Origin of the sequence: Tistrella sp. (genome assembly GCF_002684955.1) — a bacterium.
Classification (GTDB): Bacteria; Pseudomonadota; Alphaproteobacteria; order Tistrellales; family Tistrellaceae; genus Tistrella; species Tistrella mobilis.
Map to the genome: position 1 here is coordinate 1 of NZ_NYWI01000078.1, position 51,877 is coordinate 51,877.

The 51,877-nt window shown below is 69.2% G+C and carries 42 protein-coding genes, 1 pseudogene and 1 riboswitch; of the genes and pseudogenes, 21 read left to right on the top strand and 22 right to left on the bottom strand.

The annotated features are described in order from the left end of the window. Window positions 1–586: 586 nt before the first annotated feature. On the bottom strand, window positions 587–1,270 hold the full coding sequence (locus CMO28_RS26590; RefSeq protein WP_296719594.1) for a hypothetical protein: 684 nt from the start codon (window positions 1,268–1,270) through the stop codon (window positions 587–589). A 159-nt stretch (window positions 1,271–1,429) separates the two neighbouring features. On the opposite strand from CMO28_RS26590, the gene CMO28_RS26595 reads away from it, so the two are divergent. Continuing rightward, window positions 1,430–2,068, top strand: a complete 639-nt coding sequence (locus tag CMO28_RS26595; RefSeq protein WP_296719596.1) for a LysE family translocator — start codon at window positions 1,430–1,432, stop codon at window positions 2,066–2,068. A 43-nt stretch (window positions 2,069–2,111) separates the two neighbouring features. Next, a complete protein-coding gene (locus CMO28_RS26600; protein ID WP_296719599.1) occupies window positions 2,112–2,987 on the top strand; it encodes a hypothetical protein in 876 nt (291 codons plus the stop codon). Between the two features lie 23 nt (window positions 2,988–3,010). On the opposite strand, the gene CMO28_RS26605 is transcribed toward CMO28_RS26600, so the two are convergent. The 3 genes from CMO28_RS26605 to CMO28_RS26615 all read right to left on the bottom strand — a co-directional run bounded on the left by CMO28_RS26605 (window position 3,011) and on the right by CMO28_RS26615 (window position 7,443). After that, window positions 3,011–5,272: a methyl-accepting chemotaxis protein gene (locus tag CMO28_RS26605; RefSeq protein WP_296719601.1), complete on the bottom strand. Its 2,262-nt coding sequence runs from the start codon at window positions 5,270–5,272 to the stop codon at window positions 3,011–3,013. Window positions 5,273–5,407: 135 nt separating this feature from the next. Then, entirely contained in the window at window positions 5,408–6,757 is a 1,350-nt protein-coding gene (locus CMO28_RS26610) for an ATP-binding protein (protein ID WP_296719604.1), read from the bottom strand. Then, entirely contained in the window at window positions 6,754–7,443 is a 690-nt protein-coding gene (locus tag CMO28_RS26615) for a response regulator transcription factor (protein WP_062763368.1), read from the bottom strand. Before CMO28_RS26615 ends, CMO28_RS26610 begins: the two co-directional genes overlap by 4 nt. 255 nt (window positions 7,444–7,698) lie before the next feature. Between CMO28_RS26615 and CMO28_RS26620 the strand changes: the two genes are divergently transcribed. The 5 genes from CMO28_RS26620 (at window position 7,699) to CMO28_RS26640 (ending at window position 15,756) form a co-directional block, all read left to right on the top strand. Continuing rightward, window positions 7,699–8,883 carry an efflux RND transporter periplasmic adaptor subunit gene (locus CMO28_RS26620; RefSeq protein ID WP_296719608.1) on the top strand — a complete coding sequence of 395 codons (1,185 nt, stop codon included), beginning with the start codon at window positions 7,699–7,701 and terminating at the stop codon, window positions 8,881–8,883. A gap of 82 nt (window positions 8,884–8,965) precedes the next feature. After that, window positions 8,966–10,843, top strand: coding sequence for a MacB family efflux pump subunit (locus CMO28_RS26625; protein ID WP_322111418.1), 1,878 nt, complete (start codon window positions 8,966–8,968; stop codon window positions 10,841–10,843). Between the two features lie 5 nt (window positions 10,844–10,848). Continuing rightward, window positions 10,849–12,255, top strand: coding sequence for an efflux transporter outer membrane subunit (locus CMO28_RS26630; RefSeq protein ID WP_296719613.1), 1,407 nt, complete (start codon window positions 10,849–10,851; stop codon window positions 12,253–12,255). Window positions 12,256–12,433: 178 nt separating this feature from the next. Further along, window positions 12,434–13,726, top strand: coding sequence for a calcium-binding protein (locus tag CMO28_RS26635; RefSeq protein WP_296719616.1), 1,293 nt, complete (start codon window positions 12,434–12,436; stop codon window positions 13,724–13,726). Between the two features lie 89 nt (window positions 13,727–13,815). Next, on the top strand, window positions 13,816–15,756 hold the full coding sequence (locus CMO28_RS26640) for a calcium-binding protein (RefSeq protein WP_296719618.1): 1,941 nt from the start codon (window positions 13,816–13,818) through the stop codon (window positions 15,754–15,756). Between the two features lie 12 nt (window positions 15,757–15,768). Here CMO28_RS26640 and CMO28_RS26645 read toward each other — a convergent pair whose 3' ends face one another. Continuing rightward, entirely contained in the window at window positions 15,769–16,185 is a 417-nt protein-coding gene (locus CMO28_RS26645) for a VOC family protein (protein WP_322111419.1), read from the bottom strand. A gap of 161 nt (window positions 16,186–16,346) precedes the next feature. On the opposite strand from CMO28_RS26645, the gene CMO28_RS26650 reads away from it, so the two are divergent. Next, the gene (locus CMO28_RS26650; RefSeq protein ID WP_296719623.1) at window positions 16,347–16,949 is read left to right on the top strand and encodes a TetR/AcrR family transcriptional regulator; all 603 of its coding nucleotides are present in this window, start codon (window positions 16,347–16,349) and stop codon (window positions 16,947–16,949) included. Here CMO28_RS26650 and CMO28_RS26655 read toward each other — a convergent pair. After that, window positions 16,933–17,739 carry an alpha/beta fold hydrolase gene (locus tag CMO28_RS26655; RefSeq protein ID WP_296719626.1) on the bottom strand — a complete coding sequence of 269 codons (807 nt, stop codon included), beginning with the start codon at window positions 17,737–17,739 and terminating at the stop codon, window positions 16,933–16,935. The genes CMO28_RS26650 and CMO28_RS26655 overlap by 17 nt on opposite strands. Before the next feature lie 109 nt (window positions 17,740–17,848). Here CMO28_RS26655 and CMO28_RS26660 point away from each other — a divergent pair, with 109 nt between their 5' ends. Then, window positions 17,849–19,006: a thiolase family protein gene (locus tag CMO28_RS26660; RefSeq protein WP_296719629.1), complete on the top strand. Its 1,158-nt coding sequence runs from the start codon at window positions 17,849–17,851 to the stop codon at window positions 19,004–19,006. Here CMO28_RS26660 and CMO28_RS26665 read toward each other — a convergent pair. The 3 genes from CMO28_RS26665 to CMO28_RS26675 all read right to left on the bottom strand — a co-directional run bounded on the left by CMO28_RS26665 (window position 18,973) and on the right by CMO28_RS26675 (window position 23,794). After that, on the bottom strand, window positions 18,973–20,091 hold the full coding sequence (locus CMO28_RS26665; RefSeq protein WP_062766823.1) for a ribonucleotide-diphosphate reductase subunit beta: 1,119 nt from the start codon (window positions 20,089–20,091) through the stop codon (window positions 18,973–18,975). The genes CMO28_RS26660 and CMO28_RS26665 overlap by 34 nt on opposite strands. Further along, the gene (locus tag CMO28_RS26670; RefSeq protein ID WP_296719634.1) at window positions 20,082–21,986 is read right to left on the bottom strand and encodes a ribonucleoside-diphosphate reductase subunit alpha; all 1,905 of its coding nucleotides are present in this window, start codon (window positions 21,984–21,986) and stop codon (window positions 20,082–20,084) included. Before CMO28_RS26670 ends, CMO28_RS26665 begins: the two co-directional genes overlap by 10 nt. 134 nt (window positions 21,987–22,120) lie before the next feature. Continuing rightward, window positions 22,121–22,341: riboswitch (cobalamin riboswitch) on the bottom strand. A gap of 19 nt (window positions 22,342–22,360) precedes the next feature. Next, a complete protein-coding gene (locus CMO28_RS26675; protein WP_296719637.1) occupies window positions 22,361–23,794 on the bottom strand; it encodes a short-chain fatty acyl-CoA regulator family protein in 1,434 nt (477 codons plus the stop codon). Between the two features lie 141 nt (window positions 23,795–23,935). On the opposite strand from CMO28_RS26675, the gene CMO28_RS26680 reads away from it, so the two are divergent. Genes CMO28_RS26680 through metE form a run of 4 tightly spaced genes read left to right on the top strand, consistent with a single transcriptional unit; the run spans window position 23,936 to window position 29,912 of the window. Then, window positions 23,936–25,462: an MmgE/PrpD family protein gene (locus CMO28_RS26680; protein ID WP_323755128.1), complete on the top strand. Its 1,527-nt coding sequence runs from the start codon at window positions 23,936–23,938 to the stop codon at window positions 25,460–25,462. 22 nt (window positions 25,463–25,484) lie between these two features. Further along, a complete protein-coding gene (gene prpC / locus CMO28_RS26685; RefSeq protein WP_296719641.1) occupies window positions 25,485–26,666 on the top strand; it encodes a 2-methylcitrate synthase in 1,182 nt (393 codons plus the stop codon). A gap of 17 nt (window positions 26,667–26,683) precedes the next feature. Beyond that, complete coding sequence (prpB, locus tag CMO28_RS26690) at window positions 26,684–27,601, top strand: methylisocitrate lyase (RefSeq protein WP_296719644.1); 918 nt, start codon at window positions 26,684–26,686, stop codon at window positions 27,599–27,601. Between the two features lies 1 nt (window position 27,602). Further along, window positions 27,603–29,912: a 5-methyltetrahydropteroyltriglutamate--homocysteine S-methyltransferase gene (gene metE, locus CMO28_RS26695; protein WP_296719647.1), complete on the top strand. Its 2,310-nt coding sequence runs from the start codon at window positions 27,603–27,605 to the stop codon at window positions 29,910–29,912. Window positions 29,913–29,931: 19 nt separating this feature from the next. On the opposite strand, the gene CMO28_RS26700 is transcribed toward metE, so the two are convergent. Next, on the bottom strand, window positions 29,932–31,692 hold the full coding sequence (locus CMO28_RS26700) for an AMP-binding protein (protein ID WP_296719651.1): 1,761 nt from the start codon (window positions 31,690–31,692) through the stop codon (window positions 29,932–29,934). Window positions 31,693–31,759: 67 nt separating this feature from the next. Further along, the gene (locus tag CMO28_RS26705; RefSeq protein WP_296719655.1) at window positions 31,760–32,662 is read right to left on the bottom strand and encodes a crotonase/enoyl-CoA hydratase family protein; all 903 of its coding nucleotides are present in this window, start codon (window positions 32,660–32,662) and stop codon (window positions 31,760–31,762) included. A 177-nt stretch (window positions 32,663–32,839) separates the two neighbouring features. Between CMO28_RS26705 and CMO28_RS26710 the strand changes: the two genes are divergently transcribed. Beyond that, window positions 32,840–33,466: a TetR/AcrR family transcriptional regulator gene (locus tag CMO28_RS26710; protein ID WP_296719657.1), complete on the top strand. Its 627-nt coding sequence runs from the start codon at window positions 32,840–32,842 to the stop codon at window positions 33,464–33,466. A 27-nt stretch (window positions 33,467–33,493) separates the two neighbouring features. On the opposite strand, the gene CMO28_RS26715 is transcribed toward CMO28_RS26710, so the two are convergent. Further along, a complete protein-coding gene (locus tag CMO28_RS26715; RefSeq protein ID WP_062766808.1) occupies window positions 33,494–33,925 on the bottom strand; it encodes an OsmC family protein in 432 nt (143 codons plus the stop codon). A 169-nt stretch (window positions 33,926–34,094) separates the two neighbouring features. Here CMO28_RS26715 and CMO28_RS26720 point away from each other — a divergent pair, with 169 nt between their 5' ends. The 5 genes and pseudogenes from CMO28_RS26720 (at window position 34,095) to CMO28_RS26740 (ending at window position 39,073) form a co-directional block, all read left to right on the top strand. Next, entirely contained in the window at window positions 34,095–34,427 is a 333-nt protein-coding gene (locus CMO28_RS26720; RefSeq protein ID WP_296719663.1) for an antibiotic biosynthesis monooxygenase family protein, read from the top strand. Continuing rightward, window positions 34,417–35,166 (top strand): sulfite exporter TauE/SafE family protein, encoded by a 750-nt coding sequence (locus CMO28_RS26725; protein WP_296719666.1) that lies wholly within the window; start codon window positions 34,417–34,419, stop codon window positions 35,164–35,166. The genes CMO28_RS26720 and CMO28_RS26725 overlap by 11 nt, the downstream gene beginning before the upstream one ends. A 79-nt stretch (window positions 35,167–35,245) precedes the next feature. Further along, entirely contained in the window at window positions 35,246–35,956 is a 711-nt protein-coding gene (locus tag CMO28_RS26730) for an ArsR/SmtB family transcription factor (protein ID WP_296719671.1), read from the top strand. A 97-nt stretch (window positions 35,957–36,053) separates the two neighbouring features. Then, window positions 36,054–38,686: pseudogene (locus tag CMO28_RS26735) on the top strand (DUF4135 domain-containing protein). Window positions 38,687–38,791: 105 nt separating this feature from the next. Next, complete coding sequence (locus CMO28_RS26740) at window positions 38,792–39,073, top strand: Nif11-like leader peptide family natural product precursor (RefSeq protein ID WP_296719674.1); 282 nt, start codon at window positions 38,792–38,794, stop codon at window positions 39,071–39,073. A 49-nt stretch (window positions 39,074–39,122) separates the two neighbouring features. Here CMO28_RS26740 and CMO28_RS26745 read toward each other — a convergent pair whose 3' ends face one another. The 6 genes from CMO28_RS26745 to pcaC form a co-directional block, all read right to left on the bottom strand. Next, on the bottom strand, window positions 39,123–40,760 hold the full coding sequence (locus CMO28_RS26745) for a Na+/H+ antiporter (RefSeq protein ID WP_296719676.1): 1,638 nt from the start codon (window positions 40,758–40,760) through the stop codon (window positions 39,123–39,125). A gap of 140 nt (window positions 40,761–40,900) precedes the next feature. After that, on the bottom strand, window positions 40,901–42,085 hold the full coding sequence (gene pobA, locus CMO28_RS26750; protein ID WP_296719679.1) for a 4-hydroxybenzoate 3-monooxygenase: 1,185 nt from the start codon (window positions 42,083–42,085) through the stop codon (window positions 40,901–40,903). Next, complete coding sequence (locus CMO28_RS26755) at window positions 42,078–43,307, bottom strand: lyase family protein (RefSeq protein WP_296719682.1); 1,230 nt, start codon at window positions 43,305–43,307, stop codon at window positions 42,078–42,080. Before CMO28_RS26755 ends, pobA begins: the two co-directional genes overlap by 8 nt. Continuing rightward, entirely contained in the window at window positions 43,300–43,884 is a 585-nt protein-coding gene (pcaG, locus tag CMO28_RS26760) for a protocatechuate 3,4-dioxygenase subunit alpha (RefSeq protein ID WP_062766782.1), read from the bottom strand. The genes CMO28_RS26755 and pcaG overlap by 8 nt, the downstream gene beginning before the upstream one ends. Window positions 43,885–43,888: 4 nt before the next feature. Beyond that, window positions 43,889–44,593, bottom strand: a complete 705-nt coding sequence (gene pcaH, locus CMO28_RS26765) for a protocatechuate 3,4-dioxygenase subunit beta (protein ID WP_296719686.1) — start codon at window positions 44,591–44,593, stop codon at window positions 43,889–43,891. Further along, window positions 44,590–45,003: a 4-carboxymuconolactone decarboxylase gene (gene pcaC, locus CMO28_RS26770; RefSeq protein ID WP_296719689.1), complete on the bottom strand. Its 414-nt coding sequence runs from the start codon at window positions 45,001–45,003 to the stop codon at window positions 44,590–44,592. Before pcaC ends, pcaH begins: the two co-directional genes overlap by 4 nt. Before the next feature lie 82 nt (window positions 45,004–45,085). Here pcaC and pcaQ point away from each other — a divergent pair, with 82 nt between their 5' ends. Further along, complete coding sequence (gene pcaQ / locus CMO28_RS26775; RefSeq protein WP_296719692.1) at window positions 45,086–46,072, top strand: pca operon transcription factor PcaQ; 987 nt, start codon at window positions 45,086–45,088, stop codon at window positions 46,070–46,072. Here pcaQ and CMO28_RS26780 read toward each other — a convergent pair. The 3 genes from CMO28_RS26780 to CMO28_RS26790 are packed head-to-tail and all read right to left on the bottom strand — an operon-like array spanning window position 46,038 to window position 48,934. Then, on the bottom strand, window positions 46,038–47,375 hold the full coding sequence (locus CMO28_RS26780; protein WP_296719695.1) for a TRAP transporter large permease: 1,338 nt from the start codon (window positions 47,373–47,375) through the stop codon (window positions 46,038–46,040). The genes pcaQ and CMO28_RS26780 overlap by 35 nt on opposite strands. Window positions 47,376–47,379: 4 nt before the next feature. Further along, a complete protein-coding gene (locus CMO28_RS26785) occupies window positions 47,380–47,913 on the bottom strand; it encodes a TRAP transporter small permease (protein WP_296719699.1) in 534 nt (177 codons plus the stop codon). Beyond that, window positions 47,903–48,934 (bottom strand): TRAP transporter substrate-binding protein, encoded by a 1,032-nt coding sequence (locus CMO28_RS26790; protein WP_296719704.1) that lies wholly within the window; start codon window positions 48,932–48,934, stop codon window positions 47,903–47,905. Before CMO28_RS26790 ends, CMO28_RS26785 begins: the two co-directional genes overlap by 11 nt. A gap of 275 nt (window positions 48,935–49,209) precedes the next feature. On the opposite strand from CMO28_RS26790, the gene CMO28_RS26795 reads away from it, so the two are divergent. Then, window positions 49,210–50,376 (top strand): hypothetical protein, encoded by a 1,167-nt coding sequence (locus tag CMO28_RS26795; RefSeq protein ID WP_296719707.1) that lies wholly within the window; start codon window positions 49,210–49,212, stop codon window positions 50,374–50,376. 115 nt (window positions 50,377–50,491) lie between these two features. Here the strand turns inward: CMO28_RS26795 and CMO28_RS26800 are convergent, their stop codons facing one another. Continuing rightward, window positions 50,492–51,574 (bottom strand): glycosyltransferase, encoded by a 1,083-nt coding sequence (locus CMO28_RS26800; RefSeq protein WP_296719709.1) that lies wholly within the window; start codon window positions 51,572–51,574, stop codon window positions 50,492–50,494. Window positions 51,575–51,877 lie beyond the last annotated feature (303 nt).

The following is a 51,877-nucleotide window of genomic DNA, read 5'->3' on the forward strand; positions in this document are numbered from 1 at the left end:
CTGGACGGTCGTGGCCGACGCCACCGATGTGAGGCTGATCCAGAGCAGCGACGGCGATATCGTCCGTATCGTCGCGGCTGACGCGTCGCGTCAGTCGATAGTCAAGAGCAGCTGGCGGTTCGTGCTGCGGGCGTGGGCGTAGCTGTCGCCGGTCAATCGCGGTACGGTAGATCACCACTCACGCACCCGAGAGGCTTCCATGACCCGCCAAATCCTTGCCGCGCTCACCGCCCTGACCCTCGTCGCCTGCGCCCAGCAGCCTACCTATTCGCCGCCGCCGGTGGATCCGGTGCAGTCCATGCGCAACTACCACAAAGGCGTTGAGCGGCGGGCGATCGCGTCGATGCGCGACCTCGCCACAGCCGGCGCGGCCTTTCCCGAGGATACGTTCGAGGCAGAGACCATCGCCAAGGTCCGGCACGGCATGAAAGACCCGGCGGCCGCCTCGCGTGTGGCGAGATCAATGCCAAGAATTCATATGGCGCCTACACCGGGTTCACACGCTTTGCGGGCACACCGGCCGAGGTGCAGTTCGAAGCGACGGGCGGCACCAATAACTGGATCAACCAGTCTCTGTCGGCGGGGATCACCGACGCCTGCGGCCCAGCGGAGTAATTTTTTCGTCTAAAAGGTGGCACGCGGATGTCCAAAAGCTGGCGCCGCGCAACACGATCCGGCCACGCAGCCGGAAGGGCGTGGCCCAGGGCCGCGCCACGGTCAGGGTCATCACCGTTCCGGGCACCAGCAGGGCGGCGGGGCCGGTCACCTCCGCCACCGCCTCGTAAGGGCCGATGGCCGTCACGCAGGCCGGCAGCCGCCGCCGGTTCAGGCTGCGTCCGTCCAGCATGGCCGGCAATGATTCTTCCGGGCGCGGCAGCCGCTCGACCACCGGGCCGCAGAGCGCAGCGGTCAGCCGCACCACGCCCCGCCCGGCATCGACAGAGGCGACCCCCATCCTGAGCGGCCCCAGCCGCAGCCGGCGCAGCACCCGCCGGTCGACCATCGGCACCATCGCCACCGCCGTCGCCGGATCGGCCAGCCGCCCGGCCACCGCTTCAGGCAGGTGGTCGCCATCGGCGGTGAAGCACCAGCTGCCGGTCGCATCACGTGCCAGCCGCCCGTTCAACCGCGCCGCGCCGACATGAAGACGGCCCGCCACGGCATGGGGCGGCGGCAGCCCCGGCGTCGCTTCCAAGTCCCGGACCGGCGGACTCGCCATCCTCGCGGCTTCCGGCGCCCGCCCGGTGACGGGCAGATCGATCAGGGTCATGGCACGCCTCCCCGGTGTTGGTCGCGTTCCTTGCAAAACGTGCCGGAGATTGTAGGGCATATCTACTTTCAGTTGATCAACAAAACGACGTGCTGTCGTCAGAGGTCGCGGCTATCATCGATCGGTCCCCTCGCGCTTTCCGCCCGGAGCCCCATCCGCATGACGCCGATCGATGCCACCCTGGCCTTCACCCTGGCCGCCCTGTTGATGACCCTGACCCCCGGCCTCGACACGGCGCTGGTGCTGCGCACGGCTGCGGTCGAAGGGCCGAAGCGCGGCATGCAGGCAGGCGCCGGCATCTGCATGGGCGTGCTCGCCTGGGGTGCCATCGCCGCGGTCGGGCTGGGTGCCGTGCTGGCGGTGTCCAGGCTCGCCTACGACGCGCTCAGGATCGTGGGGGCCGCCTATCTGATCTGGATGGGCATCTCGATGATTCGCGGCGCCCGCACCGGTGGGGCGGCACTCGACGCCGCGGCCGCTGCAGCGGCGCCCCGCGCCCGTGGCCAGGGCTGGTTCATGCGCGGCCTGCTCACCAACCTGCTCAACCCCAAGGTCGGCGTGTTCTACGTCACCTTCCTGCCGCAATTCATCCCGGCCGGCGGTGACGTGCTGACCTGGAGCCTCGCTTTCGCCGGCATCCATGCCGTCGAAGGCCTGCTCTGGTTCCTGGCCCTCACCCTCGCCACGCGCAGCCTCGCCTCGGTTCTGAGGCGCGGGGCCGTGGTCGCCTGGCTCGACCGGGTGACCGGCGGGGTGCTGGTGCTGTTCGGTCTCAAGCTCGCCGTCGACGTCCGCTGAGCCGCGGCCGGCGCCGGCATTCGCCCAAGGGAGGTCCAAGCGCATGGCGGTCCGGATCCGGCGCGCGGTCGAAAGCGACATGTTTGCGGTCTACAAACTGCTGCGGTCGTCGACCCTGAATGCCCGCAACCTGCCGCTCGATGCCCGGCGGCGCATGTTCCGCCCGGTCTGGGGCGGCAACGAGGGCTATTACGGCTTCCTGATGGAAGACGAGAAAGAGGTGACCGGCTTCCTCGGCACCCTGTTCACCACCCGCGAGATCGACGGCAAGCCCCAGGATTTCTGCGAAATCCACAGCTGGTATGTCCGCGACAGCCATCGCGATGAAAGCCTGAACCTGCTGCTGCCGGTGATCGGCATGCGCAAGCGTACCATCGTCAACCACACGCCGACCCAGACGGTCTACGACATCGGTGCGCGGTTCGGCTTCAAGGATCTGGAAACCGGCGTCGTCGCCTTCTACCCGCTGCCCACCAGCCTGGGCCGGCCCGAGTATCGGGTCGGCAACCGGCTGGTGCCGGACCGGATCGACCCGGCCTCGCTCCGCATCCTGTCGGACCATCGCGACCTGCGCGACTGCCACCACGTCGCGATCGAAGATCCCGACGGCCCGCCGGTCTATGCCATGTTCAAGACCGTGCGCCGGCGCTGGTTCGAACCCTTCGGCCGGCTGATCCATACCAGCGATCCGGCCGCCTTCGGCCGGCTGGCGGGGCGGATCGCCTGGCGGCTGTGCCTGCGCAACCGCTGGCAGGCGATCATCGCCAACCAGACGATCTTCGATGGCGTTCCCCTCACCGGCGTCACCCGGCGGGTCGGCCGGGACGTGCCGTCACAGTTCCGCTCAAAGACGCTGGAGGCGCACCAGATCGACCAGCTCTGCTCGCAGCCCCTGCTTCAGGGCTACCGGCTGCACTGAAGCCTGGGCGCGCCGCCCCGGGATCAATCCCGATCGGCCATCGCCGCCGCCTTGAGCGGGATCGGCCGGCCGCTGCTGCGCCGGGGGCGCTGGGCTGCGGTCACCACCGGGCGCCCGGCGGGGATCTGCGCGGCCGGGGCCGCGGATGCCTCGTCCTGCACCTCCACCACCTCCTGCACCGCAGCGGCGGTCTCGACGACCGCGGTCCCGGTTTGGGCAGCCACAGGCGCGGCGGACAGGTCGCGATCGTCGATCCGGAAGCCGGCCACCATCTCGGCCAGCTGGTCGGCATCGCCGATCAGTTCGGCCGCAGCCACGGCACTGGTGCGGGCGGCCATGCGGTTCTCGGCCGAGGCAGCGCCCAGCGCCTCCAGCTCGCGCAGCACCGCATCGCCGGCATCGCGGGCCTGGGCGGATGCCTCGGCCACCTCGCCTGCCGCCCGGGCCACCTCGGCGCTGCTGCCGGCAATCTCGTCGGCGGCACCCGCCTGTTCCGCCACCGCCTGGGCAATCGCGACCGCGGCTCCGTCGGCCCGACCGACGGCCTCGGCGATCCGGGCCATGCCAGCCTCGATCCGTCCGATACGCGTCTCCAGATCGGCCATGGCGGTCACCACCTCGGCCACCACCGCCTGGCTGGCGACGATCTTGGCCCCGATTTCTTCCGCCGCATCGGCCGACTGGGCGGCAAGGCGCTTCACCTCGCCCGCCACCACCGCAAAGCCCCGCCCGGCCTCGCCGGCGCGTGCCGCCTCGATCTGGGCGTTGAGCGCCAGCATGTGGGTCTGCTGAGCAATGTCCAGGATCACCTGGTTGACCGAACCGATGCCGCGGCTCGATTCGTCCAGCCGGGTGACCGATCGGGTCGCGGCCAGGGCGGCCTCGGCGCCGTCGGCGACGATCCGGCCGACCTCGCGGCCCTCATCGACGGCGGCGCGCATCGCCTCGGTCACCGAGCGGGCATGGCCGTCCAGATTGCGGTTGGCCATCACGATCCGCTGCACCGCATCCGATGCCGCAGCGGCACTCGCCGACAGTTCTTCCGCGATCGAGCCCAACCCCGACAGCACGTTCATGGTCTGACCGGCCGAGTCGCGGGCCGCGGCCGCACGCCCCTCGGTCTGGTCGGCGGCCTGGCCCAGCCGGCCACCCATCCGATCCAGATCGCGCGACCGCACCGCCAGCGACGCGCCGACATCGCGCACCCGGCCCAGATCACCGCGCAGCCGGGCAAGCATATGGTCAAGGTCACGGGCCATGGCGCCGACCTCGTCATTGCGCCGGCCACCGCTATGGTCAGCGGTCAGGTCGCCTTCGGCCGCGCGGGCCAGCACCTTGCGCATGCCGCCGATCGGCCGGGTGACCGCCCGGCCGATGATCAGCCCGGCAAGCAGGGCCGCAACCGCCGCCACCACGGCCAGCCCGATCATCGCAAAGCGGGTGTCGGCGGTCGCCGCCGCCTCGGCGGCACCACGGGCATCGGCGGTCTGGGTCAGGCTGCGCCGGGTGTCGGCCAGAAGCTGCGCGGCACTGGGCCCCAGCACCTCCACCGCCTCGGTCCGGCGTTCGGCGACCTGGCCCACCAGCTCGCGCAGGGTCTTCGCCCCCTTGGCAAGGTCGTTGCGCAGATTGGAAATCTTCGACAGCGTCTCCAGCCGGCCCGGATGCATCATCTTCAGCTCCAGCGACAGCACCGCCCGCCTGGTCTCGGCCAGGGCCGCATCCATCGCATCGGCATGGGCCATGTCGCCCGAGGCCATGAACAGGCCCGCTTCCTCGCGCGCCGTCAGCAGGAAGCGCTGGATCACCGCCGCCTGATAGGCCGACTGGATGTCCTGATCGATATAGCTTTCGCGGATGATGTCGGTCAGCCCGCCTTCCGATGTCCTGAAGGCCGGCTCCATCTGCTCCCGCCAGAGCGCGCCGCGGGCGATTTCGACCTCGGCCAGTTCCTCGACCGCCCGGGCGAAGGCCCGGGTTGCGGCCGCGACCTGCTCCGCCGCCGGTCCCAGAGCGTCGATCCGCTCTTCGGCCGAGCGGACATGGCTGCGGAACGCCTCCAGCCGTGCCGGATCGCCCGTCGCCACCAGCAGATCGGCAGCGGCACCGGCAGCGGCCAGGTCACCCTCGGCCGCGGCCATGGCGCGGGCGGCGCCGACATCGTCCTTATAGGCGGCAAGCCCGGTTCCAGCCCGGTCCAGTGCCACCACCGCCGCGCCAAAGCCGGCCACGGCCAGAACCAGCAGAACGGCGAAGCCGATCGTCAGCTTGCGACGGATGGTCATGGAACGCGCGCTCCCGAACCGATTGACGACGGGCCCCCCGGAACCGGGGCGACCAATTCGCCAAGAGGTATAGGGTGGCGATGACATGCGCATGACGGTGCAATGACATTTAACGAACGGGTCACGCACCCGGGGTCAGGCGGTCATCGTCCAGGGCAGCGTCACCGTCATCTCCAGCCCGCCGGTCGTCCGGTTGGCGGCGGCGATCCGCCCGCCATGGGCCTCCACCGTGCGCCGGGCGATGGCGAGACCCAGGCCGTAGCCCTGGCTGCGGCTGCCGTCGGGGCCGCGCACGAAGGGCTCGAAGATCGTGGCCAGCATCTCCGACGGCACCCCCGGCCCCCGGTCGCGGACCCTGAGCACGTGGCGATGTGCCCGCGCGTCGATATCCACCGACACACTCACCACCCCGCCTGCGGGCGAGAACTTCAGCGCATTGCGGATGATGTTCTCCACCGCGCGGCGCATCAGCTCGGCGCTGCCCTTGATCAGCATCGCGCCGGCCGCAAGGCTTGCCGCCGGCGTCACATGGCTCTCCACCGTCACCCCGGCGGGCCCGGCCTCAAACCGCGCATCGGCCACCACCGAGGCCACCAGCCCGTGCAGATCGAAATAATCCTCGCGGCGGGGGGCGTCGTTTTCCACCCGCGACAGGGTCAGCAACTCGCCCACCAGCGTGTCGAGCCGCGCCGTTTCAAGCTCCAGCCGGTCCAGCGTCACCGCCACCCGATCGGGCGACTGGCGCACCAGCCCCACCGCCATATGCAGCCGGGCAAGTGGCGAGCGCAGCTCGTGAGAGACGTCGTGCAGCAGCCGGTCGCGCGCCGCCACCGTCTGTTCCAGCCGCGCCGCCATGACGTCGAAATCACGGGCGAGATCGGCCAGCTCGTCACGCCGCCGCCCCATCGCCGGGCCCAGTCGCACCCCGAGATCCCCGCCGGCCAGGTCGTCGAAGCCCCGGCGCAGCCGCAGGATCGGCCGGATCAGATAGCGCGCGAGGGCGGCGCTGAACACCAGACCGCCGGCGACCCCCAGCAGGATGATCTCGGGCGGCATCTTGAACGGGCCGCCCGGGCGCGGGGGTACCCGCAGGTCCGCCAGGTCGCGCGACAGCTGCCAAACCGTACCGTCGGGCGCCAGGGCATGGCGGATCAGCACGTCGTCCCGGCGGATCACCGCCGTGTCCGGCAGGGTGCCGGCATCGGCCGGCCGCACCATCAGCCCCGCCCGCTCATCCGCGGGCCAGGCGGCGATCATGCGTTGCAGGGCCGGCAGGCCGCCGGTTTCCAGCGCGGCCGCCGCCGAGGCCACCTCGACGGGGGCCAGCCGGTCCTCGAACAGGCGCATGATCGGCCGGGGCGGATCGTCGAACAACTGGATCGCGACCCACAGCGTCTGGACCATCAGGAAGAAGGTCACGCCGAAGCCGAACAGGATCTTCCAGAACAGCCGGCCCCTCACGGCCGCCAGGATGGGCATGCTCATGCACGGTTCACCCGATAGCCCACCCCGCGCACGGTTTCCAGCACGGTCTCGTCGACCCCGCGCTCGACCAGCTTGCGGCGCAGATGGCTCATATGGACATCGATGCTGCGGTCATAGGTCTCGTGCGGCCGGCCCAGCACCTCGCGCGACAGCTCGTCCTTGGCCACCACCCGGTTGCCGGCGCGGATCAGCCGTTCCAGCAGATTGAATTCGGTGGCGGTCAGGTCCACGATCTCGCCGGCCACGATCACCCGCCGGGCCTCGGTCTCAAGCCGGATCGGCCCCGCCTCGATCGAGGCGGGCGCCACCAGCGCCGCCGCCTCGCTGCGCCGGAGCACCGCGCGCAGCCGTGCGACCAGCTCGCGCGGATAGCAGGGCTTGGGCACGTAATCGTCGGCGCCCAGTTCCAGCCCGACCACCCGGTCGACATCGTCGCCGCGGGCGGTGAGCATGATCACCGGCACCCGGCTGGCGGCGCGCAGCCGGCGCAGCACGTCCAGCCCGCCGATCCGCGGCAGCATGATGTCGAGCAGCACGGCGGCATAACCGCCGCCGAGTGCCGCCTCCAACCCGGCATCGCCGGTGGTGACGAGGGTGGTGTCGAACCCTTCGCCGGCCAGATACTCGGTCAGCATGGCACCGAGTTCGGCATCGTCGTCGATCATCAGGATGCGCGGGCCGGACATGGATCCCTCTGTGCCGTCATGACGTTGCGCCGAACATATACCGGTCCGCGACCGGGCGTGAGGGGGCTCGCGTCGGTTTTACCGGGGTTTTACGTATCATCCACACAGGCCTTACCGACGGCGGCCTTCCGCTCGGTTATGCTCTAGCCCGACTTCTTCCGCGTCACCCAGGATCGAGCCGTTCATCCCGTGTCCTCCCCGTCCTCCGGTCCCGCCTCCGGCTTCGCCCGGCGCCTCCGCGCCCTGCGGCTGCCCGTGCTCCTCCTCGTCCTCGCCGCTGCCGGCTACGGCATCTGGCGCTACGCCTTCCCCGAGGCGCCGCCGGCGCCGCCGCCGACCGTTGCCGTCCACCGGGCGGATCTGGAAGACACCGTGCTCGCCAACGGCACGCTGGAAGCGATCAAGATGGTCAGCGTCGGCGCCCAGGTCTCGGGCCAGATCAAGACGCTCGCGGTCGATGTCGGCGACAAGGTCAAGGCCGGCGACCTGATCGCCGAGATCGATTCGCTCAACCAGCAGAACGATCTGCGCAATGCCGAAGCGGCCCTCGCCAATGTCCGTGCCCAGTATCGCGCCAAACAGGCCGCGCTGAAACAGGCGGAACTCGCCTTCAGGCGCGAACGCGAACTTCTGGCCGGCCGCGCCGGTGCCCGGGCCGATTACGAAAACGCCGAGGCGACGCTCGCCACCACAAAGGCCGAACTCGCCGCGCTGGAAGCCCAGATCGCGCAGGCCGAAATCACCGTCGACACGGCCAAGGTCGATCTGGGCTACACCCGGATCACGGCACCCATGGACGGCACGATCGTGGCCGTGGTCGCCAAGGAAGGCCAGACGGTGAACGCGGTGCAGAGCGCGCCGACCATCGTGATGCTGGCCCAGCTCGACACCATGACCGTCACCGCCGAGGTCTCGGAAGCCGACGTGACCCGGGTCGTGCCCGGCCAGGACGTCTATTTCACCATCCTGGGGGAGCCGGGCCGGCGCTATACCGGCAAGCTGCGGTCGGTCTATCCGGCGCCGGAATCGGTCGCCACCACCACCAGCTCCACCACCTCTTCATCGTCCTCCAGCAGTTCGTCGTCTTCGTCCAGCACGGCAATCTATTACGATGCGCTGTTCGACGTGCCCAATCCCGACGGTAAGCTCAGGATTTCGATGACAGCCCAGGTCTCGATCATCATCGACCGGGCCCCTGATGCCCTCACCATCCCGTCTTCCGCGCTCGGTACCCGTGCCGCCGACGGCAGCTATATGGTTCAGGTGCTGGGTGCCGACGGCACCATCACCCCCCGCAAGGTGACGGTCGGCATCGACAACAACGTTCAGGCCCAGATCCTGACCGGGCTTGAAGAGGGCGAGCGGGTGGTCGCCACCAACACCGCCACCGTCGGCACCAACATGCAGGCCCGCCGCCCCCGTGGCCCGATGGGGTTCTGAGCCCGTGACCGGAACCGATACCGCCAGGGAACCCCTGCTCCGGGTCCGCGGCCTGCGCCGCGAATTCCCGGCCGGCGACCGCATGGTCGCGGTGCTTCAGGACGTCGACCTCGACATCGAGGCGGGCGAGATGGTCGCCATCATCGGCGCCTCCGGCTCGGGCAAGTCGACGCTGATGAACATTCTGGGCTGCCTGGACCGGCCCAGCGCCGGCTCTTATCGCATCGCCGGCCGCGACACCCGCGAGCTGGAGCCCGACGAGCTGGCGGAACTTCGCCGCGAGCATTTCGGCTTCATCTTCCAGCGCTATCACCTGCTCTCGACGCTGACGGCGGTCGAGAATGTCGAGATTCCGGCGGTCTATGCCGGCGGCGACCGGCGCAGCCGGCGGGAGCGGGCGCTGGACCTGCTGGGTCGGCTGGGGCTCGGCGACCGCACCGGCCACCGGCCGAGCCAGCTGTCGGGCGGCCAGCAGCAGCGGGTCAGCGTCGCCCGCGCGCTGATGAACGGCGGCCGGGTGATCCTGGCCGACGAACCCACCGGCGCGCTCGACAGCCGCAGCGGCGAAGAGATGCTGAAGCTGCTGGGCGAACTGCATCAGCAGGGCCACACGATCATCATCGTGACCCACGATGCCAAGGTGGCGGCGATCGCCGACCGGATCATCGAGATCAGCGACGGCCGGATCATCGCCGACCGCCGCAAGGAAGATGCCGGTGCGCCCACCGGCGACCGCCTGGCACCGGCCGGGCGGCGCGGCGGTTTCGGCATCGCCCGTCATCTCGAAGCCTTCCGCATGGCCCTGCGGGCGATGGTGGCTCATCGCCTGCGCACCTTCCTCACCATGCTCGGCATCATCATCGGCATCGCCTCGGTGGTCTCGGTGGTGGCGCTCGGCGAAGGCTCGCAGCAGGAAATCCTGAAGAGCATCTCATCGATCGGCACCAACACCATCGATGTCATGCCGGGCGAAAGCTTCGGCGACATGCGCGCCGGCCGGGTACGCACCCTGCTGCCGTCGGATGCCGAGGCGCTGGCAAGCCAGCCCTATGTCGACAGCGTCACCCCCCAGGTCTCCAGTTCGGCGACGCTGCGCTACGGCAATGTCTCGCTCACTGCCTCGATCTCAGGCGTCGGGCCGCAATTCTTCCGGGTGCGCGGCTATACCATGGCCGACGGCCAGATCTTCAACGACACCAGTGTCGAACGCCGCGCCCAGGAAGCGGTGATCGACACCAAGACCCGCGACGAGGTGTTCAAGCATGGTGTCGACCCGATCGGCGAAGTCATCTTCCTCGGCACCGTGCCGGTGCGGGTGATCGGGGTCGCCAACACCCAGGACAGCGCCTTCGGCAGCTCGGATGCGCTCAATGTCTGGATCCCCTACACCACTGCGATGAACCGGGTGCTGGGCCAGAACTATCTGCAGCGGATCACCGTCCGCGTCTCCGACGAGGTGGCCAGCGACGTGGCCGAGCGCAACATCCAGGCGCTGCTGACCCGCCGCCACGGCGTGCGGGACTTCTTCATGATGAACACCGACACCATCCGCCAGACGATCGAGAGCACCACCCAGACCATGACCCTGCTGGTCTCGATGATCGCGCTCATCTCGCTGATCGTCGGCGGCATCGGCGTGATGAACATCATGCTGGTCTCGGTCACCGAGCGGACGCGCGAGATCGGCGTGCGCATGGCGGTGGGCGCGCGTCAGGGCGACATCCTGCGCCAGTTCCTGATCGAGGCGGTGCTGGTCTGCCTGCTGGGCGGTGCGCTGGGCGTCGGCCTCGCCTTCGGCATCGGCGCCCTGCTGGAACAGAACGGCGTGGCCATGATCTATTCCGGCACCTCGATCATCGCGGCTTTCGCCTGCTCCACCCTGATCGGCATCATCTTCGGTTTCCTGCCCGCCCGCTCCGCCGCACGGCTGGATCCGGTCGAGGCCCTGGCGCGGGAATGACGTCCATGTCCCCTCTCCGCATCTCCCTCGCCCTTATGGTCGCCACCGCCCTCTCGGGCTGCGGCAGTCTGATGGAAACGCCCTACGACCGGCCGGCCCTTCAGCTTCCGGCCGGCTGGCAACAGGGCAGTTCCGCCGACCGGGCCCTGCCCAGAACCCTCGATGCCGCATCGGTCAAGGCCGATGCCTGGTGGACGGTGTTCCAGGAACCCGAACTCGACCGGCTGATCGACCGGGCCTTCGCCCGCAACAACGGCCTTGCCGCCGCGGCGATCGCGGTACGCCGGGCCCAGCTTCAAGCGGGGCTGGCGGAAGACGACACCCTGCCCCGGCTCGGCTCGTCCACCCAGGTCTCGCGCGACCGGGAACTCGCCGACGACACCAGCGCCACCAGCTATTCCACCAACCTCACGGTCAGCTGGGAGCTGGACCTCTGGGGCCGGCTGGGGCGCACGCTCGACGCCGCCCGCTTCGAGGCCGCCGCCACCGAACAGGACCGGCAGGCGACCGCCCTCAGCCTGGCCGCCACCACGGCCGAGCTTTACTGGACCCATGTCTATCTCACCCAGCGCCTGGCTCTGGCCGATGCCAGTCTGGACTATGCGCGCCGGATCGCCGACATCGTCGACGTGCGCTGGCGGGCGGGTGCGGTCTCCGATCTCGACCGGCTCCAGGCCCGGCAGAATGTCGAATCGCAGGAAGCCGCGCGGCTGCTGATCCTGCAAAGCCAGGTGGAGAACGACAACGCGCTGTCGATCCTGTTCGATGCCCCGCCCCAGCCGGTGGATCTGGCCCGCGACCGCCTGCCGGACGGCATGCTGCCGGCGATCCCGGCCGGGCTGCCGGCGGGCGTGCTGGCCCGCCGGCCCGACATCCGGGCGGCGGAACTCAGGCTGCGTGCCAATCTCGCCGATATCGACGCCACCCGCGCCAGCTATCTGCCGACCTTCTCGCTGACCGGCAGCCTGGGCGGCAGCAGCGTCGCACTCCGCGACCTGCTCGCCAACCCGGTGGCGACGCTTGGCCTGGGCCTCACTCTGCCCTTCCTGAACTGGACCGAGCGCGACCTGACCATCCGCACATCCGAAGCCGATTACGAGGCCGCGGTGGTCAATTTCCGCCAGACCCTCTACCAGGCTTTCGCCGACACCGAAAACGCCCTGTCGGCGCGCCAGCGCCGCGCCGAACGCGACCTGCGCCTTCAGGCCGCGCTCGAGGCCGCCCGCGCGGCCGAGCAGATCTACGAAACCCGCTACCGGGCGGGGGCCGTCGACCTCCAGTCCTGGCTGGACTCCCAGGAAACCCGCCGCACGGCCGAACTCAACCTGCTTGAAAACCGGCTGGAAGAGATCCGGGCGATGATCACGCTTTACCAGGCCCTCGGCGGATCGGCCACGTCTGCCACCCCATAACCACAGATAGCATCTTTAAACAGAAACACACCAGAGTTACCATCCGCTCATCCGGCGCCGTCATCATGCCGGATGAGCGTCGGATCGCCCTCGGCCCGCAATTCTTCCGCACCCCGGCAGCCATGGCGCATACGCCTCGTGTCCTGATGACCGACATGATCTTTCGAGGCATTTCACCATGGCAAACCTCACCGGCGGGGTCGGCGCAGACCGCATCACCGGCACCACAGGCCACGACCTGATCCAGGGTCGGGCGGGCAACGACATTCTCGACGGCCGGAGCGGCGACGACGTGCTCTCCGGTGAGAGTGGCAACGACCAGCTGGTCGGCGGCAGCGGCAACGATAGGATGGATGGTGGCACGGGGGACGATGTCATGATCGTCTCAGGCAGCTTCGGTATCGACACCTATCTCGGCGGCGCCGGCACCGACACCATCCGGCTCACAGGCGATGCCTGGAGCACCCGCCTCACCGTCAAAACCGCCGGCAGCATCGAACGCCTCGACATCGGCGAGTATGACCTCTCCGGCACCGTCGGCGCCGACATCTTCGATCTCTCGGGTCTCGGCGGCTACACCAAGACCACCGTCATCCGCCTCGGCGCCGGCAACGACCAGTTCACCGGCAGCGCCGTCACCGATCTCGTCGATGGCGGCGACGGAAACGACATCCTGAAGGGCGGGGCCGGCAACGATGTCCTCTATGGCGGCCTCGGCAACGATCAGCTCGATGGCGGCGCCGGTAATGACGTCTTCGAACTCGCCGGCCGCTTCGATGCCGACACCTATCTCGGCGGTGCCGGCACCGACACCATCCGGCTCACAAACGACGCCTGGAGCACCCGCTTCACCGTCAAGACCACCGGCAGCATCGAACGCCTCGACATCGGCGAGTATGACCTCTCCGGCACCGTCGGCGCCGACATCTTCGACCTCTCCGGTCTCGGCGGCTACACCAGGGCCACCGTCATCCGCCTCGGCGGCGGCAACGACCAGTTCACCGGCAGCGCCGTCACCGATCTCGTCGATGGCGGCGACGGTAACGACATCCTGAAGGGTGGGGTCGGCAAAGACCAGCTCTTCGGCAACAGCGGCAACGACACCATTTCAGGGGGCAATGAGGCCGACCTGCTCGAAGGGGGGATCGGCGCCGACAGGCTCAGCGGCGGCACCGGTGCTGATCGCTTCATCTATACGGGTACCGGCGACAGTACGACTGCGGCCTCGGGGCGTGACACCATCCTCGACTTCAGTCGGGCGGGTGGCGACAAGATCGACCTCTCTGCATTCGCCGGGACATTTCTGTTCATCGGCACGTCCGGCTTTACCGGCAAGGCCATGCAGCTTCATGCGGTGTCAGCCACATCCGGCCTGCTGATCGAGGGGGATATCAACGGCGATCGCTTTGCCGATTTCGCCATCCTGGTGGCCGGGGTCGGCAGCCTTGTCGCAAGCGACTTCATCCTCTGACTGCCTCTGCGTCCGCGATTTACTTTGCAGCCGGCCTGCCGCAGGATGGCGACCGACGTTCCCGTCGCCTCACATGAAGTGGCAGATCCATGGCAACCATCCGCGGCACCTCGGGCAATAACAGGCTCACCGGCACCGATGTCGCCGACACGCTCTACGGGCTCGACGGCAACGACATCCTCGATGGCGGCGAAGGCAATGATCTCTATGACGGCGGCAACGGCAACGACACCTTCCTGATCTGGGGCGCGACCGGCACCGACACCTTCCGGGGCGGTGCCGGTACCGACACGATCCGGCTGACCGACGGGGTCAGTACCGCCAGCTTCGTGCTCGGCACCAAGGCGTCGGTGGAGCGGATCGATTTTGCCGGTTTCGACCTCACCGGCACAGATGGCGACGACGTGTTCAACCTTGGGGGTGTGATCAGCCTGATCGGCCGGCGGACGATCTGGCTGAACGACGGCGATGACCGCTTCACCGGCTCGGCCGCCGGCGACAGCGTTCATGGCGGCACCGGCGACGATCGCCTGGATGGCGGGGCCGGTGACGACATCCTCGAAGGCGGTATCGGCAACGACACGCTGATCGGCAATGACGGCAATGACCGCATCGTGCTGCAGGGACGGACCGGCCAGGACAAGATCCTGGGCGGCGGCGGCACCGACCGTGTGGTGATCGCAGGCGGCACTCAGTTGAGCTATCTGTCGCTCAACGCATCGGCCTCGATCGAAATCCTGCGCTTCGAGACCGGTGCTGCGCTGGAAGGCACCAGCGGACGCGACACCATCGATCTCTCGGGCGTCACCGCTTATGAAAACCGTCAGACCATCCGTCTCGGATCGGGGGCCGACAGCTTCAACGGCTCAAAGGCCGGGGACATGGTCGACGGCGGCAACGGCAATGACCGGCTTCTGGGGGGCGACGGCAACGACATCCTGGAAGGCGGCGCCGGCAGCGATGTACTGAACGGCGGCAATGGCAACGACATCTTCCGCGTCCAGGGCGCCTTCGGGGTCGATTCCTATAGCGGTGGCACCGGCACCGACACGCTCGAGATCGTCGGCGGCGCCCAGACCAGCAGCCTGCGGCTGCCGGCCAGCGCGTCGGTCGAAGTCCTGAAGTTCAACGGCTTCGACCTGAGCGGCACGGATGACAACGATCATTTCGACTTCAGCGGCATCACCACGATCATCGGCCGGCGCACCATCTGGCTGAATGACGGCGATGACGTCTTCACCGGCTCCGGAACCGTCGACGACGTTCATGGCGGCGAGGGTGACGACCGCATCGAAGGCGGCGCCGGCAACGACATCATCGAAGGGGGCGGCGGCAGCGACACGCTGCTCGGCGACGGCGGCAACGACATCTTCCGGGTCCAGGGCGATTTCGGCGCCGATATCATCCGCGGCGGCACCGGCACGGATACCCTGCAGGTGGTTGCAGGCGCCGAGACCTCTGCGTTGACCCTGGACGCCGCCGCCTCGGTCGAAATCCTTGCCTTCACCAAGGCCGACCTCAACGGCACGGATGGCAATGACGACTTCAACCTCTCCGGCATCACAAAGATCACCAATGGCCGGACGATCTGGCTCAATGCCGGCAATGACGTCTTCATCGGGTCGCAAACCGTCGACCGTGTCCACGGTGGCGCCGGCAATGACCGTCTGCAGGGCGGCAAGGGCGCCGATATCCTGAGCGGCGGCACCGGGCGCGACAGCTTCGTCTACACCGCCGCCTCGGACAGCACCGTTGCCGCCACCGGCCGCGACCGGATCGAGGACTTCTCCCATGCCCAGGGGGATCGCATCGACCTCTCGGCCATTGATGCGGTCACCGGCACCAGCGGAAATCAGGCCTTCACCTATATCGGCAGCGCCGGCTATTCGGGTAAAGGGGGCGAAGTGCGGGTGGCCGTGGTGACCAGCGGCGTGCTGGTCTACGCCGACCTCGACGGCGACAGATCCTCGGATATGAGCATCCTGGTCACCGGCGTCACCAGCCTGACGGCCGCCGACTTCATTCTCTGACCAATGGCTTAGTTAGCCCTGGACCCAGGCATCGGCATAGGCGTCGGAGGCCGGGATCACCCGGATCAGATCGATCAATGTCCCCGCCGGGTCGCGGATGATGAAATGCCGCTGGCCGAAGGCCTCGTCACGCAGCGGCTGAATCACCTCGACCCCCTCGGCTGCCTGCAGCCTTGCCCATTCGGCATCAACGTCGTCGACCTCCAGGTTCAGCAGCACGCCACCGACCGGCCGGCGATATCCGGCCGGGACGGTCTCGTGGGCGTAGTCCAGCACCGCCAGGTTCACCTCGGGATGGGTGGCATGGCGCAGATGCACGTACCAGTCCGCGACGAAGACCGGCGCGAAGCCCAGATGCGTCTGCCAGAAGGCGGCCGTCTCGACCACGCGATCGGTCATGATCACCGGATACCAGCTGTCGATTCTCATCATCCATCCCTCCCCCGGGCCCAGGGCGCCATCGCGTCCGGCCGCTCGTGAACAACCACCACCATTAAACAAACAGGCAGACTGTTTGTAAATATCCCGATTGCGGGCGCCGCCCAGGGCGCGTAGCGTCAGCTCCGGACAGGCTGGGGGTTGGACGAATCATGACCGGAGGCACCGGACGACGGAGCAATCGCGAGCGCTCGGAAGACACCCGGCGCCGGCTGATCCAGGCTGCCCGCAAGGCCTTCGCCGACAAGGGCTATGCCGCGACCGGCACGCCGGAACTGGTCGCCGCCACCGGGCTCAGCCGCGGCGCGCTCTATCACCAGTTCCCCGACAAGGCGGCCCTGTTCCGGGCGGTTCTGGAAGATGCCCAGCAGGATGTGGTGGCCGCGATCGACGCGGCCGCCGCTGCGGCACCCGATGCCCTCGCCGCCCTGCGCCGGGGATCGCGCGCCTTCGTGGCCGCCTGCATGCGCCCCGGCATCCGCCGGATCGTGCTGATCGACGGCCCCGCCGTCCTCGGCTGGCAGGTCTGGCGCGAGGTGGATGCCGCCCATGCGCTGGGCACGCTGATCGCGGGCCTCGACGCCCTGGCCCAGGCTGGGCGGCTGCGTCCCGGCCTCACCGTTCAGGCCACGGCGCTGCTGCTTTCGGGCGCGCTCAACGAAGCGGCGCTGGCGGCGAGCGAAGGCCGGCTCGGCGATGCCGAGATCGCCACGGCGATCGATGCGCTGCTCGACGGGGTCAGCCGGCCGGCCTGACGAAATCCACCGCCCGGGCGATCACCCGGGCATCGGCCAGGATACGGGCATGGCCCAGCCCGTCCAGCTCCACCATGGCGGCATCCGGCCAGGCCCCGGCCGAGGCGCGCCCCGCCGCGATCGGCACCACCCGGTCATCGGCGGAATGGAAGAACAGGGCCGGCACCGTCGCCATCCGTGCCTGGCGCGGCAGGTTCATCTCGTGAAGACGGGCGCCCAGGCGGTCCAGCTCCGCCTCAAACGCCGTGCGCGCCGCCTCGTCATACCCCATCTGCGCCGCCAGCGCCCGGGCACCGTCCAGATAGCGCGCCGGTGCCGCCACAAAGGCCAGCCGCGCCACCCGGGCGCCCTCTTCCAGCACGGCGACGGCCGAAGCGGCACAGCCGATCGAATGGGCGATCAGCCCCGCCACCGGCCCCACCGCCGCAATCACCGCGGCCACCGCCCGCGCCAGCACCGGGATCGGCGCAACCTCGCCGCCGGAGCGGCCATGTCCCGGCAGATCGAAGGCCACCACCCGGCTTCCCGCCGCCAGCAGGGGCGCCACGAAGCCGGCCATGTCGGCATGGCTGCCGTCCCAGCCATGCACCAGCACCACCACGGGGCCCTCGGTGCCCCACTGATAAAGGGCAAGCGTCTCGCCGTCGAATGCCAGCTCACCCCGCTGGGCCGGCGGCAGCTCCACCCAGGCCGGCCGGGCGCGGCTGCGATCGGGGGTGACGAAGGCCCGGGCCAGCTCGGCCGGTGCAGGCACGGCACGCGGCGCCGTGGCGGTGGTGCTGCTCGACATGGGAACGACGGGCTCCGATACGGGTTGACTCAATCATGATGATCATCATCATTAACAGCATCGACCGCTCCCGTAAAGGGCCACCACCCCATCCGAAGGTGTCTCCCCCATGACCCGCACCGTCATCGCCGGCTATGTCCGGACCCCGTTCCACTTCGCCCGCAAGGGCGCGCTCGCCGGCATGCGCCCGGACGATCTGGCCGCGATCCCGCTGCGCGGCCTTCTCGACCGCAGCGGGCTCGATCCGCGGCTGATCGAGGACGTGATCATGGGCTGCGCCTATCCCGAAGGCGAACAGGGTGACAATGTCGCCCGCATCGCTTCCCTGCTCGCCGGCCTGCCGATCGAAACCGGCGGCATGACCGTCAACCGCTTCTGCGGCTCGTCGATGTCGGCCATCCATATCGCCCACGGCCAGATCGCGACCGGTGCGGGGGAGGCCTTCATCTGCGCCGGGGTCGAATCCATGAGCCGCGTGCCCCAGGGCGGGTTCAGCTTCTCGCCCAATCCGCGCTTCCGCAGCCCCGATCTGCCCGATGCCGAAATCATGACCGAGGCCCATATCACCATGGGTCGCACCGCCGAAAACGTGGCCGCGCGCTATGGTATCGACCGCGCGACGCAGGAAGGCTTCGCCCTCCGCTCCCAGCAGAAGGCACGCGACGCCCAGGCGGCCGGCCGGCTTGCCGACGAGATCGTGGCGGTGCACACGCCCGACGGCGTGGTTGATGCCGATGGCTGCCTGCGCCCCGGGACCACACTCGAAGGCCTGGCCGGGCTGAAGCCCGCCTTCGGTGCCGACGGCACGGTGACCGCGGGCACGGCCTCGCCGCTGACCGACGGCGCCGTGGCGGTTCTCGTCACCTCGGAAGACTTCGCCCGCGCCCAGGGCCTGCCGATCATGGCGGTGGTCCGCGCCACCGCGATTGCCGGCTGCCCGCCCGAGATCATGGGCATCGGCCCGGTGCCGGCCAGCCGCAAGGCGCTTGCCCGTGCCGGCATCGGGGTGGGTGATCTGAGCGTGGTCGAGATCAACGAGGCCTTCGCCAGCCAGGCGGTCGCCTGCCTGCGCGCGCTGGAGATCCCCGAGGACATCGTGAACCCGGATGGCGGCGCCATAGCACTCGGCCATCCGCTGGGGGCCTCCGGCGCGCGGATCACCGCCAAGGCGGCACAGCAGCTGATGCGGGGCGGCGGCCGCTTCGCGCTCGCCACCCAGTGCATCGGCGGCGGTCAGGGCATCGCCACGATCCTGGAAGCCGTCTGATCGGCAGATCTGCGGTCAAAGGCCGCCCAGACGCCATCCGGCCCGTCCCAGGCGCCGCGGGTGGCGCCCTTGGAATACTCGGTCGCGCGCTGCTCGAAGAAATTGGCGTGCTCGACCCCGTTCAGGATTTCCACCAGCCAGGGCAGCGGGTGCGGCACCAGCGCCCGCGCGCCCTGGTCGGGGTCCGAGAAACAGCCATGGACGGGGGTCAGGCCCAGCTGGGTCAGCCGCCAGTCGGCGATGTAGCGGACATAGGCCTTCACCTCGTCCGGCCGCAGCCCCTCGACCGGCCCCAGCTCGAAGGCGAGATCGATGAACCGGTCTTCCAGGCCGACCATGGTCTTCGCCACATCGGTGATGTCGTCGCGCACCGCCCGGGTGACCGCGCCGGTCTCGCGGTGCCATTCGTGGAACAGACGGATGATGCCTTCGCAATGCAGGCTTTCGTCCCGGACCGACCAGCTGACGATCTGGCCCATGCCGTTCATCTTGTTGTGGCGCGGGAAGTTGAGCAGCATTGCGAAGCTTGCGAACAGCGCCATGCCTTCGGTGAAAGCGCCGAACATGGCCAGCGTCCGCGCCACATCGGCCACCGTGCCGGTGCCGAAGCTGTGCATGTAATCGGCCTTGGCGCGCATGTCGGCATAGTCGCGGAAGGCTTCGAACTCGGCCTTGGGCATGCCCAGCGTCTTCAGCAGCAGCGCATAGGCATCGATATGCACCGTCTCCATGTTCGAGAAGGCGGCCATCATCATCTGGATTTCCAGCGGCTGGAACAGCGGCAGATAGCGCTTCAGATAATTGTCGCCGACCTCGATATCCGACTGGGTGAAGAAGCGGAAGATCTGGGTCAGCAGGCCGCGATCGGCATCGCTCAGCCGGTCCGAGGTCCAGTCCTTGACGTCGCCGCCCAGCGGCACCTCTTCACCCATCCAGTGGATCTGCTGCTGGCGCTTCCAGAAGGCATAGGCCCAGGGGTAGCGCTCCACGTCATAGGTGCCGGTGGCCGTCAGCAGCCCGACCCGGCCGGTGCCGACCAGGGTCATCGGATCGAGATCGCCGGCGATCACGCGCCTCACTGACATGCCAGGCACTCCTCGTAATCGGTGCGTGCGGTCGCGGCCAGGCTGGCCCCGGCACGGGTGCCGCCGGCAAAGCCCGCCCGCTGGATGGATTTGGAGCGGCAGTAATAAAGGCTCTTCACCCCCCGCTCCCAGGCGGTCCAGTGCAGCATGTGCAGATCCCATTTATCGATATCGGCCGGCAGATACAGGTTCAGCGACTGGCTCTGGCACAGGAAGGGTGCACGGTCGGCCGCCAGTTCCACGATCCAGCGCTGATCGATCTCGAAGGCGGTGCGGAACACCGCCTTCTCGTCGTCGGTCAACCCGTCCAGATGCTGCACCGATCCTTCGTGCTCGACGATCGATTGCCAGATCTCGGGCCGGTCGAGGCCGCGTTCGGTCAGCAGCCGGGCCAGATGCGGGTTGCGCACCGGAAAGGCGCCCGACAGCGTCTTGTGGGTGTAGATATTGGCCGGGACCGGCTCGATACAGGCGCTGGTGCCGCCGCAGATGATGCTGATCGACGCCGTCGGCGCGATGGCGAGCTTGTGGCTGAACCGCGCCTGCATGCCGGCCTCGGCCGCGTCCGGGCAGGGGCCGCGCTCCTCGGCCAGGAACACCGAGGCCCGGTCGGCCTCCTGGCGCAGCCTGCGGAAGATCGCAAGGTTCCAGGCCTTGGCCATCGCGCTTTCGAACGGGATGCCGCGCGCCTGCAGGAAGGCATGAAAGCCCATGACGCCCAGCCCGACCGAGCGTTCGCGCATCGCCGAATAGCGCGCCCGGGCCATCTCGTCGGGTGCCGTCTCGATGAAGCTGGTCAGCACGTTGTCGAGGAAGCGCAGCACGTCCTCGACGACCCCCGCCTCACCCTGCCACTGATCCCAGGTTTCGATGTTGAGCGAGGCAAGACAGCAGACCGCGGTGCGTTCCTCGTCCAGATGATCGGCGCCGGTCGCGAGCGTGATTTCGCTGCACAGGTTGGAAGTCGAGACCTTGAGCCCCAGCGCCCGCTGATGGCGCGGCAGCGCCCGGTTCACCGTGTCGATGAACAGAAGATAGGGCTCACCGGTCTGCAGCCGGGTCTCAAGGATCCGCTGCCACAGCCGCCTGGCGTCGATGCGGCGCATCACCGCGCCGGATTTGGGGCTGATCAGCGGAAAATCGGCGCCATCGCGCACGGCTTCCATGAAGGCATCGGTGATCGCGATGCCGTGATGCAGGTTCAGGCCCTTGCGGTTGAAATCGCCCGAGGCCTTGCGGATTTCAAGAAATTCCTCGATCTCCGGGTGATGCACGTCCAGATAGACCGCGGCCGATCCGCGACGCAGCGAGCCCTGCGAGATCGCCAGCGTCAGCCCGTCCATGACATGGATGAAGGGGATGATGCCGGATGTCTCGCCGCAGCCCTTCACCGGCTCGCCGATGGAACGGACCTCGCCCCAATAGGTGCCGATGCCGCCGCCATTGGAGGCGAGCGCCACATTCTCGTTCCAGGTCCGCACGATGCCGTCCAGGCTGTCGGGCACCGCGTTCAGGAAGCACGAGATCGGCAGGCCGCGGCTGGTGCCGCCATTGGACAGGATCGGCGTCGCCGGCATGAACCAGAGCCGCGAGATCGCATCATAGATCCGCTGGGCATGGGCCCGGTCGTCGGCATAGGCGCAGGCGACCCGGGCGAACAGATCCTGATAGCTCTCCCCCGGCATCAGATAGCGGTCACGCAGCGTCGCCTTGCCGAAATCGGTCAGCAGCGCATCACGGCCACGATCGAGCACCAGATCGGCCGGCACCGGCTTGGGGGCCAGCGGAAACGGGATCGGCGCCTGCGGCCGGCGCGGCACGGCTTCGGGCGGCAGCGAAGCCGTCACCGGAACCAGATGGCCGTGCCGGTCGAAGTCGAAGGCGAGAGAGGTCATGGCGTTCACCCATCGATCTGCGGACCGGGGCCGGATGAACGCAGGGCAGGCCGAACGCGCGGGCACGGGATCAGAACCCGCGGGTCGCCGGACGGAAACCGCCATGCGCCCGCCGGGACTCCCCGCCCAGGGACGTATCATTCCAAGGTTCCGGCAGGTCTCCTGGCTCGCGGGTCACCGCCGCCACGCCGGCCTTCCCGACGGTTGCCCGTCAGTGGCCCAGTCTTGCGTGGCCGCTCTCCGCCTACAGTTGCGGGGACAGCTCCGGCATTGACGGGGGTGTCCCCCGTCGCACCGGATTCCCTCTTAGCCCCAGATCTTGTGGACCTGGGGAACCGAGAACGCCGCATCTTGTGCAGATCGCCGTCCCGCCGTCAAGCCTCGGCCGCGGGATAGGGGGCGAAGCGGCGTTCCGCCTCGTCGACCGCCAGGCGCCGCCCCACCGGCGGAAAGGCGCGCTGCGGGCAGGCCGGGCGGTCGCAGACCTTGCAGCCGGCGCCGATCGGCGTCGCGGCCTCCGGATCGGACAGGTCCAGCCCCTTGGCATAGACCAGCCGGCCGGCATGGCGCAGGTCACAGCCAAGCCCGATGGCGAAGCTCTTGCCCGGTGCGCCCCAGCCGCCGCCCATGCGTCCCACGGTGCGGGCGATCCAGAGATAGGTCCGGCCATCGGGCATGCGGGCCAGCTGGGTCAGGATCCGGCCGGGGCTGGCGAAGGCCTCGTGCACGTTCCAGAGCGGGCAGCTGCCGCCGACCCGCGAGAAGTGGAAATCGGTCGCCGACTGACGTTTGGAGATATTGCCGGCCCGGTCGACCCGCACGAAGAAGAACGGCACGCCCCGCGCCTCGGGCCGCTGCAACGTGCTGAGGCGATGGCAGATGGTCTCGAACCCCACCCCGAACCGGCGGGACAGCCGCTCGATGTCATAGCCCAGTTCCTCCGCAGCCGCCAGGAAGGGGGCATAGGGCAGGATCAGCGCCCCGGCGAAATAGGCGGCCAGGCCGATCCGCGCCAGCACCCGCGCCTCTTCCCCGGAAAAGCCCGGATCGGCCGACAGCCGGTCCAGCACCGCCCCCTGTTCCAGAAAGGCGAGCCGGCTGGCGATCTGGAAGGCGGCCCGGCCCGGCGGCAGCCCGGCTGCCAGCCGCAGCACCCGGCGCTCGGGATCGAAGCGGCTGAGCACCCCGCCCCGGCTTTCCGCCTCGCCCGGCTCTTCGTCGTCGATCACCTCGACACCGTGCCGGCGGCGCAGATGGGCGATCAACCGCGGCAGAACCCGGCCGGGAACCAGGCCTGCCGCGGTGTTCAGCGCCTCGGCGGCATGGTCCAGCTCGGCCACATGGTTGTGGCGGGCATAGAAGAAATCCCGCACCTCCTCGTAAGGCATCGGCGTCAGGGTCTGGCCGGCGACGTCCTGCCCCAACCGGGCGGCAAGCGCATCGGCCCGCTCTTCCGCCGCCCGCCAGTTCCGGTGCAGCCCGACCAGCGCCCGGCCGATCTCGGGCATACCGGCGGCCAGTTCCCGGATCTCGGCCATCGACGCCCGCCCGCCGGCCCCCTCGCCGCTCAACACATCGCGCAGATCGGCGATCAGCCGCGCCTCCTCGTCTTCCGAGAACATCTGCACATCGACCCCGAAGACCGCATTGATCTTCAGCAGCACCGGCACGGTCAGGGGCCGTTGGTTGCGTTCCAGCTGGTTCAGGTAGCTGGGCGACACGTCCAGCGCGCGGGCCAGTGCCGCCTGGGTCAGGCCGCGTTCCTCGCGCAGCCGTTTCAGCCGCACACCCATGAATGCCTTGCTCATGCCCGGCTCATCCTTCGCTCCCCGAATCTTCGCAAACTTCGCAAACTTCCGGGCCACCCTTCGCAAACCCACGCATTTTCAGTCATTTGCGGGTTTTTCCGTCTGCGTATATTGCGAAGCATCCCATCCGATGCAAGAGCAATGAGGCCCCTGGTGATCCTGCACGAGGTTCGCGCCCACCGTTCCGCCGACCATCTGCCCCGCGAGGATCAGCTCGCCTGGAAGATCGCGGCCGTTGCCGCCGACCCGGTACCGGTCGGTGCCGAAGTGGCCGAGATGATCGGCAACCGCATCATCGACAATGCCGCGGTCGCCGCCGCCGCCCTCGCCCGCCGGCCGGTGGTGAGCGCCCGCACCCAGGCGGCCGCGCACCCCTTCACCCCCGGCGCCACGGTCTTCGGCCTGTCACCTCATCGTCGGGTTTCGCCCGAATGGGCGGCCTGGGCCAACGGGGTCGCGGTGCGTGAACTCGACTTCCACGACACATTCCTCGCCGCCGACTATTCCCATCCGGGCGACAACATCCCGCCGGTGCTGGCAGTCGCCCAGCATTGCGGGCTCAACGGCGACCGGCTGCTTCGCGGCCTTGCCGCCGCCTACGAGATCCAGGTCGATCTGGTGAAGGGCATCTGCCTGCACGAGCACCGCATCGACCACATCGCCCATCTGGGCCCCTCGGCCGCCGCCGGCATCGGCGCGGCGCTGGGCCTGCCGGCAGAGGTGATCCTCCAGGCGGTGCAGCAGGCGCTGCACGTCACCACCACCACCCGCCAGTCGCGCAAGGGCGAGATTTCCAGCTGGAAGGCCTATGCCCCGGCCTTCGCCGGCAAGATGGCGATCGAGGCGGTGGACCGCGCCATGCGCGGCGAGGGCGCGCCCGCGCCCGTCTACGAGGGCGAGGACGGGGTCATCGCCCGCATGCTCGGCGGCTTCGACGCGGTCTACCACGTGCCGCTCCCCGCACCCGGAGAACCGAAGCGCGCGATCCTTGAAACCTGGACCAAGGAATATTCGGCCGAATACCAGGCCCAGGCGCTGATCGATCTGGCCCGCCGCATGGCACCCGCGATCGGCAATCCCGCCCGGGTGAAGAGCATCGTCATCCACACCAGCCACCACACCCATAACGTGATCGGTACCGGCAGCGGCGACCCGCAGAAGTTCGACCCCAGGGCCAGCCGCGAGACGCTGGATCATTCGATCATGTACATCTTCGCGGTGGCGCTGGAAGACGGCGGCTGGCACCACCAGCGCTCCTATGCGCCCGACCGCGCCGCCCGCCCCTCGACCATCGCCCTCTGGCGCAAGATCTCGACGGTGGAGGATCCCGCCTGGACCCGGCGCTATCACGCCGCCGATCCGGCGGAGAAAGCTTTCGGCGGGCGGGTGGTCGTCACCCTCGACGACGGCCGCGAGATCACGGACGAGCTGGCGGTGGCCGATGCCCATCCGGCCGGCGCCCGCCCCTTCCGCCGCCCCGACTATGTCGCCAAGTTCCGCATCCTCGCCGAGGGCGTGATCGACCAGGTGGAGCAGGACCGCTTCCTCGCCACCGTCGAGCGCCTGCCGCATCTCTCCGCCGACGATCTTGCCGGGCTGAGCTTCAGCGTCTCGCCCGACCGGCTGGGCGCGCGCGCACTCCACGGCATTTTCGACCGGATCGGCTGACCTTCAGAAGGAGTTCAGGCAGATGACCACCACGATACCCTCCGAGACCCCCCGCCCGAAAAAATCGGTCGCCCTGTCGGGCGTGCCCGCCGGCAACACCGCGCTCTGCACCGTCGGCCGCAGCGGCAACGATCTGCATTATCGCGGCTACGACATCCTCGACATCGCCGACCGCTGCGATTTCGAAGAGATTGCCCATCTGCTGATCCACGGCAGCCTGCCGACCGAGGCGCAGCTGCGGCTCTATCGCGAGAAGCTGAAGCGGCTGCGCGGCCTGCCCCAGGCCGTGCGCCGGACACTGGAAGCCCTGCCCGCCGCCGCCCATCCCATGGACGTACTCCGCTCGGGCGTCTCGGCCCTGGGCTGCGCCCTGCCCGAGGCCGCCGACCACAACCCCGCCGGCGCCCGTGATCTCGCCGATCGGCTGCTCGCTTCGCTCGGCTCGATGCTGCTCTACTGGCGCCACTACGCCCATGCCGGCCGGCGGATCGAGGTCGAAACCGACGACGACAGCATCGGCGGCCATTTCCTGCACCTGCTGCACGGCCGGCCGGCCCCGTCCTCGCATGTCAGGGCGATGCACACCTCGCTCAATCTCTATGCCGAGCACGAATTCAACGCCTCGACCTTCGCGGCCCGCACCATTGCCGGCACCGGCGCCGATCTCTATTCGGCGATCACCGGCGGCATCGGCGCCCTGAGCGGGCCAAAGCATGGCGGTGCCAACGAGGTCGCCCTCGACATCCAGCTGCGCTATGCCACGCCCGACGAGGCCGAGGCCGATATCCGGCGGCGGGTGGCGGCGAAAGAGGTGATCATCGGCTTCGGCCATCCGGTCTACACCATCGCCGATCCGCGCAATGTGGTGGCGAAACAGGTCGCCCGCCGGCTGATGGAAGAGACCGGCGACATGCGGCTCTACCACATCGCCGAGCGGATCGAGGCGGTGATGGCCGATGCCCGCGCGATGTTCGCCAATCTCGACTGGTACACCGCCGTCGCCTACCACGTGACAGGCATCCCGACCCTGCTGTTCACGCCGCTTTTCGTGATCGCGCGAACGTCCGGCTGGTCGGCCCATGTGATCGAGCAGCGCCAGGACGGCAAGATCATCCGCCCCTCGGCCAATTATGTCGGCCCCGAGCCGCGCCCCTTCCTGCCGATCGGGCAGCGCGACCCGGCCGGCCGGGTGCGTGCGGCCTGACCCGAGGATCCCCTCCGATGCCCTATCTCATCGCCGACCACCTGCCCGCGGAACCCGCGGGCAGGCGCTTCCGGAACCTCCTGGCCCGGCCCGGCATCCTGCGCCTGCCGGGTGCCCATAACGGCCTTGCCGCCCTGCAGGCAAAGGCGGCGGGCTTCGATGCGCTCTATCTGTCGGGGGCGGCGATGACCGCCTCGATGGGCCTGCCCGATCTCGGCATCATCACCGTCGACGAGGTCGCCTTCTTCATCCGCCAGATCGCCCGCGCCGCGGGGCTGCCGCTGCTGGTCGACGGTGATACCGGTTATGGCGAGGCGCTGAACGTCATGCACATGGTGCGCAGCTTCGAAGAGGCCGGCGCCGGGGCGGTGCATATCGAAGACCAGCTGCTGCCCAAGAAATGCGGCCATCTGAACGACAAGAAGCTGGCCTCGCTGCCCGACATGGCCGCCAAGATCGCCGCCGCCGCCCGGGCCCGCCGCGACCTGGTGATCGTCGCCCGGACCGATGCCGCAGCATCCGAAGGTCTCGACGGTACGATCGAGCGCGCCCGCGCCTATGTCGAGGCCGGGGCCGACGCCATCTTCCCCGAGGCACTGACCTCGGAAGACATGTTCGCCGAAGTCGCCCGCCGCCTGCCGGGCGTGCCGCTTTTGGCCAACATGACCGAGTTCGGCCGCACGCCTGCGATCACCGGCGCCCGCTTCGAGGAGATGGGCTATCGCATGGTGATCTGGCCGGTCAGCTCGCTCCGCGTCGCCGCCCGCGCCCAGGAAGAACTCTATGCCGCCCTGGTCCGCGACGATGCGACCACGGCCATGCTGCCGCGCATGCAGACCCGCGCCCAGCTCTACAAGACCCTCGGCTATCACGATTACGAAGCGCTCGATCTGTCGATCGTGACCACCGTCATCCCCGTCCTCGGAGCCGCCTGACATGTCCGCCCCGCTGATCCGCACCGCCTCGCTCGGCTTTCCCCGTATCGGCCCGCGCCGCGAACTCAAGACGGCGCTGGAAGCCTGCTGGCGGGGAGAGAGCGCAACCGATGACCTGCTCGACACCGCCCGCAGCCTGCGGGCCGCCACCTGGGCACGCCAGCATGCCGCCGGCATCACCTGCCTGCCCTCGGGCGACTTCTCGCTCTACGATCATGTGCTCGACACCGCCGTCATGGTCGGCGCGGTGCCCCCGGTCTATGCCGGCCCGGGTAGAGACCATGCCGGCGGCCGGGTCGGTCTCGACACGTATTTCGCCATGGCGCGCGGCACGCCCGACGGGCTGCCGGCCATGGAGATGACCAAGTGGTTCGACACCAACTACCATTATCTCGTCCCCGAACTCCGGCCCGATCAGAGCTTCTTCCTGGGCGATACCCGCGTCGTCGACGCGTATATCGAGGCGCGCGGCCTGGGTTTCCGGACCCGGCCGGTGCTGCTCGGCCCGGTCAGCTTCCTGATGCTGGCCAAATGCGCGGGCGAGACCTTCGACCGGCTGCGCCTGCTGCCGGGCCTGCTGCCGGTCTACACCCATGTCCTGCGCCTGCTCGCGGCGGCGGGGGCGACGGAACTCCAGCTCGACGAACCGGTGCTGGTTCTGGACGAGAACCCGGCGGTCGCCGCGGCGGTCGCGACCGCCACCGAAGCCTTTGCAGCGGCGGCAACCGGGCTTGGGATCATGCTCACCACGTATCACGGTGGCGTCGACCATCTGGCCGACACGCTCTGCCGGCTGCCGGTCGACGGGCTGCATCTGGATCTGGTCCGCGCGCCCGATCAGCTGGGCCCGATCCTGCCGAAACTCACCCCCGAGACCCGGCTGTCGCTGGGGGTGATCGATGGTCGCAATGTCTGGCGGGCCGATCTTTCGCGGCTGCTGGACCGGCTGACCCCGATCGTCGATGCGCGGGGCCCCGAGGGCATCCAGCTTGCCCCGTCCTGCAGTCTGCTGCATGTGCCGATCGATCTCGACCGCGAGACCCGGCTCGATCCGGAGCTGCGGTCCTGGCTCGCCTTCGCCGTTCAGAAACTCGACGAACTCAGAATCCTGGCCCGCGCACTGAGTGACGGCCGGGACGCCGTCGCAGAAGATCTGGCCGAGGCCGAGGCCGCCATGGCGACCCGGCGCGCGTCAGCCCGCATTCACGACCCTGCGGTGGCGGCGCGTCTTGCGGCCGTCACCCCCGCCATGGCCCGGCGGCAGACCGCCTATCCGGTCCGCGCGCGGGCGCAGCACGACCGGCTGGGCCTGCCGGCCTTCCCGACCACCACCATCGGCTCCTTTCCGCAAACGCCGGAAATCCGCAAGGCCCGCGCCGACCATGCCGCCGGCCGGCTCGACGACGCTGATTACGACGCGCTGATCGCCGCCCGCACCACCGAAGCGATCCGCTGGCAGGAAGAAACCGGCCTCGACGTGCTGGTCCATGGCGAGTTCGAGCGCAACGACATGGTGCAGTATTTCGGCGAACAGCTCGCCGGCTTCGCCTTCACCGATCATGGCTGGGTACAGAGCTATGGCTCGCGCTATGTCCGCCCGCCGATCATCTGGGGTGACGTCTCGCGGCCGCAGCCGATGACGCTGCGCTGGTCGGCCTTCGCCCGCAGCCTGACCGACCGGCCGATGAAGGGCATGCTGACCGGGCCGGTGACCATGCTGCAATGGTCCTTCGTGCGCGACGACCTGCCGCGGATGGAGGTCTGCCGCCAGATCGCACTGGCGCTCCGCGACGAAGTCTCCGACCTTGAAGCCGCCGGCATCGAGGTGATCCAGATCGACGAGCCGGCCTTCCGTGAAGGACTGCCCCTGCGGGGGGCGGATCGCCCGGCCTGGCTCGATGCCGCCACCGAATGCTTCCGCCTTGCGGCTTCGGGTGTCGGCGATGCCACCCAGATCCACACCCATATGTGCTATTCCGAGTTCAACGACATCATCGACGCCATCGCGGCCCTGGATGCCGATGTCATCTCGATCGAGACCGCGCGCTCGAAAATGGAGCTGCTCGACGCTTTCACCACCTTCGCCTATCCCAACGAGATCGGCCCCGGCGTCTACGACATCCACAGCCCGCGCCTGCCGTCGGAAGAGGAAATGGTCGCCCTTCTGGAGCGGGCCTGTGCACGCCTGCCCGCCGACCGGATCTGGGTCAATCCGGATTGCGGCCTCAAGACCCGTCGCTGGGACGAGGTGAAGCCGGCCCTTCAGGCCCTGGTCCGGGCCGCGCGGGAAATGCGGCGGCGGGTGGCCTGAAGCATCCGCCGGGATGCCGTCACCCGTCCGCCAGGCCGAGGCCAAGGCGCGCAAGCACCCCGGACACGGCCGCACGACCCGTCTCGTCAAGGCCGCCCGGCACCTCCACCGCCACCTGCCGGGCAGCAGGATCGGTGCAGCGCAGCTCCGCCCCGAGGGCGATATCGGCGAGCGCCGCCCGCACCCGGTGCAGGGTCGCGTCCTGGCGCAGGCGGAAGCGGGCGATCTTGCCGAGCGGCGTCAACGGCAGATCCGGCACCACGAAGACATGGCGCGGCCGGGCCGGCGGTTCGGCGATCGCGGCGGCCACGAAGGCCGCGACATCTTCGGCCCGGCAATCCGCCCCCGCGCGGGGCATGACATAGAGCACCGGCAATTCGCCCGCATAATCATCGGGCATCGCCACCGCCGCCGCCTGGGCAACCGCCGGATGGCGATGGGCGACCTCTTCGATCAGAACCGGATCGATATTGTGGCCGCTGCGGATGATCACATCCTTGGCCCGGCCGGTGATCCGCAATTCGCCCGACGGCAGCAGCTCGCCCAGATCGCCCGAGGCGAACCAGCCGTCGGCCGGCACCCCCTCGATACCCGCCTCGGTCAGATAGCCCTGAAAGACATTGGGGCCGGCAACGCGGATCTCGCCGCCCTGGGCCACGGCCACCTGCATCAGCGGCACCGGCGGGCCGACGGCATGATCGTGAAAACGGCCATCCACCGGCTGCACCGCGACGATGCCGCCGGTTTCGGTCATGCCGTAGAGCTGCGAGACCGGCCGGCCGCTCACCGCCTCCACCCGCTTCGCCAGTTCCGGCGCCAGCGGCGAGCCGCCGGTCAGAAGGCCGCGAAGCGTGGCGAGGGTGGAGCTGCCGCGCGGCGCATCGACGATCGCCGCCAGAATGGTGGGGACACTGCCGATCAGGCTGGTGCGGGTCTCGTCGACGATCTCCCAGAACCGGCCGACCACGGCCGGGTTGCGCAGGGCGGTCGCGGTCGGGAAGATCACCGTCGCCCCTTCCGACAGCGCCGCCAGCAGCACATCGACCAGCCCGCCGACATGAAACAGCGGCAGCCCGGTCAGCACCCGGTCCGCGGGGCCCATGCCGTTGCCGGCGGCGACCATCAGGGTTGCCGCCACCAGATTGCGGGCAGACAACCGCGCCAGTTTCGGCGCGCCGGTGGTACCCCCGGTATGGATGAAAGCGGCGACCCGGTCGGCATCCCCCGGCGATACCGGCCCGGCGCCCTCGCCCAGCGCCAGGAAGGCGGTCCAGCCGAGCGCATCGGTCGTCTCGGGCCCCACCGGTACTTCCACGACCGTGGCGACACCAGGCGCGTCCGCCACGGCCGCCGCCACCCGCGCCCGCACATCCAGCGCCGGATGCGGCCCCATGGTCACCACCACCCGCACCCGGGCCAGCCGCAGCTGGGCAGCGATCGCCTCGGCCGAGAGCAGCAGGTTGACCGGAAAGGCGGTGCCCACGGTGGCGGCCGCCAGCACCGCCGTCACGGCCTGGGGCACGAAGGGCAGCAGGATCGCCACCCCGTCCTCCGGCCCGACCCCCAGCCGGCGCAGAGCGGCTGCCGCCCGGCGGACATCCGCCAGCAGCTTGTCATAGGACACCACCCCCGCCGGCGTGCCCGCGGCATCGGGCAGGTATTCCAGCGCCGGATGCGCCGGCCGGGCCGCCGCGACCCGGTCCAGCAGCGCCAGCGGCGTGGGTGTGGCGTCCAGGCGGGCCAGCAGCGCCGCCCCCCGCCGATCGGTCTCCGGCATCATGGCCGTTTCTCCCTGTCGTTCTGTTTTCTTGTCGTCTTGTTTTTGCGGGATCGATGCCCGAACGGGCTCAGCCCTTGGCCCGGTTGTCCATCTGGTGGATGGCTGCACGGGCTTCATCGCCCTCGGGGATCGGCCGGCCGCTGTCGCGCCACTGGACGGCCGCCTTGAAGCCCTCGGCCTGGGCATAACGGCGGAACCACAGCCCTTCCGGATTGTGGCGGGTGATGCCGTCGAACACGGTCGCCATCATCTGGCTCTGTTCCAGACCCATGGTCAGCATCACCTGATTGACCACCATCTTGTGCATGGCCAGATGGCCGCGCGGTACACCGGCAATCCGCTCCGCCAGCTTCCGGGTCGCCGCCTCCAGCTCCGCCGCCGGCACCACCTCGTTGGCCAGCCCCCAGGCGGCGGCGGTGCGACCGTCGATCACGTCGCCGGTGAACATCAGCTGCTTGGCGCGGGTCGGCCCCAGCCGGTAAGTCCACATCGCCGTGGTCGGGCAACCCCAGACACGGGTCGGCATGTAGCCGATGCGGGCATCCTCGGCCATCACCAGCAGGTCGCAGCAAAGCGCGATGTCGCTGCCGCCGGCCACCGCCGCGCCATGGACCTTGGCGATGGTCGGCTTGGAACAGCGCCAGAGGCTCATGAAATCCTCGGTGTTCCGCTTCATGTACGCGTAGTCGACCATCGGATCCCAGGGATAGCTTTCCTGCTGGCAGGGGTGCTCCACCACCTGTTCTGCCGTATCGGCCAGGTCATAGCCGCCGCAGAAGCCCTTCCCCGCGCCCTCGACCACGATCACATGGACCTGATCATTGGCCTCGGCCCAGGCGACCGCCTCGCGGATGTCGCGGGGGGTCTGGTCGGTGATGGCGTTCAGCCGTTCGGGACGGTTCAGCAGCAGCCGCGCAATGCGGGGCGATGCGGGATCCTGGTCGATCCGCAGGGTGGCGAAATCGGGCATCGGGGGCTCCGGTCGAGGGGGGTTCAGGCTTCACAGTCAATATTGACTGTATGACTCGACCCCACAGACAGTCAATCCTGACTGTCGAAGCGCCACCCATGGTCGCGGGTTGCAATCCGCCGCCGGGCGTGCTTGCAATCCCCCACCTCGCTCACACGCTGCCGGAGACGCCGCCAGATGACCGATGCTTCCGCTGCCCGGCCCTCGCTCCGCGACCAGCAGCGCGACCAGACCCGGCAGCGCCTGCTGGATGCGGCGGTCACCTCGCTGATCGAACGCGGCGTGGCGCGGACCACGACGCTGGAAGTCCAGCGCCGCGCCGGCGCCAGCCGCGGCGCGCTGCTGCATCATTTCCCAAGCCATGCCGCCCTGCTCTCGGCCACGATCGGCGAGCTGGTCCGGCGCAACGACGCCGCGGTTTCGCGCGCGCTGGAACATCACGAACCGGACACGAGCCCGGTCGCACGCGCGATCCGCAGCCTGGTGGAGATGAGCAGCCAGCCCGCCTTCATGGCCGAGCTGGAACTCTGGGCCGCCGCCCGCACCGATCCCGATCTTCAGGCCGCGATCCGCGCCGCCGAACGCGATGCCCGCAGCGATCGCGAACGGGTGGTCTCGGCCCTGTTCGCGCCGGTCGCCGACCGGCCGAATTATGCCGCGGTGGTGGAGATGACCATCCAGGTCCTGCGCGGCCTCGCGGTCTCGCGCCAGATCTCGCGACGGCCCGAGACCGAGCGCGAGCTGATCGACCGCTGGATCTGGGCGGCGGAGACGCTGCTCTCCGCCCCGCCGCCCGAAGGCTGAAACCTGAAGCCTGAAGACGATCGAGCCTCAGGCGGCGAGCGTCGCATCCAGCGTGATCTTGGCCTTCAGCACTTTCGAGACCGGGCAGCCGGCCTTGGCCTTGGCGGCCAGTTCCTCGAACTTCGCCTGATCGGCGCCCGGCACCTTGGCGGTGAGCGAGAGATGAACCGCGGTGATCTCGAAACCGTCGGCGACCTTTTCCAGGGTCACCTTCGCCTCGGTCTTCATCTCGTCGGCGGTCAGCCCCGCCTCGCCCAGGATCAGCGACAAGGCCATGGTGAAGCAGCCGGCATGGGTCGCCGCCAGCAATTCTTCCGGATTGGTTCCGGCCTGATCCTCGAACCGGGCCGCGAAGCCATAGGGATAGGCGTTGAGCGCCCCGCTTTCGGTGGAAACCGATCCCTTGCCGTCCTTGATGCCGCCCGACCAGGCGGCAGATCCACGTCGCACGATCTTCATCTCGATGACCTTCCGTCAGAGTCCGTTGAAACGATTGAACCGGCATGCCAGGCCCATGGTTCCATGCTCACCCTGGTTCCAGCCTCATTTCGGCCGGGGCCGAAACATCGGGGCATATCGACGGGCTAGGATCTGCGGGCTACATCCTCCTCAGGAGCCTGGTCATCCCATGATCCTCGTCGTCTTCGAAGCCGTTCCGACCGAGATCGGCCGCCAGACCTATCTCGAACATGCCACCATGCTCAGCCCGCGCCTCGGCGAGGTCGACGGCTTCGTGTCGGTCGAGCGCTTCGAGAACCTCGCCCGCCCCGGCCATCTGCTGTCGCTCTCCGCCTGGCGCGACATGGCCGCGGTCGATGCCTGGCGGCGCGACGGCGCCCATCGCATGGCCCAGGCGGTCGGCCGTTCCGGCGTCTTCGCCGATTATCGCCTGAGGGTCGCGACCACGCTGCGCGATTATGGTCTCACGCAGCGCGCGGAGGCCCCGGCCGATGCTCTCTGAAACCGATCCCGCCCTGATACTCGCCGTCGCCGGCGCCTTCCTGCTTGCCGGCACCGTCAAGGGCGTGGTCGGCTTCGGCATGCCCACCGTCTCGCTGGCGGTGCTGGCCGGGATCACCGGCCTGCCCGAGGCCATGGCCCTTCTGCTGGTGCCGTCTTTCGTGACCAATCTTCAGCAGGCGCTGACCGGCGGCCACCTGAAACCGCTGCTCCGCCGGCTCTGGTCGCTGCTGCTGGTCTCGATCCCCTGCATCTGGATGGGTGTGGCGATCCTGGCTGAAACCGATCCGGACCGGCTCGCCCGGCTGCTCGGGGCGGTGGTGATGATCTATGGCGCCGCCGGTCTCGCCGGCCTCTCTTTCCGCGCCCCGCCCCGGGCCGAACCCTGGATCTCACCCGTGATCGGTGCGGTGAACGGCCTGCTCACCGGGCTCACCGGATCCTTCGTGGTGCCGGGTGTCGCCTGGCTGCAGGCGCTGGGGCTGGATCGCAACGCCCTGGTCCAGGCCATGGGCCTGCTGTTCGCGGTGTCGACCGCGGCACTCGGCCTTGCCCTCGGCGGGCGGTCGCTGCTCACCCCCGAACTCGGTCTCGCCTCGGCCCTGGCGGTGATCCCGGCGGTGGCGGGCATGGCACTGGGCGCCCGGCTGCGCCGCCGCCTGCCCGAACGTCATTTCCGCCGGGTGTTTTTCGGTGCCCTGATCCTGCTGGGGCTGCGCCTGCTGGCGGGGGGCGGTTGAACGTCATGGGTCTTGGCATCCCGCCTGCGCCTGCGCATCATCACGCTCTATGACGGCGGACAGACAGGAGCCATCACCGATGACGCCGAACATCGCCTCCGGACAGCTGGTCGCCGAAATCGCCGCCGTCATCGGCGACGTCGCCCGCGCCAATATCCTGACCGCCCTGATGGACGGCCGGGCACTGACCGCGGGTGAGCTTGCCGCCCATGCCGGCGTCACCCCCCAGACCACCAGCGGCCATCTGGCGAAGCTGGCCGATGCCGGGCTGATCACCGGTGAACGCCAGGGCCGGCACCGCTATGTCCGCCTCGCTTCCCCCGCCGTCGCCGAGGTGATCGAGGCTCTGATGACCGTCGCCGCCACCGGCCCGGTGCGCCATCGGCCGGTCGGTCCGCGCGATCTGGCGCTGCGCGCCGCCCGCAGCTGCTATGACCACATGGCCGGCAGGCTGGGGGTCGGCCTGGCCGCGGCGCTGGAAGCCGGCGGGCTGGTTGCGGTCGCCGACGGATCGGGTGCCGTCACCGCCCGCGGCCGTGATTTCTTCCACGATCACGGCATCGCGATCGATGTCGGCCGGGGCAGCCGGCCGCTCTGCCGCACCTGCCTGGACTGGAGCGAGCGCCGCCACCATCTGGCCGGCCGGCTGGGGGCTGCCCTGTTCACCCATGCGCTGGACCAGGGCTGGGTGCGGCGGGCCGAAACCAGCCGGACCCTGATCGTCACCCCACCCGGACGGATCGCCTTCAATCGGGTGTTCGGGGTCGACGATGCCATGCTGGTGCCCTGAGGTGACGGCGCTCCCCTTCGACGGCCTGTTCCGCCCGCTCGGCCGGGCGGCGGCCATGGGCCTGGATGCCCTGCCCGGCGTGGCGGAGGGCTGGCGGATGGCCGCGATCCGCGGCCTCGCCGATCACCTGGCCGGACGTTTTGCCGCCATCGCGGCGCCGCTGGTCTTCCAGCTGTTCGAAACCCGCCGCCCGCCCCTGCCGGCCGCCGCGCTGCTGCTCGACCGGCCACCGGCCGGCACCTCTTCCGCCGCCCATGACGCCTTTATCGCCGGGCTGATCGCGGGTGGCTGGCAGGCTGTGTGCGCCCGACACCCGGTCCTGGCCTCGCGTCTGGACCGGGTCGCGGCCGATGGTCGGGCGGCGGCGGCCGATCTGCTTCGCGCCTTCGCCGCCGACCGCGACCGGCTGGCCCCGCTCACGGGTCCCGCTCCTGACATCACGAACATCACCTTCGGCCTGTCGGACCCCCATGGCCATGGCCGCGGCGTGGCGCGGGTCGATCTTGCCGACGGCCGGGCGCTCGCCTTCAAACCCCGCGGCCTTGCGCCCGAAGCCGGCTTCTTCGCCCTGCTCGGCTGGCTTGAAGAGCGGATGAGCGCCGGCCAGCGCCACCGCCTGCCGCCGCAGCATTGTCCGGCGGTCATTGATTGCGGCAGCCATGGCTGGATGGCCTGGGTGGAGCGGCCCCCTGTGCCGATACGGCGGAGGTGGAGGCCTTCCACCGCCGCCTGGGCGGGCTTGCAGCGGTGCTCGACCTGCTCGGCGCCAATGACGTGCATTCCGACAATCTGATCGCGGCCGGCGCCGCACCGGTGGTGGTCGATCTCGAATGCCTGTTCGGCCTGCCCGCGGCGTCGCCCGCCCTGGACCGGCTGGAGGCCACGCCCGCCCTGCTCACCACCGGGCTGCTGCCCTTCCTGGTGCCGCTGCCGGGCGGTATCTGGCGCAATATGGGCTGCCTCGGCCCGGTGCTGCCGGCAGCGACCGTGCCCGACAATGGCTGGTGCCATATCGGCACCGACTGGATCCGCCGCGCAACGGTGGCGGTGCCGGTAGAAGATCCCTGCCGCCCCGTGCTCGACGGGCAGGAGGTGGATGTCACCCCCTGGGTCCCGGCGCTGGTCGACGGCCATGACGCGGCGATGGAGGTGTTGATCGCCCATCGCGATGCGCTGACCGCCGAAGACGGCCCCCTCGCCTTCACCGGCGCGCTCTGCCGCCATGTCGCCCTGCCGACCGAAAGCTATCGCCGCCTGCTGGTGCGTCTGGCCGAGCCGGACCTGGCCGATGCCCCGGAGGCACCCGCCGCCCAGGCCGCCCGCATCGCCCACCGGCCGCCACAGCCGGGCATCGATGCCGGTCTCTGGCCGGGCCTGCTGGCGGCAGAGGCGCGCGCGCTCGCCCGTCTGGACGTGCCCGCTTTCCGCTTCGATCCGGCCGATGGCCGGCTCGGCGAAGCCGATGGCAGCCCGATCGGCCGGCTCGACCCACCCCCGCGGGCCCGCATCATCGCAAAGGCCCGCGCGCTGTCGGATGGCGACCGGCGGCGCGCAGGCGGCATGCTCGGCCAGGTGCTGGCGCCGGTCCGGCCGGCAGCCGCCGATTACCAGGGCCTGGCGGCGCATCTGGTCGCCACCGCCCTGCCCCGCCGCGATGGCGGCATCGACTGGATCCGCCCCCATGAACGCCCGCCAATCGCCTGGCGGCCGGCCGGCCACGGCCTCTATCACGGCAGCCCCGGCATCGCGCTGGCGCTGGCCCAGGCCGGCCGTCTGGCCGGGCGGCCCGACTGGCTGGACGCCGCACGGGCCGCCCTTCTGCCGCTCCGCCGCTTCATCGCAGATCCCGGGGCGGATAACGCGCTTACAGCCTTCGGCCCCGGCTATGCCGACGGGCTGGGCGGCATGATCGCAGGCCTGGTCTGGGCGGCAGAGCTGCTCGACGATCCGGCGCTCATCGACGATGCTTCCCGCCTCGCCCGCACCGCCGATCCCGACGACAGCACCGCATCCCTGCCGTTCGATCTGCATGACGGCCTGGCCGGGCTGGTGGTCGCCCTCGCCTTCCTGCACAGCCGCGCCCCCTCGGCCGCGCTGGCCCGACGGCTGCTGCGCCAGGCCGATCGCCTCACCGCCATGGCCACCACCGATGGCGATGCCCTGATCTGGCAGCCGGCCCGCGGCCCGGTGCTGGCGGGCCTTGCCCATGGCCAGTCGGGCATGGCGGTGGCGCTGGCCGCGGCCGGTGCCGTGACCGATACCCCGGCCCTCATCGATGCCGCCCGCCGGGCGCTGACGGCCGAAGATCGGCTGTTCGATCCGGCCCGCGCCAACTGGCCCTCCCCCGATCGCGGTCATCGCCCCGCCACCGCATGGTGCCATGGCGCGGCCGGCATTGCGCTCGCCCGGCTGGCCCTGCTCAACCTGGCGCCCGACATCTTCGCCGACCGGCGTGCGGAGCTGGACATGGCCCTCGCCACGACGGCAGGCGCCCCCTCATCGGGCGCCGGGGATCTCTGCTGCGGCGATGCCGGCCGCCGGATCATCCTCATCCGGGCCGGCCGAACGGTCCCCGAGCGTCTGTGCGGCCCGCCGGTGCTCTGGAGCGACGCCCCGCCGCTGGCCGCGCCGGATCCCTGCCTGTTCAAGGGCCTGGCCGGGCTCTGCCATGCGGACGCCCTCGCCCATGGCGGACCGCAGGCCTCCTGCTTTCTGCTGCCGTTCGGTTGAGCCGCGGTACACGGTCGTCAACATCGGCCACGGCCGACCATGGCGGAAGCCGTCGACAGGCGCTAGCGTCAGGCCCGGATCAGCCCACGACACCGGATACCCGCCATGAGCAGCGATTTCGACAAGCTGAAGGACATCATCCAGTCCAACCCCGACCTGCTGGGCGAGGGTGGCGATATCGGCGCCGCCTCGCGCCGGCTGGAAGAGGTTGCCCGCGCAAACGGGCTCGACATCGACGTCGCGGAAATCGAGCGCCAGTTTCACAGCCGCACGACCGACGGCCGCCCGAATGACGAACTCGACGATCAGGCGCTGGATCAGGTCGCCGGTGCCGGCTCACCCTGGTGCATGTTCACCAATGGCTGCTACTGCATCTTCACCAAATGAAATGCGAAGGCCTGGGAGCTGAAGGGCCGGGACCTGAAGGGCCGGGCAGTCAGGCCAGGTAGCGGGCCTCCATCAGGTCGATCTCGCGCACCAGCCGGCGGGCCAGGTCGTCATCGATCTCGCGGGCCCGGGCGATGCGGAAAATCTCCGCCCGCTCGGCCCTCAGCCCCGCCAGCCGCAGCCGGCGCTCGATCTCGTCGGTGCGGCGGAACAGATCGGCCGTGGTGGCATCCGGGCTGTCGGCATCCAACCGGCGGCGGTACAGCTCCATCACCCGGGCCGCCACGGCGGCATGCAGATCGGCATCGGTACGCCCCGCCGACATCTCGTGCTGGGCGCGTTCCACCGCCAGAATCGCCGCTCGCGCCGCCGCCGCCCGAATGCGGTCGGCGGTCTGGTCCGCCTCTGCCAGCGCATCCGGCGCCAGCCCCTTCAGCACCCGCGGCAGGCCGATCGCCGCCGCGATCAGCGAGGCCAGAATCACCCCGGCCGCCAGAAAGACCGCAAGATCCCGCGCCGGAAACGCGGTTCTGTGGTCCAGCATCAGCGGCAGGGTCAGGATGCCGGCCAGGGTGATGGCACCGCGCACCCCCGCCAGCGTCATCGCCCCCACCAGCCGGTGAATGGTGCCGCGCGACAGCGGCGCCCCCTCGTGCCGGCGCAGCAGGGTCAGGCGCAGTGAGACATAGACCCAAAGCCAGCGCAGCGCCGCAAGCCCGGCCGTGATCGCCAGCACATAGACCGCCAGCCACCAGGCCTCGCGATGGCCGGTCTCGCGCACCGCGGTGACGGCGCCCGACAGGATCGCCGGCAGCTGCTCGCCCATCAGCACGAAGATCACGCCGTTGACGGCGAACCGCACCGTATCCCACACGGCATTGCGTCGTACCCGGGTGATCGCCTGCACCTGACCGCGGATCTCGGCATGGGACATGGTGATGCCTGCGGCCACCGCCGCCAGGATCGGCGACACGCCTAAGCGGTCCGCCACCAGATATGCGCCGAAGGGGATCAACAGGCTGATCAGCACCTCGATACCCGGCTCCTCGCCGGCATGGCGACTGATCCGCCCCTTGATCCAGGTGGCACCCAGGGTGATCAGCACACCGGTCGCAAGCCCGCCCAGCGCCAGCTGTGCGAAGGTCAGCAGGGCATCCGACATCGAGAAACTGCCGGTCAGCAGCGCCGCCACCGCGAAGCGCAGGCAGACCAGGCCCGAGGCGTCGTTGAGCAGCGATTCGCCTTCCAGCACATGCATCACCCGCGCCGGCAGCGGGCTGCGGGCGGCGATCGCCGTCACCGCGATCGGATCGGTCGGCGACAGCACGGCCGCCAGCGCAAAGGCCACCTCCAGCGGCATGGTCGGGATCATCCAATGGATGAAGAAGCCCATGCCCAGCACGGTGAACACCACCAGCCCCAGCGCCAGCTGCAGGACGGCACCATAGTCACGGAACAGCCCTGGCTTGGGGATCCGCCAGCCATCCAGAAACAGCAGCGGCGGCAGGAACAGCAGAAAGAAGACCTCGGGCGCAAGCACGATACCCAGATCGGCCACCGCGGCAATGCCGGCCCCCAGCGCGATCTGAACCAGAGGCAGGGGAACCGGCACCGGCAACAGCCTGACCACAAAACCGCTCGCCACCACCGCCAGCAGCATCACCAGCACCAGGGTGATCAATCCCATTGCCGTCGCACTCCACGTCCGCAGGCCACGAGGCCGGCCCGATATGCGAACGATAGCCGAGGCGCGTGGGACTGCGGCAGACGCAGCTCGACATGGCTGCCGCGTCGCGGCCGCATGGCAGGAGGCAACCGGGAAAACGGTCAGAACGGCAGGCCGACATAATTCTCGGCAAGCGTGGTCAGGGCGGCTTCCGACGACAGCAGATATTCAAGCTCCGCCCGCCGCAACCCGGCATCGAAGGTCGATGCCGCCGGCCCGAAATCATGCAGCATCGCGGTCATCCACCACGAAAAGCGCTGCGCCTTCCACACCCGCGCCAGGGCCCGGGCCGAATAGGCGCCAAGCGCCGCCTCGCCACCACCGCCATACCAGTCGACCAGGGCGCGGGTCAGATAGTGTACGTCCCCCGCCGCCAGGTTCAGCCCCTTGGCACCGGTCGGCGGCACGATATGGGCGGCATCACCGGCCAGGAACAGCCGGCCGTGGCGCAGCGGTTCGGCCACGAAGCTGCGCATCGGCGTGACGCCCTTTTCCAGCACCCGCCCCTCGGTCAGCCGCGCGCCGTCCGCGTCCCCCAGCCTGGCGCGCAGCTCCGCCCAGATTCGCGCATCCGGCCAGGCGGCGGGATCGGTATCGGGCGCGCATTGCACGTAATGCCGCACGATGCTGGGGGAGCGCATGCTGTAGAGCGCGAAGCCGCGGGCATGGCGGGCATAGATCAGCTCGTCCATCACTGGCGGCGCCTCGGCCAGGATGCCCAGCCAGGCAAAGGGATAGATCCGTTCATGCGTGGTGATCGCCCCCTCGGGCAGGCATTGGCGCGTGACGCCGTGAAAGCCGTCGCAGCCGGCGATGACGTCGCAGTCCAGCCGCCGGCTCCGGCCGTCGACATCGCGCCAGGTGACGAAAGGCGCAGATCCATCGAAGCCTTGCGGCATCACTTCGTCCGCTTCGAAATGCAGGGCGCCGGGAACGTCCAGCCGGGCGCGGATCAGGTCTTTCACCACCTCGGTCTGGCCATAGACCGTCACATGGCGCCCGCCGGCGCGGCCGGCCAGATCCACATGCACCCGCCGGCCATCCAGCGAGATATGGATGCCGCCATGCACCAGCCCCTCGCGATGCAGCCGGTCTGCCACGCCTGCCTCGTCCAGCAGATCCACCGTGCCCTGTTCCAGCACGCCGGCGCGGATCCGGCCTTCACAATAGGCCCGACTGCGCCGTTCCAGGATGACCGAGGCGATGCCATGCTTGTGAAGCAGCTGACCGAGCAGCAGCCCCGCGGGCCCTGCGCCGATGATCGCGACCTGGGTGCGTTCACGCATCCTCCCTCTCCCCCGAAAGCTTCCCGCCCGAAGACCTGCCGTCCGAGGGCCTGCCGTCCCGCAGCGCCGCTTCGGCGATCACCCGGTCGATGAAACGGTCGGCCGATCCGCGATCGCCGCCATCGCTTGCCCGCGCCTGCATCGCCGGCGCATCGATCTCCAGATCGTCCAGCAGCCCGTCTGCATGGTTCAGCGCCGCCGCGGTCGCCACCGCCATGGCGGGCCAGCTCTGCCATTCCGCCGTCCAGGCGGCGCCGTCGCGCTCCTCGGCATGGATCAGCGCGCCATGCAGTGCGCCGAGGCGCCCCGCGACCTCGCGCGCTGCCGCAACCAGCAGCTCCGCCCGCACCGGATTGCGCTTGTGCGGCATGGCCGAAGATCCGCCGGCGCCGCCGATCCGTACCTCTGCGATCTCGCTCCGTGCCATGATCAGCAGATCGGCGCCGATCTTGCCCAGCGCCCCCGCCACCAGCGACAGCCAGCTCCCCAGTTCGGCCAGGCCGTCGCGCTGGGCATGGCCCGGCATCGGCGGCAGGGTCAGGCCCAGCCGGGCGGCGAAGGCCGCCTCCAGCCGCGCCGCCGCGCCGGGGTCGATGCCCGACAGGCTGCCCACCGGCCCGCCCAGGGTCGCGACCAGCAGCCGCGGCTTCATGTCGTCCAGGCGCCGGCGATGGCGGATCAGCGGTGCCGCCCAGCCGGCCACCCTCAGGCCCAGCGGCACCGGCAGGGCAATCTGCCCCCGCGTCCGCCCGGCCATCATCGTCGCCCGATGCGCATCCGCAAGCGCGGTCAGCCGTGCCACCAGCCCGGCCAGCCGCCGGTCGATCACCGCCAGAACCTGCCCGGCCTGGCGCATCATGGCGCTGTCCAGCACATCCTGGCTGGTGGCGCCCAGATGCACGAAGCCGGCCGCCTCGCCCGTCACCGCCCGTCTCAGCCTCTGCACCAGTGCCGGGACCGGCACGCCGTCCCGCGCCGTGGCCGCCGCCAACATCTCCGGGTCGATGTCGAGCCCGCGGGCAGTGGTGGCGATCGCAGCAGCAGCCGCCGCCGGCACCAGCCCGGCCGCCTCCCCCGCCTCGGCCAGCACCGCCTCCACCTCCAGCATCGCGCCGATCAATGCGCGGTCCGCCAGCAGCTCCGCCACCTCGCCATCCGACCACAGCCCGCCGAACAGCACCGAGCCCGTGAACAGCACCGTTTCGCGTTCATGCTCAGACATCGAAGAACACCGTCTCGCCATCGCCCTGCATGCGGATGTCGAAGCCGTAGGCAGGCAGCCCCGGCACCACCAGCCGCCGCGCCACCAGTGTTTCCCGCCGCGCCTCCGGCACCAGGGCCAGCACCGGATCGGCCGCCAGCGCCGCGATGTCCTCGGGGAAATAGATCCGGGTGAAGGCGTGGCTCAGCAGCCCGCGCATGAACAGGATCACCGAAAGATGCGGTGCGCCGCCCTCGCCCGCAGCCACGCCCGGCCGCACGGTCTCGAACCGGAAGCGCCGCTCGGGGTCGATGCCGGTGCCGCAGCGGCCGAACCCCCGGAAGCCGGGCGTCGCCGGCCCCGCCACCCGGCCGGCGGCATCGCATTGCCAGATCTCGACCAGGGCATCCTCGATGGCCGCCCCGGCGCCATCCAGCACCCGGCCGGTGATCACGATCCGCTCGCCCGGGCAGGTCTCGTCGGCGATCACCGCATCGGCGATCTGGCCGCCTTTGTAGCCGTATTGCCGCGCGGTCAGCCCATAGGCGAAGAACGGCCCCACGGTCTGCGACGGCGTCTGGATCAGGCTGTTGCGCATCGCCTCAATCCTCCATCGGCGTGGCCATCGCGCCGCGCAGCACGATGTCGAACACATAGCCCAGGGCGAATTCCGGCTGCGTGACGCCGATATCGAACCGCGCCACCAGCCGGTCCCGCGCCCCGGCATCGGCGGTCGCCTGGAAGATCGGGTCCAGCGCCAGCAGCGGGTCGCCCGGGAAATACATCTGGGTCACCAGCCGGCTGGCGAAGCTCCGCCCGAACAGCGACAGGTGGATGTGGTTGGGCCTCCAGGCATTCGGATGGTTGCGCCAGGGATAGGCGCCGGGTTTGACGGTGATGAAGCTGTAGCGGCCGTCCTGATCGGTCACCACCCGCCCCGCCCCGGTGAAATTGGGATCGAGCGGCGCATCATGGGCATCCGCGACATGGACATAGCGCCCGGCGGCATTGGCCTGCCAGATCTCGATCAGCGTGCCCGGCACCGGCCGGCCGGCATCGTCCAGCACGCGGCCGGTCACCACGATCCGCTCGCCCAAAGGTTCGCCATTCACCCGGCCATTGCGGGTCAGGTCGTGGTCGAGCGGCCCGACCGCATCCTGGCCGAAGACCGGGGCCGTCGCCTCCATGATGCCGTGCGGGATCGGGATCAGCGGTTTCGACGGCGCCCGCAGCAGGGTCGATTTATAGTCGGGCGCCAGATAGGGCGGCTGGGCCGACCAGTCGCGGGGGGAAATTTCTCCGGTCACCTGTCCTGCCCTCCCTCTCCATCGGCGGAAGACCCCGCCGTCATCTCGGCCAGCACCCGCTTGGCGATGGCAAAGGCGGTATTGGCCGCCGGCACCCCGGCATAGACCGCCACATGCAGCAGCGCCTCCTGCACATCCGCAGCGCTGGCGCCGGTATTGGCCGTGGCGCGGACATGCATCGCCATTTCGTCGTGATGGCCCAGCGCCGCCAGCAGGGTGATGGTCAGCATCGACCGTTCGCGTGGGGTCAGATGCGGCCGGCTCCACACCTCGCCCCAGGCGCCGCGGGTGATGAACTCCTGAAACGGCGCATCGAAGGTCGACATGTTGCGGTGGGCCCGGTCGACATGGGCATCGCCCAGCACCCGGCGGCGCACCGCATCGCCCCTGATGTCACGCGGATCTGACATGGCCGGTCTCCTTCATGGGGCGCCAGATCGGCACAGGCTCGTGTAGGATGATGCATGGCGGCGTGAAGGGAGAGGCGGGTAGATGATCGACCGGCGCATCAAGTTCCGGCATCTGACATGCTTCCTGGAAGTGGCGCGGCTGCGCAGCGTGGTGGCCGCAGCCGACAGCCTGGCGATCACCCAGCCGGCGGTGTCGAAAACGCTGCGCGAGCTGGAAGAGGTGCTGGACGCGCGGCTGTTCGATCGCGGCCGCCGCGGCCTGACCCTCACCCCCTTCGGCCGCCTGTTCCTGAACCATGCCGGCACGGCGGTGACGGCCCTGAGCGACGGCGTCGACGCCATCGCCCGCGCCCGGAGCGGCAGCGGAACTGAGCTGCTGCGCATCGGCGCCCTGCCGACCGTCGCAGCCCAGGTGATGCCGGCGGCGGTGCGCCGCTTCGACACCGGCGGTGCGCGGGCCACCGTGCGGGTGGTCGACGGACCCAACACCCTGCTGCTGGCCCAGCTCAGGATCGGCGAACTCGATCTGGTGGTCGGGCGCCTGGCCGAGCCGGAAGCCATGACCGGGCTCAGCTTCGAGCATCTCTATTCCGAACGCGTCACCTTCGCCGTTCGCCCCGGCCATCCCCTGCTCGACCGTCCGGTCCCCGACCCGCGGGCGGTGGCCGGTTATCCGATGATCGTGCCGCCGCCCGGCTCGATCATCCGGCCGGTGGTGGACCGGTTCCTGATCGCCGCCGGCATCCGACGGATCGACACGGCGATCGAAACCGTCTCGGGCACCTTCGGCCGCAGCTATGTCCGCCAGTCGGATGCGGTCTGGATCATTTCTCGCGGCGTGGTCGCCCGCGACATCGCCGAGGGCCAGCTGCGCGAACTGCGCCTGGATACCGGCGACACCAGCGGACCGGTCGGGCTCACCACCCGGGCCGACCAGCCGCCGACACCGGTGCTGCGCCTGCTGATCGATGCGATCCGCGATGTCGCGGCGGATCTGAGAGCGGCGGATGCGGAAGAAGAGCTGGTTCATCTGCTCAATACCCCAGCAATCGCGGCAGGGTCAGCGTGATCGCCGGCACCGCCACCAGCAGCGCCACCCGCAGGATCTCGGCCGCGAAGAACGGCATCACGCCGCGGAAGGTCTCGCGCATCGGCACGTCGTGGGCGAGGCCGTTGATGATGAAGACATTCAGCCCGACCGGCGGCGTGATCAGCCCCAGCTCCACCACCACCAGGGCGATGATGCCGAACCAGACCTTCTGATCCTCGGGCGTCAGGCCGAAATCGAGCCCCGCCACCACCGGCCAGAGGAAGGGGATGGCGAGCAGGATCATGCTCAGCGAATCCATCAGACAGCCGAGCAGGATCAGCAGCACCAGGATCGCGACCAGGATCAGATAGGGATCGAGCGTGCTTTCACGAACCAGCGCCGCCCCGGCCTGCGGCAGGCCCGACCGGGCGAGGAAGATCTGCAGCAGGGCCGCGCCGAACAGGATCAGATAGATCATGGCGGTGGAGAGCGCCGTCTCCAGCATCGCCGCCTTCAGCCCGGCCGGGCCCAGCCCGCCGCGGCCGGCCAGGCGGAGGCCGATCCCGTAGAGCCCGACCAGCAGCGCGCCCACCGCGGCCGCGGGTGTCGGATTGAACAGGCCCATATAGATGCCGCCGATCACCACCCCGAAGACCAGCACCACCGGGGCCAGGCGCAGCGTCAGGCGCAGTTTCTCGGGCCAGGGCACGGGCGTCGCCGCGGGGCCCAGTTCCGGCTTCAGCAGCACCTGGATGCGGATCACCGCCAGAAAGAAGACCACCGCGATCAGCCCGGGCACCAGGGCGGCCCCGAACATGGTGACGATGTTGCTTTCCACCGTGACCGCATAGATCACCAGCACCACCGAGGGCGGGATCAGGATGCCGAGCGTACCACCGGCCGCCAGCGTGCCGGTGGCGAGCGCCGGGGCATAGCCCAGCCGGCGAAGTTCCGGCAGCGCCACCTGCCCCATGGTCGATGCGGTGGCGAGCGACGAGCCGCAGACCGCGCCGAAGCCGGCGCAGGCACCGATCGCCGCCATGGCGACACCGCCGCGCAGCCGGCCGATCCAGGCGTTTACCCCCGCAAACAGATCGCCCGAGAGGCCGGACCGGCCGGCGAACTGGCCCATCAGGATGAAGAACGGCACCACGCTCAGGTCGTAGAGCGAGAACTGGTCGAAGGCGAGGGTCTGCAGCTGGCGAAGCAGGATGGTCTCTCCCGACAGCACCACCGTACCGCCGGCCCCGACCAGCGCCATGGCCAGCGCGATCGGCACCCTGAGGGCGATCATCACGAACATGATGACCATACCGGCAATGCCGGTCTCGATCGGCCCCATGACGTCAATGTCCTCCCGCGCCACCAGGCATGGCGGCCTCATCGTCGATGCCCGCCGCCGGCCGCCCGCCGGCGGCCATCCAGCCCGCCACCGCGGCCCAGAGGGCGAGCGACACCAGGATCGGCGGGAAGGCCCACCAGACCGGGATCTGCAGGATCGGCGTCACTTCCGGATAGTCGGTGGCGTAATAGCCAAGGAAGCCCAGGCTCATCCGCCAGAGCAGCAGCAGGGCGAAGCCGGCCATCAGGACATCCACCACCCGGTCGAGCCCGCGCTGCACTCCGGGTCGCAGCGCCTGAATGAACAGGTCCACCGAGACATGGGCGCGCCTCAGCTGGGCGAAGGGCAGGAAAGCGAAGACGGCGATCGCGCAACCCAGCTGGGTCAGTTCGAAGTCACCGGCGATCGGCCGGCGGATGGCGAGGTCGAGCACGATGCTCGTCCCCGTCACCGCCATCACCGCCACCAGAACCACGCCCCCCGCCAGCGCCCAGAGGCGCGCCACCCGTTCGGGCAGCGGGCGCCCCTCACTCGCCATGCGCCGCCACACGCTCGCGCGCCCGGGCGACCAGGGCCGCACCGTCGATGCCCTTCGTGGCCGCATCCTCGATCCAGCGGGTCTCGACCGGTGCAAGGGCCGTGCGGAAGGCCGCCAGTTCGTCGGGCGTCAGCTTCGCGATATCGATGCCGCGATCGGTATAGGCCTTGCGGCCGACCTCTTCCGCCTCCAGCCAGGCGTGGCCGATCTCCCGCGCGAAATCCGCGCCGGAATTGCGGTCGATCACCGCCTTCAGATCCTCGGGCAGGCCGTCATACTTCGCCTTGTTCATGGCGAAGATGAACACCGCCGTACCGAACCGCTCGCCATTGGCGCCCTCGCCGGGGCCGCGGGTCAGCTGGTCGAGCTTCAGCGACGGCACCACCTCGAACGGCACCATCACCCCGTCGATGACCCGCTTGGAGATCGCCGCCGGCACGTCCGGCACCGGCATGCCGATCGGCGAGCCGCCCAGCGCTTCCACCACCCAGCCGCCGACCCGACCGGGGATGCGGATCTTCCGGCCCTGAACATCGGCGGGGCTGCGCACCGGGGCATCGACCATGTTCAGCGTCTGGCCGGCATGAACATGGACCAGCAGCGGTTTGACGGTCTTGAACTCGTCGGCGAAGTCGCTCGCCAGCATGTCGCGGATCGCCAGATTGGTGGCGACCGGATCGTTCAGATGCACGAAGGGCAGTTCGAAGACTTCAAGCTTCGGGAAGCGGCCGGGGGTGTAGCCGGCCACAGTCCAGACGATGTCGGCAATACCGTCCTCGGCCTGCTGGAACAGCTGGTTGGGCTTGCCGCCCAGCGACATCGACGGATAGATCTCGACCGAGATCCGGCCGCCGGACTCCTCTTCCACCCGCTTTGCCCAGGGCTCGATCAGCCGGGTCTGGGCCGGGGCCATCTGGTTCAGGAAATGGTGAACGGTCAGTTTCACCTGGTCGGCCGCCATCGCCGATGCCGAGACCAGCATCGCCGTGGCCGCCACAGCCAACCGCACGAAGATGCGCATCCGATATCCCCCCTGAACGTCGCATCGTCCGGCCCGGAAGCCGGCTGCCGGATGGTCCCGGCGCGATCATCGGGTCAACGATGGCAGTGCCGGCCCGTGATTCAAAGTGAGGTTTGCGGCCCTCTTGCATAACCATACGGTTATATAGATGCACAGCTCCACGGCACAGTCTGTGACAGCATGCACGGAGAGGTGGAGCATGGGCCTGTACAATCAGTGCCTCCGCATCCACACTTCCGGGGACCATGATGCCATCGCATGAGGGGGAGACACACATGGCGAGCTGGGCGCTGATCCTGGTTCCGGGCTATCACCGAAAGCCCAGGAACACCCTGCGCGAGGTGCTGGTCGCCAACCTCGCGATGTCGGAAACCATGCCGATGACCATGACCGCATCGGATACCGACAAGGCGACCCTGGCGGTGACCCCATCCGATACCACCGGCCTGCCCCAGACGCTCGACGTCTACGAGGCGTCCTGGTCGGACCTGATCCCCACACCGGCCGAAGACCAGCCGATCGGTCGCCTCTTCCGCGGGCTGTCCCTGCTGATCTACTGGCTGGGCTATCCGCGGATGTGGTGTGCGGTCTTCCGCTATTCCTTCTACATTGCGGTCGGTTATCTCGCATCGGCAGCCATGCTGGTGCTCTGGCTGGTTTCGCTGATCACCATCGTCGCCCAGGCGGTCGGGGGCGATATTTCCCCCACCGCGGCCACGGGCAACGGCTCCGGCGCCATGGTGTGGGTGGGGCAGCATGTACAGGCCGCCGCCGCCTGGCTGGTGGCGCAGCTGCCGCAGAGCTGGGCCGCAACCCTCACCATCCTCATTCCCCTGCTGCCGGTGATGGCCGTCGCCGATCTCGCCGCCTTTACCCGCGCCTATCTGCGCGATGCCGCAGCAGATGGTATCACCGGCCTGCGTGCCCGGTTGCGCATGCGCGTGCAGTCCAGCCTCGCCAGGGCGCTCGCCACCGGCGGCTACGACAGGGGGATCATCGTCGGCCATTCCTTCGGCTCACTGATCGTCACCGATCTGATCGCCGGGTGGTATCGCGCGGCGGATCTCGAAAAGATCTCGGTCGTCACCATCGGATCGCCCGGTGCCGTCTTCGCCTTCCGCTCCCGCTGGCTGACGGATGAAATCGCCGCGGCGGTAGAACGCCGCCCGGGCCATGGCTGGAGCGACATCCATGCAGACCGCGACCTGCTCTCGGCCGGTCTGGTGCCGGCCGACAGCCCCGCCATAGAAGCGGGAGATGTCACCCGCTTCGTCGTCGACCTGCCCGGGGGCCTGATGGACCGGATCGACGGCACCATCCACTTCACCTATTTCCGCGACGAACAGGTGCTGCGCACCATCCTCGGCCAGGGGGCCGCACCCGGGGCCCCTGCCCTGCCGCATAGCCTCGGAAAGCCTGCCCTGCCTGCGCCGGCGGTATGAAGACCAGGACGGATGTCGACCTTCGAACGCGGCCTCCAGGCCCCGCAGTCGATCTTAAAACTCTGGTCACAGCCGCCCTGCTCTTACAGCCAGACGGCAACGGCCATCCCTGCGATCAGCGCACCGGTGCCGGCTGCCACTTGAACGTCGCAGGGTCCACCCGGTCGAAGACGACGTCGATGACGTAGTCACAGACCCTGGTCGTATCGAAGAGCTGGAAATATTTCCGCCAACCAGCCTCCGCCCGGCGACGGCGGAGGTCGTCATCGCGGAAATGCTGATCGATCGCAGAGATCAGGGCAGCTTCATCGCTGTAGAAGACGATTTCTTCATCGCTGAAAAATTCCTCGAGGCCCGTCGCACGGTCAACGAAGGTCAGCAAACCGCATCCCATCACCTGGGCAATGCGATCGGATGAATAGAGGTGATCGTCATTGCGGCGACTGAGATTGAGCGCCATAGCCGAAGTTGCCAGAGCATCCTCGAAAGCCGCGCCGAATTTGTGAGGTGCGCCCAGGATGCCGGGGAAATCGGTGCGCAGCCCCGGAATGGCTTCCCTGATCCGCGTCGCAAGCTTGTTGGCGGTGGTCTCTATGCCGACATGGAAGCGCGGCACCGTTCCAGAGCCGGAAGCAAAGAACAGATCGGTCTGCAACGCCACGCGGGGATGCTCGAAGGCGCGAAGGCACTCGATCGACGGATCGACCGGATTCGGCAGATAGGCAACCTTGTGACCTGGCGCGCCCAGCTCATCCAGCCTGGCCCCCGCCGTCGATACGAACGTGCAATCGACCCGGGCAATCTTGCTTTTCAGCCGCGCGACATTGTCCGGTTCGAACAGGGCATCAACGCTCCACTGAACGATCTTGATACCGGGGCGGCTGGCACGAATCTCATCCAGGGTGTCCGGCTGGATGACATCCGCATGACCGAGCAGCAGGAGGTCGGGACGGAAACGCGACACCAGCTCGACGAGCTTCTTGTTCGACGCCCCGACGCCGAACTTGCGGCTGCCGAAAATATTGGACGCCCGCGCAACGTCCCGGTCGCTGAAATTGATCACATTATGTCCGAGCCGGGTCAACCCGTTGCTCATTTTGAAAGAGACGGAGAAAAAGCCGGCACCCTTCGGCTTCAGAGAAAAATTGGCGACATGAACGATGCGGAGCGGGCGCGACGACTTCAAGACAATGACCATGAGCAAGGGGTAATCCAAAACCGCAGGCAGTCGTCGCTTACAGGCAGCGCCGAAGCCTCGGGATGACATTATGCCCCGTCAGTCGAGGATGCCAAAAACTTTTTGCGGGGCCATAGCCCGACCTCCCGGCCAAGGTTGCGCAACATGCGGATCACGACAATAGGCGGCGTCGGAGCGGGAAGACAGAAGGAAGATCGTGGGGGCCCCTGCCCCGTCTGGCGAGGGAGAGAGAAAGAGAGAGTGCGGGGCGCCGAACGCAGCAACGCCGCCCGCGGCGAGATGCCGGGGCGGCGTTTGCTGGAA

What these genes read in the sequence shown, in the direction of transcription:
- CMO28_RS26590 (WP_296719594.1), bottom strand. Translation starts at nt 1,270, where the DNA reads ATGACCCTGATCGATCTGCCCGTCACCGGGCGGGCGCCGGAAGCCGCG.
- CMO28_RS26595 (WP_296719596.1), top strand. Translation starts at nt 1,430, where the DNA reads ATGACGCCGATCGATGCCACCCTGGCCTTCACCCTGGCCGCCCTGTTG.
- CMO28_RS26600 (WP_296719599.1), top strand. Translation starts at nt 2,112, where the DNA reads ATGGCGGTCCGGATCCGGCGCGCGGTCGAAAGCGACATGTTTGCGGTC.
- CMO28_RS26605 (WP_296719601.1), bottom strand. Translation starts at nt 5,272, where the DNA reads ATGACCATCCGTCGCAAGCTGACGATCGGCTTCGCCGTTCTGCTGGTT.
- CMO28_RS26610 (WP_296719604.1), bottom strand. Translation starts at nt 6,757, where the DNA reads ATGAGCATGCCCATCCTGGCGGCCGTGAGGGGCCGGCTGTTCTGGAAG.
- CMO28_RS26615 (WP_062763368.1), bottom strand. Translation starts at nt 7,443, where the DNA reads ATGTCCGGCCCGCGCATCCTGATGATCGACGACGATGCCGAACTCGGT.
- CMO28_RS26625 (WP_322111418.1), top strand. Translation starts at nt 8,966, where the DNA reads ATGGTCGCGGTGCTTCAGGACGTCGACCTCGACATCGAGGCGGGCGAG.
- CMO28_RS26630 (WP_296719613.1), top strand. Translation starts at nt 10,849, where the DNA reads ATGTCCCCTCTCCGCATCTCCCTCGCCCTTATGGTCGCCACCGCCCTC.
- CMO28_RS26635 (WP_296719616.1), top strand. Translation starts at nt 12,434, where the DNA reads ATGGCAAACCTCACCGGCGGGGTCGGCGCAGACCGCATCACCGGCACC.
- CMO28_RS26640 (WP_296719618.1), top strand. Translation starts at nt 13,816, where the DNA reads ATGGCAACCATCCGCGGCACCTCGGGCAATAACAGGCTCACCGGCACC.
- CMO28_RS26645 (WP_322111419.1), bottom strand. Translation starts at nt 16,185, where the DNA reads ATGAGAATCGACAGCTGGTATCCGGTGATCATGACCGATCGCGTGGTC.
- CMO28_RS26650 (WP_296719623.1), top strand. Translation starts at nt 16,347, where the DNA reads ATGACCGGAGGCACCGGACGACGGAGCAATCGCGAGCGCTCGGAAGAC.
- CMO28_RS26655 (WP_296719626.1), bottom strand. Translation starts at nt 17,739, where the DNA reads ATGTCGAGCAGCACCACCGCCACGGCGCCGCGTGCCGTGCCTGCACCG.
- CMO28_RS26660 (WP_296719629.1), top strand. Translation starts at nt 17,849, where the DNA reads ATGACCCGCACCGTCATCGCCGGCTATGTCCGGACCCCGTTCCACTTC.
- CMO28_RS26665 (WP_062766823.1), bottom strand. Translation starts at nt 20,091, where the DNA reads ATGTCAGTGAGGCGCGTGATCGCCGGCGATCTCGATCCGATGACCCTG.
- CMO28_RS26670 (WP_296719634.1), bottom strand. Translation starts at nt 21,986, where the DNA reads ATGACCTCTCTCGCCTTCGACTTCGACCGGCACGGCCATCTGGTTCCG.
- CMO28_RS26675 (WP_296719637.1), bottom strand. Translation starts at nt 23,794, where the DNA reads ATGAGCAAGGCATTCATGGGTGTGCGGCTGAAACGGCTGCGCGAGGAA.
- CMO28_RS26680 (WP_323755128.1), top strand. Translation starts at nt 23,936, where the DNA reads ATGAGGCCCCTGGTGATCCTGCACGAGGTTCGCGCCCACCGTTCCGCC.
- prpC (WP_296719641.1), top strand. Translation starts at nt 25,485, where the DNA reads ATGACCACCACGATACCCTCCGAGACCCCCCGCCCGAAAAAATCGGTC.
- prpB (WP_296719644.1), top strand. Translation starts at nt 26,684, where the DNA reads ATGCCCTATCTCATCGCCGACCACCTGCCCGCGGAACCCGCGGGCAGG.
- metE (WP_296719647.1), top strand. Translation starts at nt 27,603, where the DNA reads ATGTCCGCCCCGCTGATCCGCACCGCCTCGCTCGGCTTTCCCCGTATC.
- CMO28_RS26700 (WP_296719651.1), bottom strand. Translation starts at nt 31,692, where the DNA reads ATGATGCCGGAGACCGATCGGCGGGGGGCGGCGCTGCTGGCCCGCCTG.
- CMO28_RS26705 (WP_296719655.1), bottom strand. Translation starts at nt 32,662, where the DNA reads ATGCCCGATTTCGCCACCCTGCGGATCGACCAGGATCCCGCATCGCCC.
- CMO28_RS26710 (WP_296719657.1), top strand. Translation starts at nt 32,840, where the DNA reads ATGACCGATGCTTCCGCTGCCCGGCCCTCGCTCCGCGACCAGCAGCGC.
- CMO28_RS26715 (WP_062766808.1), bottom strand. Translation starts at nt 33,925, where the DNA reads ATGAAGATCGTGCGACGTGGATCTGCCGCCTGGTCGGGCGGCATCAAG.
- CMO28_RS26720 (WP_296719663.1), top strand. Translation starts at nt 34,095, where the DNA reads ATGATCCTCGTCGTCTTCGAAGCCGTTCCGACCGAGATCGGCCGCCAG.
- CMO28_RS26725 (WP_296719666.1), top strand. Translation starts at nt 34,417, where the DNA reads ATGCTCTCTGAAACCGATCCCGCCCTGATACTCGCCGTCGCCGGCGCC.
- CMO28_RS26730 (WP_296719671.1), top strand. Translation starts at nt 35,246, where the DNA reads ATGACGCCGAACATCGCCTCCGGACAGCTGGTCGCCGAAATCGCCGCC.
- CMO28_RS26740 (WP_296719674.1), top strand. Translation starts at nt 38,792, where the DNA reads ATGAGCAGCGATTTCGACAAGCTGAAGGACATCATCCAGTCCAACCCC.
- CMO28_RS26745 (WP_296719676.1), bottom strand. Translation starts at nt 40,760, where the DNA reads ATGGGATTGATCACCCTGGTGCTGGTGATGCTGCTGGCGGTGGTGGCG.
- pobA (WP_296719679.1), bottom strand. Translation starts at nt 42,085, where the DNA reads ATGCGTGAACGCACCCAGGTCGCGATCATCGGCGCAGGGCCCGCGGGG.
- CMO28_RS26755 (WP_296719682.1), bottom strand. Translation starts at nt 43,307, where the DNA reads ATGTCTGAGCATGAACGCGAAACGGTGCTGTTCACGGGCTCGGTGCTG.
- pcaG (WP_062766782.1), bottom strand. Translation starts at nt 43,884, where the DNA reads ATGCGCAACAGCCTGATCCAGACGCCGTCGCAGACCGTGGGGCCGTTC.
- pcaC (WP_296719689.1), bottom strand. Translation starts at nt 45,003, where the DNA reads ATGTCAGATCCGCGTGACATCAGGGGCGATGCGGTGCGCCGCCGGGTG.
- pcaQ (WP_296719692.1), top strand. Translation starts at nt 45,086, where the DNA reads ATGATCGACCGGCGCATCAAGTTCCGGCATCTGACATGCTTCCTGGAA.
- CMO28_RS26780 (WP_296719695.1), bottom strand. Translation starts at nt 47,375, where the DNA reads ATGGGGCCGATCGAGACCGGCATTGCCGGTATGGTCATCATGTTCGTG.
- CMO28_RS26785 (WP_296719699.1), bottom strand. Translation starts at nt 47,913, where the DNA reads ATGGCGAGTGAGGGGCGCCCGCTGCCCGAACGGGTGGCGCGCCTCTGG.
- CMO28_RS26790 (WP_296719704.1), bottom strand. Translation starts at nt 48,934, where the DNA reads ATGCGCATCTTCGTGCGGTTGGCTGTGGCGGCCACGGCGATGCTGGTC.
- CMO28_RS26795 (WP_296719707.1), top strand. Translation starts at nt 49,210, where the DNA reads ATGGCGAGCTGGGCGCTGATCCTGGTTCCGGGCTATCACCGAAAGCCC.
- CMO28_RS26800 (WP_296719709.1), bottom strand. Translation starts at nt 51,574, where the DNA reads ATGGTCATTGTCTTGAAGTCGTCGCGCCCGCTCCGCATCGTTCATGTC.